Here is a 57110-nt window from a genome sequence, read left to right on the forward strand (position 1 = left end):
CGTCTACGTCGACACGATCACGATCGCGCACGGCCTGTCCGGTGTGCGCGGCGTGATCCGTACCCGCCTGCGAGCGTTCTTCCTCTACATCGCGGGGCTCGGCGTCGGGCTGATCGTCATCCCCGTGCTGGTCGCCGGGCCGACCCTGGTGCTGCACTGGGTCCCGGCCGGCGCCGTGGTCGTGCGTCTCCTCTACTGGCCGATCCTCGTCATCGTCGCGGTCATCTTCCTGGCGCTGCTCTACCACCTGAGCGTCCCCGTGCGGACGGCCTGGTGGCGGGAGGTGCCCGGCGGAATCACCGCCCTGGCCATCTGGGGGCTCGGCAGCCTCGTGCTGCGGCTCTACCTGGACGGCTCGACGACGGCCGTGTCGGTGTACGGGTCGCTGGGCGCGGCCATCGCCGTACTCGCCTGGCTGTACGTCACCGCGCTGGCCGTCCTGATCGGCGCGGCGCTGAACGCCGAGGTCGACAAGCTCTGGCCCGGGGAGTTCACCTCGCGCGCCCGCCTGGAGGACGAGGCCCCCGCCCCCGGCCGCGAGCCCTGACGGCCTCCGCCCGGAGATGGCGGAAGCCCCCGCCGAGGCGGGGGCTTCCAGGTTGTGGTGGTCTCGGAGCTCCGAGAGTGAGACGTCCGCTCAGCCGGAGACCGGGGCGCCGGTCTTCGGGTCGAGGATCAGACGGCCCGCGCGGGGGCGGTGGAAGTCGAACATGCCGCCCAGGCTCCCGGCCCGCTGGTCGAACGACGCGTCACCGATCCGGCCGACGCCCCAGTTGTCCTCGATGAACTTCAGCACCGAGGTCTGCTCGACGTAGCGGTGGTCGACGTGGTTGACCTTCGCGAACGGCGAGATCACGAGGAGCGGGAGGCGCTGGCTCGGGCCGCAGCGGTCCTGGTAGCCGCCGGCCATCTTGGCCTTGCCGCACAGCGTCGTGTCCTGCGCGGCGTCCGCCGAACCGTTGAGGATCCGCGGGGCCTTGTGGTCGTACCAGCCGTCGGAGTCGTCGTAGGCGATGACGACCGCGGTGGACTTCCACTCCGGCGACTGCTGGAGCTTGTTGATCGTGTTCACGTAGAACTGCTGCTCGTCCAGCGGGTCGGAGTAGCCCGCGTGGCCGTCCTGGTAGTTGGCGGCCTTGAGGAAGCTGACGGCGGGCAGGTTCCCGGCCGTCAGCGCGGCGTCGAAGTCGGCCAGGTCGTACTGGTGGTTGGCCTGGTCGGTGTGGCCGATCGCCGCCACCGAGGACGGCGGCAGGTGCTTCTCGTTCGCCGTCGACTTGTAGTACTGGAACGGCTCGTGGTGCGGGTTGTAGTCGGTCTGGGTGATCCCGCCGACGTTCTTGTGCGTCGAGCCGCAGACGGCGTAGCCGTTGGCCGTGCCGGTCGGGCGGAAGCCGCCCTGGAACCAGCCCCAGGTGACCTTCTTCTCGTTGAGCAGGTCACCGACGTTCCTGCCGGTCATCACGGCCAGGTTGTTCTTGGACGTGTGGTTGTTGCCCGAGCAGTCGTCGAACGCCGGGTCCGGGTCGTTGATCATCGTGCCGACGCCGTCCTTGTCCGGCGACTGCACGACGTAAGAGTCGCTGACCTTCTGGTGCGTCTTCGGGTCGACGGCGTAGACGCCGTGCGTCTGGCCGGAGACGAGGTTGATCGCCCCGGGGGAGGACGGGCCGAAGACCGTGTCCCACGAGTTGTCGCTCATCGCGTAGTTCTGCGCGTAGTTCCACAGCGCGGTGACGGTGTTGCCGTCGTAGTAGTCCATCACCAGGCCCGGCTCGCCGAACAGCGGGGGCTGTCCGGTGCACTTGTCCTTCTCGGTGTACTCGACGAACTTGTCCATCTTGCCGCCGTTGACGGCCTTCTGCTCGGACCCGTACCCGTGGTCCTGGTCGCAGGTCAGCGGCTGCTCGTGGGTGAGGCGCTTCGGGTCGTACTGGTTCGGGTTGTCCTTGAGCAGCTTCTTCGTCAGCCCGTCGACGCGAGGCGTGCGCCGCTTCGCGGTGAACTTCGTGCCGTCGGTGTTGGCCGCGTTCGGGTACGTGCCGAAGTAGTGGTCAAAGGAGTTGTTCTCGCCGAAGAGTACGACGACGTGCTGGATCGGCGTGGCGGTGCGGACCTGCGTCTCGGCCGCGGTCAGCGAGGCGGGCTCCTGCCGCCCGCCGCCGCTCGCCCAGCTCGGCACCGTGGCCAGCGCGAGCGCTCCGGCCGCGGCCACCGATCCGGCGATCAGCGCGGACCGTCGGCCCTTCCACTTTCCGGGACCCATCCTGTTGCCTCCTGAAGTTGTGAAACACCGGTCCTCCGACGGAGTCCCGGCTCAGCCGGGATCCCATCGAGCCGCGACGACGATCACGCTGACGTACGGTGACGCACAGGTGAACAGGGCGCCATGGATGCTTCAAATCTCTTTAGACGATCTTTATCTGATCTCGGGGGCGTCTGTCCCGTCAATGACCGATTTTGACCACTGTGGGGCTGGTGGGGGGATCAGCTCAGGAGGGCGCGGGCGAAGAAGTCACTCGTGTCGCGGACGCCGGGCAGCGCGAAGAAGTAGCCGCCGCCGAACGGCCGGATGTAGTCGGTGAGCGGCTCGTCCGCCAGCCGGCCCTGCACCGCCTCGAACTGCCGGGCGATGTCCTGCTGGTAGCAGCTGAAGATCAGGCCCATGTCGAGGTCGCCGACCGCGTCCACGCTCCGGTCGTAGTTGAAGCTGCGGCGCAGGATCCGGCTGTCGGCGCTCTGCGACGTCCGCGGGTTGGCCCGCCGGATGTGGCTCGTCAGCGGGATGACCTTGCCGATCGGGTCGTCGGCGTACCGGGGCTCGTCGAACTCGTGGTTCCCGTCGAGGGGGGCGCCGGTGTCCCGCGCCCGGCCGAACATCTGCTCCTGCTCGGTCAGCCCCACCCGGTCCCAGAACTCCACGAGCATCCGGATGAGCCGGATCACGACGTATGAGCCGCCCGCCGTCCACGCCGGCTCCGGAGCGCTCCGGCCGTGGCCGGTCGTACCGGGGGCGGCCCAGACCAGACGGTTCATCTCCCGGGCGTCCGTCACGTCGGGACTCGCGATGCCGTCCTTGAAGCCCATGAGGTTGCGCGGCGTGCCGCTGGGCCGCGGCGGGCTGGAGAAGCCGTTGATCCGCCACCGCACCTGCATGGCGCCGCGCGTGTGCCGGGCGACGTCGCGGAGCGCGTGCACGACCGTGTCCTCGTCGTCCGCGGACAGTTGCACGCTCAGGTCGCCGTGGCACCAGGCGGGGTCGAGCGAGTCATTGGGGAAGGTCCGCATCGGCGTCAGGCCGGGCGGCCTCCGGGCCGCCAGCCCGTACCGGTCGTCGAACAGGGACGCGCCGACGCCGACGGTCATCATGAGCCCGGCTCCGGGCACGTCGGGGCCGAGCACCCCGGAGTCGGCGGGCGGCGCGCTGATCCCGGCGTCGACGGGCGTGCCGCCGGCGGTGAGCGCGCGGGCGCGGTCGGTCAGGCCGCGGAACAGCTCGGTCAGCTCGCGGCGGCCGTCGGCGACGACGTCGAACGACACGACGACGGTCCGCCGCCTGACCGGTTCGAGGATGCCGGCCTGGTGCGCTCCGTGAAAGGCGCGCGCCGCGGTCCGGCCGGACGGGGCGGCTCCGGCGGCCGCACCGGCGGCGGAGGGGCCGGCGACGGCGCCGGCCACGCCGGCGGCCAGGGCGCCGCGCAGGAAGGATCGGCGGTCGGAGGGCATCATCCCGCTCCCTGGGGGCGACGTCGGGGCGCGCAGATCGTGGCGATCGGGGCGAGGCGTTCGAGGAGTTCTCCCACCGCGCCGTTGAGGCGCTCGCGGTCGGCGCGCGAGAGCGTGTCGACCGACGAGTGTCCTTTCAGCAGGGCGGCCATCCGGTCCATCGAGGCGTCGACCCCGGCCAGGCCCGCGTAACGGGGCCGCAGCAACGGGCGGAGCAGGTCGACGAGCTCCCGGGTGCCCTCGAGGTTGGCGGCGGCGGTCCGCAGCGTCGTGCCGCTGCCCTGGTCGGCCTCGCCGGTGAGCTGGAACTGCAGGGTGTTCTCCAGGATCTCGTGCGCGCGCAGCGGCAGGTCGCCGGGTTCCATGCGCTCGTCGGGCCACGCGGACCGCAGGGCGCGGACGTCCCGGGCGAGACGGTCGGCGACGCCGGCCAGCGAGGCGGCGGACTCGCCGTGCCACAGGCCGTACTCCACGCGGTGGAACCCGGTGAAACCCGGGTCGCGCACCCCGGCGGGCAACCCCGCCGGAAGGCCGTCGATCCGGCCGTCGAAGTCGCCGAACGTGCCGTACGCCGCCCCGAGACGCTCGTAGGCCAGGTGCGCCGGCGTCCAGGCGGCCCGCGCCGCGTCGAGATCACCGTCGTCGACGGCGGACCGCAGGGCGTCGGTCCGGGCGACCAGGCGGTCGAGGCCGGTGGAGACGTACGCCTGGTAGGCGCGCGCCGGCGCGTACAGGTCGTTCTCGGAGACCGGGACGATCCCCGGCGTGCCGCCTCCGGGGCCGATGATCCGCGTCATGGGACCGGTGACCGGGTCGCCGGGCCCGTCCTGCGCGCAGCGGAAGGCGTACGAGCCGGGGCCGAGGGCGATCCGCAGCACGCGGACGGTCCCGGGGCCGACGCCCTCCAGCTCGGCGTAGACCGCGCCGTTGCCGGGGTCGATGAGGGTGACGTTCGTCGACGTGTTGCCGTTGTTGCGCAGCGGCAGGTCCTGCCGGCCCGGCCGCAGCGGGACCCGCCCGGTGCCGCAGCCGGAGGCGCCGGCCTCGATCGCGGGCGCCTCCGACGCCGCCTTCGGCGCGGGGCGCGTGCCGTCGCCGGCCATGGCGAGCAGCAGGGCCGCACCCGTCGCACCCGCTGCGAGCGCCGGCAAGCGCATCACGAACTCCATCGGTTCTTCGGAGGGCACGGCGCGCGGCCGTCCCTGGTCGGCGGTCACCGGCCGCGCCGGCGCGTTGATCGTCGGGCGGCGGCCCCCGACACTCTAGACGCCGCGGAGCCCACCGGCGCCCGGGATCCCGGGCACCGGCGGGCTCCGCGCAGCTGTTCAAGTCCGCGTAACCGGCGCTTTACCACGGCCTTCTCGATCCATTGCGCACGTAGCCGGCCGATTGGAGTTAGGTTAGTCTCACCTAATAAGGTGGCGCGACCATTTCCGACCAGCCGATCGACAGGGGACCCCTTGGCGGACCACCGCTGCGCACACTGTCCCGGAAGTCACACGGGGGAGCGCCCGTGCCTGGCCAGCGCCACCACCGGGGCGCGCTCGTGGCTGCTCATCGAGCATCCCGGCCCGTGGGCCGAGTACGTCGAGGACGCCGACCTGCCGGGACCGGTCGCCGACGCGCTCCGCCGGGCCGCGCGGCACGGCGTACGCGCCCAGTTCATCCGTGCCCCCCGCCGGCGGCGCCGGACGCCTCCGCTGTGGGTCTACACCGGCTTCTCCGGCGACACAGCCCCTGACGGCCGGCCCGTGACTCCCTGGCTGGAGGGCCGTGAACTCGCCGACCCGGCCGAACTGGCCGGCCTCGACCTGGCGGCCGTGGCGGCCGGCCGGCCACCCGGCCTCGGCCGGCCGGTGGCGGGCCCGCTCCTGCTCGTCTGCACCCACGGCCGCCGGAACGCCTGCTGCGCGCGGACCGGCGCGCCGCTGGCCCGCGCCCTGCGCGAGCGCTTCGGATCACAAGTGTGGGAAACCACACATGTGGGCGGCGACCGCTACGCCGCCAACCTCGTCTGCCTGCCGCACGGCCTGTACTACGGCGACCTGGACCAACGGCGCGCGGTGGCCGCCGTGACGGCGTACCACGGAGGGGAGGTCGTGCTCGACCGCTACCGTGGCCGGGCCGGCCTGCCCGAGCCGGTGCAGGCCGCCGAGCACTTCGTGCGGGCGCACACCGGGATCCTCGCGGTGGACGACGTCACGGTGGAGTCGATGGTCGCCGACACCGCCGTCGTGCGCGCCGGCCAGGAGAGATACCGCGTCCAGGTGGAGCGGACCGACCCCGGCCCGTGCGGCGCGGGATGTTCGGAGAACCTCGCCACGTATGTTAAAAGGGGGATGGCCCTTCTCAACGGGGCGGCCCTCGTGTAGCCTCTCCGAGGCCCTATTCGCCGTTCCCGTGAGGACACGGCGGCTCTCGGGGAACATCACGGCGCTTCAAGACGTTGCAAGATTTTGCGCGCTTCTTACTGCTGTAGCGCCCGTGACCGAAATTTGCTCACCAGCAAGCTACGAGGTGGTAGTTCTATGGCTCAGGTACGTCGGCAGGCAAACCTCCCCCGTCCCAGCTGGGGCTGGCAGGACGCTGCCGAGTGCCGGGGGGAGGACCTCATCCTGTTCTTCGGCCCCGACGGAGAGCGTCAGCCGGAGCGTGAGATCCGCGAGCGTAAGGCCAAGGCCGTCTGCATGCGCTGCCCCGTGCGCAACGAGTGTCTTGACTACGCCGTCTCCCGGCCCGAGAAGTACGGCACGTGGGGCGGTCTGAACGAAGACGAGCGCGCCTCCGAGCGTCGCCGTCGCATGCGTCGCGCCAACGCCGCGTAGCGTTCCCTCCGCTACCTGCGGTGCGCGACCCCGGCCCGGGGATTCCGGGCCGAACGGCGTGAGCGCCGAGCAATCCAGAATCTTCACCCCTTCACGTGGCGGGTGATCTGATCTTCCGCGAGCCGGGCGACCTCATCGAGTGCGCCCGGCTTCGGCGATCGCCGCCCCGCGCCGGGCAACACCACGATCGCCGTCTCGGTCGTCGTCCGCGCGGTCGCCCGCTCGTTCGGCGACAGCGCTCTCAGGTCGCGTCCGCCCACGATTGAACAGTGTAGGCGCACGTACGACCGCTGAAGCCTGCCGCGAGATCCGGGCGCCGCCGCGGGGCACCACCGCGGCGGCGCCGTCCGGCCGCGCGGCCGCCGTGACCAGCGCCGCGGCCGCCACGGCGCAGGCCCGGACAGGCCCCCCGGACGTGTTCTCGGCCACCCCGAGGCGGCCGCGGAAGGACGTTCGGCGGGCGGGCCTTCACAGCAGCCGTTGCACGTCGTCATCGGACAGCTGGTCGAAGCGCACGTACCACTGGCCCACCGCGCGGAACGTCCAGGGGGCGGCCAGCACCACGATCTCGTCGGCGTCCGCGGCGAGCGCCTTCACCGTCTGCGCGGCTCCGACCGGCACCGCGAGCACGACCCGCCGGGGCTCGCCCGCCCGGACGGCCGCGAGCGCGGCCCGTGCCGTCCCTCCCGTGGCGAGGCCGTCGTCGACCACCACGACGTCCCGGTCCTTGACCGACGGCAGCGCCCGATCCCCCCGGTACGCCGTGACCCGGCGCGCCAGTTCGGCCCGCTCACGTCGTACGGTCTCCTCGACGTCCGCGCGGGTCAGTCCCACGCGGTGCATCAGGTCGGGGTCGAAGACCGGCTCCCCGTCCTCGGCGATCGCGCCGACGCCCAGCTCCGGCTGGCCCGGACAGCCGATCTTCCGCGTCACGAGCACCTCGAGCCGCGCGTCCAGGCGGCGCGCGATCTCCCGGCCGACCGGCACGCCGCCTCGGGGCAGGGCGAGGACGAGCGGGTCGACGAGCCGCAGCGGCACGAGCTCCTCCGCGAGCAGGCGCCCGGCCTCGGCCCGGTCGGTGAAGGGCAGCCGCACTCCCTGACGGCTCCAACCCACGACGACCACCTCGCACGGATGAGGGGCCTTTCTTCCGGAGCCCTACCCACAACGGGCAGGTGCATCCGGCCGTTCGGCGGTCCCTCCGTCCCGGCGCCCCGAGGACGGCCGCCGGCGCCGCGGTGACTTCACCCGAGGCGCCCCCTCCGTCCGGATCGCGAGGCATCTCGCGGCCACGCCGGCCGGGCGCTCATGGCGTGGCGTCCTCGCCAGTCACTCGGCGGCGTCCTACCGTGACGCTGTGATCGCGATGGAGCCCGTCCCCGCATGGTGCCTGGTCAACGGCGAGTGGTCCGAGCGCGAGGACCCGGTGATGGCGGCGTGCGACCCGCAGGGCGGCGACGTGGACGCCGCGATGGCGGGGCTCGGCTTCGAGGCCTGGTGCCGGATCGGCGATGAAGGATTCGCCGCGACGCCGTTGACGCTGACGGTCTACTCCCGCGAGAAGCCGCCCCTGCAGTTCCTGCTGCAGCTGGAGGGGAACGCCGGGAACGTCGTCGAGCACGTCTTCGCCGAGACCCTCCCCGACGCGATGAACCTGCTGGCGGCGTGGGCGCCGGTGGCCCAGGCCGGGGCCCTGGCCGAGCTGGTTCGGCGCCTGGCGGCCGAGGACGGTGAGCCGTCGTCCGCGCTGCGGCCCCGGCCCGCGCCGCCCCGGCCGTTCGCGACCGGAGCGACGCACGCGACGGCGGTGGAGTCCTGATCCCGGACCTGCCGCCGGACCGGTCGGAACCCTAGGCCGACCGGGGACCCTTCGGGACACCGTCGTCGATCTCCGCCGGAGCGTTGATCGTGACACGGTGCATCTTGCGGCGCTGGGTGTAGTCGGCGACCGCGTAGTGCTGGGTGGGCCGGTTGTCCCAGAAGGCCAGCGTGCCGACCCGCCACTTCAGCCGCACCTGGAACTCCGGTGACCGGACGACGTCCTGGAGCAGCGGCAGGAGCGCCTCGTTCTCCCGGTCGTCCAGGCCGACGAGGCGGGTCGTCGAACTGCGGTTGACGAACAGCGCCTTGCGGCCGGTCTCCGGATGGACGCGCACGACCGGATGCCGGACGGGCGGCCACTTGCGCTGCATCTCCGCCAGGTCGAGCCGGTGGCCCTTCGCGATGGCCTTCGTCACCGACATGGTCAGGTCGTGCTCGGCCTCGAGCTCGTCGCACAGGCGCTGGATCGACCGGGGCAGCGACTCGTAGGCGAGGTACATGTTGGCCCAGTTGGTGTCGCCGCCGACGTCGGGCAGGATCACCGCACGCAGCAGCGACCCCATCGGGGGCACCGTCATGAAGGTGTTGTCGCTGTGCCAGGAGTCCCCCCCTTCGCCCTTGGGGTCCTTCTGGTCGAGGATGTGTATGGCGCTGGCCGACGTCTTCATCGGCGGCTCGTTCAGCGTGCCGAACCGCTCGGCGAAGGCCAGGTGCTGCTCGTCGGTGATCTCCTGGTCGCGGAAGAACAGGACCAGGTGGTCGAGCAGGCCCCGGCGGACCTCCGCGACCTCCTCCTCCGACGGTGGTTTTCGCAGGTCGAGTCCTGTCACCTCGGCGCCGATGTGCCGTGTTACGGGGTGGAATTCGATCATGTCGGTGGCCCTCCGTCGGTGGCCCGCGCAGCAAAACAAGCAATCGCTAGGTTGCCACGTTTCGGCATGCCTGACCACCCCTCGGAGCGGTACAACCGCGTGATCAGTGCGGTACCGGGCCGGTCCCGCTCCCGGGCCGCGCGGTCAGCGGGGGCCGGTCGCGGCGGGGAGGTGGGCCAGGGCCCGGCGGGCGGCGGGAAGGGCGGCCTGCCGGTCGGCGGGGACGAGACCGACGCGGGTACGGCGGTCGAGGAGGTCGGACTCGTCGAGGGCGCCCTCGTGGAGGACCGCCCAGACCAGTTCGGCGCCGATGGTGGCCGAGCCCGGCACCACCGGCTCGGCGAGCGAGGGGTCCGCCGCCGCGAGGGCCGCAACGGCGGTCGCCTCGGCGCCGTACCGCCGCACGAGGCGCGCCGGCGCGGTCAGCCGGCCGAGCTCCGGCGCGGCGCCGACCAGCGGCAGCCGGGTCGTCCGGCACGGCCCGGCCGGGAGGCCGCGTCCCTCGATCGCCGCGTCGACCGCGTCCTGGGCCATCCGGCGGTAGGTCGTGAGCTTGCCGCCGACGACCGTGACCACGCCGTTCGGGCCGGTCAGCACCGCGTGCCGCCGCGACAGGTCGGCGGTCCGGCCGCCGGGTCCGTCGAGCAGCGGGCGGAGCCCGGCGAACGCGCCCACGACGTCGGCGCGGCGCACGGGGACCTCGAGCGCGGAGTCGACGACGTCGAGCAGGAAGCCGATCTCGGCCTCCGTCGGCCGCGGCACGTCCGGGACCGGGCCGTTCGCGGGCTCGTCGGTCAGGCCGACGTACACCCGGCCGTCGTCCTGGGGCAGGACGAGGGCGAACCGCCCGGTCGTCCCCGGGATCGGCAGGTGCAGCCCGGCGAGCGGCACGCCCAGCGTGTCGGCACGCAGCACGAGGTGGGTGCCGCGCGAGGGCCGCAGCCGGATGCCGTCGGCGAGCCCGCCCGCCCATACCCCGGTCGCGTTGATGACGGCACGGGCCCGGATGACGTGCTCCGCGCCGGTCAGCTCGTCCCGGACGTCCGCGCCGTCGCCGTACAGGGCGGCGGCCCGGCAGCGGGTGATGATCCGGGCGCCGTGCGCGGCCGCCGTCCGCGCGATCGCCGTCACGAGACGGGCGTCGTCGGCGAGCTGACCGTCCCAGGACAGGATCCCGCCGCGCAGGCCGTACGAGCGCAGCGCCGGCACCAGCCGGAGCGTCTCCACGGCGGACAGGCGGCGCGGCCGGGGCAGGACGGCGCGGCGGGTGTGGGCGCTGAGCCGGAGCAGGTCGCCGGCCCGTACCCCGGCCATCGACAGGGTCGCCGCCGACCCCGACACCAGCGGCGTCAGCGGCAGCACGAACGGCAGCGCGCGTACGAGGTGCGGGGCGGTGCGCGCCATGAGCACCCCCCGCTCGACCGCGCTCTCGTGCGCGACGCCGAGCTGTCCGGAGGCCAGGTAGCGCAGGCCGCCGTGCACGAGCTTCGAGCTCCAGCGGGACGTGCCGAAGGCGAGGTCGTGCGCGTCGACGGCGGCGACGGACAGGCCGCGCGAGGCCGCGTCGAGCGCGACGCCCGCGCCGGTCGCCCCGAGCCCGACGACCAGGACGTCGACGACCTCGCCCGCGGCGAGCGCGGCCAGGTCACGGGCCCGCCGGGCGGCGTTCAGGGAGGAGTCCGGCGGCGTCACGGCGCGAGGTACCGGTCGAGGATCTGCCGCAACTCGTCGTCGAAGGCCTCCGGCGACAGGGCCGGGACGCCGTCGGCGACGATGTGCCCGGACATCGCGAAGGACTGCACGACGAGCAGGACGGCGCGGGCCTGCCGCGCCGGGTCGCCGGCGCGGATCGTGCCGTCGCGGTGGCCGGCGCGCAGGGTCTTCTCGAAGGCGCGCAGCATCGTGTCCTGGGTGGTGCCGCGCCGCTGGAGGAGGTACGGCAGGAGGACCTCGGGGTCGACCTCCAGGATCTTGTGGAACAGCCGGTGCCCGCGGAGCGCGGCGACGCCCGCGACGAGCGCCTCGACCGCCTGCGGCCGGACCGGCGCGCCGTCGCCGGGCGGGGTGACGCGGGCGACCACGTCGGCCCACTCCCGGGTCATCAGGTCCGCGACCAGCGTGCGCACGTCCGGCCAGCGCCGGTAGATCGTCATGCGGGACACTCCGGCCCGCCGCGCGACGTCGGTGAGCGTCGTGCGCCGCACTCCGACGGCGAGGACACAGTCGCGGGCGGCGTCGAGCATCGCGTCTTTCTTGTGACGAATAGACGTCATGTGTAACAGTGTAAATCTCGTCATCATCCGCAGGAAGGGAGGGGCCGTGCCGAGGATGCGCTGGGACGGCTGGGGCGATCCGGACCGGGCCACGCCGTTGCCCGCCTCCGTCGTCGGGCTGCTGCGGGAGCTGCTCGGCGTGCGGGCGGATCCCGCGCCGCCGGTGCGGCTCGAGGAGATGACACCGCCCGCGCCGAACCCCGCCGTGCGCGTCCTGGCGGAGACCGTCGGCCCCGACTGGGTGGTGAGCGACGACGAGACGCGGATCCGGCACACCCGCGGGAAGTCCACGCCGGACCTGCTGCGCATCCGCGCGGGTGACGCGAGCGCGGCCCCGGACGCCGTCGTGCTCCCCGCCGACCATGAGCAGGTCCTGGCGGTCCTGGAGCGGTGTTCGCGCGAGCGCGTCGCGGTCGTCCCCTTCGGCGGCGGCACGTCGGTCGTCGGCGGCCTCACCGCGGCGGGGGAGGGGTTCGCCGGCGTCGTCGCGCTGGACCTGCGCCGCCTGGACCGGATCACCGCGCACGACACCGTGTCGCGGACGGCCACCCTCCAGGCGGGCCTGCGCGCCCCGCGTGCCGAGGCGCTGCTGGCCGAGCGCGGGTTCACGCTCGGCCACTACCCCCAGTCGTACGAGTGGGCGACCATCGGCGGGTTCGCCGCGACGCGGTCCTCAGGCCAGGCGTCGGCGGGCTACGGCCGGTTCGACGAGATGGTGGCCGGCCTGACCGTCGCCACGCCGCGCGGCACCCTGACGCTCGGCCGGGCCCCAAGGTCCGCGGCCGGCCCCGACCTGCGCGAGCTGGTGCTCGGCTCCGAGGGCGCCTTCGGCGTCATCACGGACGTGACCGCGCGGGTCTGCCCGCTGCCGGAGACGCGCCGGTACGAGGGCTGGCGGTTCCCCACGTTCGCCGAGGGCACCGCCGCCGTACGGGCGCTGGCCCAGGACGGGCCGCTGCCGACCGTGCTCCGGCTGTCCGACGAGACCGAGACGATGATCGGCCTCGCCCGGCCCGACGAGATCGGCGAGGGGCGCGGCGACGGCTGCCTGGCGGTCTGCGGGTACGAAGGCCATCGGGAGGACGTGGCGGCGCGCCGCGCCGGCGCGCACGCCGTCCTGACCGCGCACGGCGGGGAGCCGCTGGGCGACGCGCCGGGGGAGAGCTGGGCCGCCGGCCGGTTCTCCGCGCCGTACCTCCGTGACGCGCTCCTCGACGTGGGGGCATTCGCCGAGACGCTGGAGACCGCCGGGTTCTGGTCGGTGCTGCCACGCCTCGCCGAGAGCGTGCGGCAGACGCTGTCCCGCGAGCTGCCGTCCTCCCTGGTGATGTGCCACATCTCGCACGTCTACCGGGACGGGGCCTCCCTGTACTTCACCGTGGTCACCGCGCAGGGCGACGACCCCTTGGGGCGGTGGCGGCACGCCAAGGCCGCCGTCGGCGACGCGATCATCGAGGCCGGCGGCACGATCACCCACCACCACGGCGTCGGGACCGACCACCGTGACCGGCTCGCCGACGAGATCGGCCCGCTCGGCGTCGACGTCCTGCGCGCGGTCAAGGATCGGCTCGACCCGGCCGGCATCCTCAATCCCGGCGTGCTCGTCCCGCCCGCCACCGGATGACCCGTACGATCCGGCGGAGGACGTGGCCACCGCCGGAGCCGCGCGGAAGGGATGCCGGAAGCCCGGCAGCCCGGTCCGCGCGCGTTTCTCGGCGGGGCCGGACTCGCGGTACTGGAAGAAGGGTGCTGAGGATGCGTTCGTTCACCGCCGTGGTGAACCCGGCCGCGGGCGGCGACGCGGCCGCCCGGCTCATCCCGCTCGCGCGGCTGCTGCGCGAGGCCGGCGCGGAGATGACCGTGGAGTACAGCCGCAGCCTCGAGCACGCGGCCGAACTCGCGCGCACCGCGGCCGACAAGGGCCACGCGGTGATCGCGGCGGGCGGCGACGGCATGGTCGGCGGGCTGGCCGGCGCGCTCGCCGGCACGGACGGCGTGCTCGGCATCCTGCCGGCGGGCCGAGGCAACGACTTCGCCCGCCAGCTCGGGCTGCCGGAGGAGCCGGACCGGCTCGCCGCCCTGCTGCTGGAGGCCGAGCCGAGACGGATCGACGCGATCGAGGTGACCTCGCCGGACGGCGAGTCCCGCGTCGTCGCGGGCAGCGTGTACGCCGGGGTGGACTCGGTCGCCAACGTCCACATCAACCGGCTCACCCGGCTGCCCGGTCCGCTCGCGTACTACCTGGGCCCGCTGCGCGCGATCGCGACCTGGCGCCCGGTCTCCTACCGCGTCACCGTGGACGGCGAGCTCCACGAGGAGCGCGGCTACACGGTCGTCGTCGCGAACTCCGGGTTCTACGGCTACGGCCTGCACATCGCGCCGGACGCCGCGGTCGACGACGGGCTCCTCGACGTCGTCATCATCCGGCACGCGCCGAAGCGGCTGTTCTTCGCCGTCATGCGGGAGCTGCCGCGGGGCACGCACGTCGACCGCCCGGTGGTCGAGGTGCTGCGGGGCCGGGAGGTGCGGGTCGAGGCCGACCGGGAGATCCCGTACGGCGCCGACGGCGAGCTGCTCGGGGTGCTGCCGGCGACGGCGCGCGTGCTGCCCGGCGCGCTGAACGTGATCGCCGATCCGGTCTGACACTTGGCGCGCGGTTTACCGGTCCCAGAAGACGACGGCGGTACGTTCCCGGTGTGCGGGGGCGATCACTGTGAAACACGCGCTGGCCGCGGTGGCGGGCATCGCGGTGGGCCTGCCGGTGCTGGCGGCCCTGGCGCCCAGGCCGGACGGGCGGCCCGCCGGGGGACTGCCGGCCCGGTACGTCCCGTGGGCCCGCGTCGGGCACCGGTTCCCGAGGACGTTCGCGGAGGGGCCGGCGGAGCACCGGCACGCACGGCGGCCCGCCTCGTCCGGTCCCGGCCGGCCGCAGCCGGCCCCGTCCGCCCAGACGATGGCCCGCGGTCCGCTCCCGGCCCCGTACCACCGGCCCGCGCGTCAGGGCCCCGACCGGGCGGCGTCGCGCGGCGCGGACCGTACGGCCGGGCGCGCACCCGAGCCGGCGTGGACTCCGGCCGGCACGCCGTCGCCGTCCCCGGCCGAGAGCCCGGCGCGGTACCCGGCGGAGACGCCGCCGAGGTACCCGGCCGACCGGCCCTGGCGGTACCCGTTCGACCGGCCGTCCGGCGACGCGACGGTGCGCCCGGCCGACCTCGAACTGTCCATCGCCGCGCCGCCCACCGTCCGGCCCGGCGGCCGGTTCTCGTACTCGGTGCGGCTGACCAACCACGGGCCCGGCGCGCCCGGCCCGATCACGGTGCGCAGCGTGCTGCCCCCGGGCACCGTACGGACCGGGGCCTGGCTGCCGACGGGCGTCGACGGGTACAACGGCGACCGGGAGGCCGCGCTGGTGGTGCGCCATCTCGAACCCGGCCGGTCGCTCGCCGCGCGGTTCGACGTCAGGGTGCTGCCGGACGCCCGCGGTGAGCTCGTCGCCCGAGGCCGGATCGCCGCGGTCGGCGGCGTGCCCGACCCCGTGCCCGACGACGACACCGCCCGGGTCTCCACCCTCGTCCGCCCCCGGTGAACCCGGGAGCGTCCGGGGAACCGCCGGCCGTGAGAACGCGTCATAACGTAGGTCAGAACGTACGGACGAGACGCGACCGGTTGGGAAGAAAAGGGGCCATGCGCACCATCCTGAACATCATCTGGCTGATCTTCGCCGGGCTGTGGCTGGCACTCGGCTACTTTCTGGCCGGGATCGTCTGCTGCGTCCTCATCATCACGATCCCCTTCGGGATCGCCGCGTTCCGGATCGGGGCGTACGCGCTGTGGCCGTTCGGCAAGACGGTGGTGCGGCGAGGCGACGCGGGGGTGATGTCGGCGATCGGCAACGTGATCTGGTTCTTCGTCGCCGGGCTCTGGCTGGCCATCGGCCACGTGGTCACCGGGATCGCGCTGTGCGTCACCATCATCGGCATCCCGCTCGGCCTGGCGAACTTCAAGCTCATCCCGGTCTCGCTGGTGCCGCTGGGACGCGAGATCGTCTCCACCGACGACCCGCGGGCCTTCGCCTGAGCCGCGGGTAGAGCCGGGGTCGATCCACGCCCTGCCGCCGGGTTCCGGGGGACAAAGTCTCGGGTGAGAAAGATCATCCTCTTTGTTCGCGGGCTGGACAGCCGCTGGTCACCGGGACACACTTGCCCCATGTCAGCGGCCACGCCGTTGCCCAAGCAGGGCGACGTGTTCTTCGACTCCCGGGGAGCGGACCGCGCGCTGCGGCTCAGCCGCCATCCCGACGCGGGGGTCGTCGTGCTGAGCATCTGGAACGGCGGGGTGTGCCAGGGCACCTTCCGGTTGCCGTCGGACCAGATCGCCACGTTGGCGGAGGCGCTGCTGAGCGCGGCGCCGGAGCCCCGGCCGCCGCTGCCGCAGACCGGCCAGTACGAGCCCCCGCCCGCCGGCGGATACGAGACCCCGCCCGCCGCGCCGTACGACCGGTCCGAGCCGCGTCCGGCGGGCGACGGGCCGCCGCCGCACGAGAGGTTCGAGCCGCAGCCGCCGGGCGACTTCGAGCCGCGTCCCGCCTGGCGGCCGGACCCACCGACCGTGCCCTGACGGGCCGAGGCCGGCGGGACCCGCCCAGGGCCTGCCCGGACGCCCGGGCGACCTGGCCGGAATGTGCCGAACAGCGGCAACGGGCTGATCTTCACTGCTAGTTTGCCCGGGTGCCCCCCTCTTCTCGCGACTCCGCGGCCGGTGCCGGCTGGACGTGCCGGGAGCCGGGAACGTACACCGCCTTGATGCCGAGCCGGGCGCGATCCCTGTCGTGGACGAACCCCGCGACGCTCTGGCGGGCCCGCAACGACGTCCTCGCCCGCTGGTTCGGCGACCCGACCGACGATGAGCGGGCACGCTGGGTGCGTGAGCAGTCGGCGCGGGGAGCCTCCCCGGACTTCGCGATCGAGCGCGACGACCCGGACTCCTTCTCGTTCATGATCCTGGGCGACACGGGCGAGGGGGACGCCTCGCAGTACGCCGTGGTGCCGGGCTTCGAGAAGATCGGCGCGGGCACGCGGTTCGCGGTCATCGCGAGCGACGTGATCTACCCCACGGGGAGCGTGAACGACTACCCCACCAACTTCTTCCGCCCCTACCAGGGCTATGCCGCCCCGATCTACGCCGTCCCGGGCAACCACGACTGGTACGACGGACTCGGCGGGTTCATGCGCGTCTTCTGCGGCGCGCCTCCGCTGTCCCCGGACGGCCGTCCCAAGCGGTTGTCGGCCGCATGGTGGCGGCGGCTGTTCTGGAAGGAACCCGAGGTCGCCGACGAGGGGCGTCTCGCCGCGGCGGAGGCCCTGCGGTCCGCGCCGGGGCAACGGGCGGCGCAGCCGGGACCGTACTGGGTGATGGACGCCGGCCCGCTCCGCATCATCGGCATCGACACGGGCATCCTCGGCGGCATCGACGCCGACCAGGGCGCGTGGCTGCGCCGCGTGTCCCAGGGGCCCAAGCCGAAGATCCTCATCACGGGCAAGCCGCTGTACGTGGACGACGCGCTGCATCCCTGCCCGATCGCGGGCGGCGGGACCGTCGACGAGATCGTCCGCGACCCGGCCTGCAACTACGTCGCGGCGATCGGCGGGGACATCCACAACTACCAGCGGTATCCGGTGCGGGTCGGAGACCGCGTGATCGAGTACATCGTCTCGGGCGGCGGCGGCGCCTTCATGCACGCGACGCACACGATCCCGCGCGTGACGGTGGGCGGCGTCTCCGAGGAGGAGTTCCGCTGCTACCCCCTGCGCGGCGACTGCCTCGCCTTCTACAGCAGGCTGTACGGCAGGAGGCTGCGGCTCCGGCGGTTCTTCGAGCTGTCCGAGGACGAGGCGGCCGCGGTGATCGAACAGCGGCTCGGGATACCGCCGCACCGGGAGACGCGGGCGACGGTGACGTGGCGTGCCAGGATCGTCGCCTCGCTGCTCGGCGTGCCGCCGAGGCCGCATCGCCGGTCCCGCCTGCGCCTCCCCGTCCGGCGCGTCTACCAGCGGTTCCTCTCCCCGGTGTCCGACTCGAACCGGCCGCCCCTGTTCAAGAGCTTCCTGCGCCTCGACGTCACGCCGGAGAGCTTGCGGATCCGCTGTTTCGCCGCGACCGGATGCCGGGAGCACGAGCTCGACCCTCCGCTCGAAGACGAACTGATGATCCAACTCCGGATATGACGGATCATTCGTGTGAACCATGGCGCCCTATGCCGCGTCTGAGAGATGCACCTATGGCGGCACCCGTCTGCCGCGACCCCCCCGACCTCAGGAGAGGCCTTAATGAGCAACCCCTACCCGCAGCAGCACCAGCCGCAGTACGCGGGGGCGACGCCGCAGTACCAGGGGCAGCCCGGCTACCAGGGCATGGCGCAGGGCCCCGGGCAGATGGTGCCCGCGCAGCACGGGCAGCCGGCCCTCATGGGCATCCAGATGAAGCGCCGCAACCCGGTCGGCGTGTGGCTGGGCCTCCCGCTGATCACCCTCGGCATCTACAACCTGGTCTGGTACTACAGCGTGCACAGCGAGCTGGCGAACTTCGACCGCCGCCGCCAGGTCAGCGCCGGCATGGCGCTGTGCTCGCTGCTGTTCGGGTGGATCACGCTCGGCATCTGGCCGCTCGTCACCTACATCACGCTGGCCGGGCACGTCCGGAACGCCCAGCAGGCGGCGGGCCTCCAGCCCACCTGCAGCGGCGGTCTCGCCTTCCTGCTCGGCCTCTTCGGCTTCGGCACGCTGTACTACCAGATCGAGCTCAACAAGGTCGTCGACCGGTACCAGGGCGCGCCGACCGGGGCCCAGGTTCCCCTCGCCGCCTGACGGCCCCAGCCAGAAGACCCTGGTCACAGGGTCTTTTTCCGTCCTCGGCGCGGATCGTCCGCCCGGCCCCACCGCTCCGTTTCGTCGGTGGGGCCAGGCACAATCGACCCATGCGGATCGCAGTCGGCGCGGTGGGGGACGGCGGGGTGCTGCGCCCGGTCGCGGAGGACGGCACCCCCACCGGACCGGCCGAGCCGGTCACCGACCTCGTCTCCGCCATCGCCCGCCGCGAGGCCGCCTGGTCCCGGCCCGGCGGGACGCGAGGTGACGCGCACGGCGATGCCGCGGTACGGCCCGGTGGGACGCGAGGTGACGCCGCGGTGCCGCCCGGCGAGGCGCGAGGTGACGTCCCGGCACGGACCGGCGGGATCCGCTGGGTGTGGTCCTCGACCGCCGACCTCTACCCGCGCCTGCTCAGCGCCGGGGTCCGCGTCGCGCGCTGCCATGACCTCGAGCTGACCGAGACGCTCCTGCTGGGCCACGCCGGCCGCTTCGGCGAGCCGCGCTCCGTCGCGGCGGCCCTGGCCCGCCTGCACGGACGGCCCGTCCCGGACGATCCGGTCGTCGCCCACGACCTGCCGACGCTGTTCGACGAGGGCCCGTCGGACGACATCGAGGCCGTCGTGGCCGTGCACGCCGAGCAGCAGCGACGGATCGCCGAGACCGGGCTGCGGATGCTCGCCGCCGCCGAGTCGGCGGGCGCGCTGGTCGCCGCGGAGATGGGCCACGACGGTCTGCCGTGGCGCCCCGACGTCCACGACGCGCTGCTCACCGACCTCATGGGCCCGCGTCCGGCACCCGGTCTGCGGCCGCGCGGGCTGCAGCACCTGGCGGACCGGATCGGCGAGGCCCTGGGCCGGCGGATCAACCCCGACTCGCCGTCGCAGATCGTCAAGGCGTTCGCGCAGGAGGGCGTGCGGATCCCGTCGACCCGGTCGCACGTGCTGCGGCAGGTCGAGCACCCGGCCGCCCGGCTGCTGCTGGAGTACAAGGAGCTCGCCCGGCTCTACGTCGCGCACGGCTGGTCATGGCTCGACACGTGGGTGCGCGACGGCCGGTTCCGCCCGGAGTACGTCGTCGGCGGCGTCGTCTCCGGGCGCTGGGCCACCAACGGCGGGGGAGCGCTGCAGATCCCGAAGGTGCTGCGCCGCGCGGTCGTCGCCGATCCGGGATGGAGCCTCGTGGTCGCCGACGCCGCCCAACTGGAGCCGCGGGTGCTGGCCGCGCTCGCCGGCGACGAGGCGTTCGCCGCCGCCGCGGGCGAGAGCGACCTCTACTCCGCGCTCGCGGGCGTTTTCGGCGGCGCCCGCGACAAGGCCAAGATCGCGCTGCTGTCCGCCATGTACGGCGGGACGAGCGGAGAGGCGCCGCAGTTGCTCGCGGTGATGCGCCGCCGGTTCCCCGCCGCGTACGACTATGTGGAGGCGGCGGCCCGCGCCGGGGAGTCGGGCCGCGTGGTGCGGTCGCGGCTGGGCCGCACGTGCCCGCCGCCGTCACAGGAGTGGCGTGACCTCGCCGTTCAGGACGGCGGCGGATCGGCGGTGCGCAGCCGCGGCCGGTTCACCCGCAACTTCGTCGTCCAGGCCAGCGCCGCCGACTGGGCGCTCGTTCTCCTGGCGGCGCTGCGCCGCAGGCTGACCGCGCTGGGCTCCGGCGACGCCGCCCCGCGGCTCGTCTTCTTCCAGCACGACGAGGTGATCGTGCACGCCCCCCGGGAGCTGACCGAGGCGGTGACCGCCGCGATCCGGGAGTCCGCGACGGAGGCGCGCCGCCTGGTGTTCGGCGACACCCCGGTCCGCTTCCCGATGGAGGCCGTCGCCGTCGAGTGCTACGCGGACGCCAAGTGATCCGGCCTTCGGGATGAAGAGTCCGCTTCATCACCGGCTCGGCCGCCGGAGCACCGCCGGCGAGCCGGTGGCGCCGCGTCAGCCGGCGGCGGGGTCCCAGGACTCCCGCTTGTTCAGGGCCTCGGCGTCCAGGTCGGTCGTCTGTTTCCAGATCCCCCGCATACTGGCGACCTCGTCGGCGTCGAGGATGTCCTCGATCCGGGCGAACCCTTCCGGCGCGCGTTCGGCGATCAGGTCGAGCATCTTGTCCAGCGGCATGTTCCGGCAGGCCATCACGACCGCGTTGGCCTCCGGAAGACGGATCTCCTCGTACGATCGCGACCCGGCGATCGGGTCCGCCGAGGAGGCCAGCTCCCGGGCGAGGACCCGCGCGTCCAGGATCGCCTGCGAGCCGCCGTTGGAGCCCACGGGGTACATCGGGTGGGCGGCGTCCCCGGCCAGCGTCACCCGGCCCCGGCCCCAGGAGGGGAGCGGGTCGCGGTCGACCATGGGGTAGTCGAGGATCCATTCGGCGCCGGCCAGCAGCTTCGGCACGTCGAAGCCGTCGTGGCGCCAGTCGGCGAAGTGGGGGAGCACGTCCTCCAGCCGCCCCTCGCGGGTCCAGTTCGCCGTGGCCGCCCCGTCCCGAGGGTCGGCGGAGACGCGCACCTCCGCCACCCAGTTGACCAGGCAGCGGCCGCGCTCGGCCGCCCTCTGGGAGATCGGGTACAGGACCATGCGCCCCACACTGTGGGAGCCCATGACGAGCATGGTGTCGCCGGTCAGGAACTCGTCGACCTCGGTGACGCCGCGCCACATGCGGACGCCGTTCCACAGCGGCGCGCCCTCACCCGGATGCAGCAGCCGCCGTACGGCGGAGTGGATGCCGTCCGCGCCCACGAGCAGGTCGGCGCGCAGCGTGACGACCTCGCCGCGGTCGCGCAGCCGCGCGGTCACCCCATCGGCGTCCTCCTCGAATCCCTCGAAGGACGCCCCCGTCCGTACGGCGTCGTCGCCGAGGCGTTCGCGCACCGCGTCGGCCAGCAGCATCTGCAGGTCGCCGCGGTGGATGGAGTACTGCGGCCAGTCGTACCCGGCGTACCGGCCGCGCGGATGAACGGCGATCCGGTTGCCGAACCGGTCCGTCGTGATCATCTCGCGGGTCTCGATCCCCGTCGCCTCGAGGGCGTCGGCGAGCCCGAGCTCGGTCAGCTCCCGTACGGCGTGCGGCTGCAGGTTGATGCCCACGCCGAGCGGCCGCAGCACGGGCGCCGCCTCCACGACGCGCGTGCCGATACCGGCCTTCTCCAGGGCGAGCGCGGTCGTCAGACCGGCGATTCCCGCACCCACGATGAGCACGTCCACGAGAGCGTTCCTCCTTCGACGCGGGGTGTCACCAAGAAGAGGTATCACCAAGAAGAGGCGGGCGGGCGCGACCGGGCCGGGACCGGGCGGACCGGCCCCGGCCCGCGCGGTCAGTTCGGCGCCAGGCGCACGTCCACGACCGCCGAGCTCCCGGCCTCCAGCGCCTTGAGGGCACGCTGCAGAGCGGGGACCAGGTCCGCGCGGTCGGTGACGCTCTCCCCCTGGGCGTGGCAGGCGCGGGCCACGGCCGCGAAGTCGGGCGGGCTCTGGAACCGCGTGCCGACCGCGTCGCCCCGCGCGGCCGAGCGTCCCTCGGGGAAGAGCTCGAAGACCGGCATCCTGCTGGCCTTGTAGCCGTCGTTGTTCAGCACGACCGCGAGGATGGGGGCGTCGGCCTCCGCGGCCAGGCACAGGGCCGCCGTCGGCACACCGAACATGAAGCTGCCGTCCCCGACGACCGTGACCACGCGCCGTTCGGGAGCCGCCAGGCTCACGCCGACGGCCCCGCCGAGACCCCAGCCCAGTCCCGGGCTGCCCGTCCCGGCCATGGTGCCGGGCAGGCTGCGCTCCAGGGTCTCGTGGAGCGTTCCCGCGTTGGTGACCGCCTCCTCGACGACGATGTCGTCCGCGCGGAGCACGGCGTTCAGCGCCTCGAAGACCTCGCGGGCGACGATCGCGTCACCCGCCCGGGCGGAGGCGGCGGGCTCCTCGTCCGTGCCGGCGCCGCGCCATTTCGCCGCCGGGTCGAGGTCGCCCAGGGCCGCGGCCACCTGGTCCAGGACCACCGCTCCGGGCGCGGCGACGGCCACGTCGACCGGGAAGGTCCACAGCGGCATGTCCTCCTTCACCGGGTCCGCGTCGATCAGCACGACCGTGGCATCCTCGGCGGGCCGGACGAACTTGGGGATCCACGGGACGTCGCAGTCGGCGACGATGATCAGGTCCGCCTCGGCCACGGCGCGACGTGCGGCCCCGGCGGAGCGGACGTGCATCGGGTGGGAGGTGGCGATGTTGACGCATCCGCTCTCCGGCGTGTCGATGACGCGAACCCCCGCGAGTTCGGCCAGCCGGGTCACCGCCTCGAAGCCGCCGGGACGGCGACCCGTCCGTGCGGTGATCAGCAGGGGCCGCTCGGCCGTGGTGAGCAGGTCCGCGATCCGCCGCACCGTCTCGGCGTCCGCCGCGGGCGGGCGCGGCACGGCGTACCCGCCCGTCCGGCCCGGCCCGGTGGCGGGCGGGTCCATCAGCACGTCGCGGGAGACCATGAGGTACGCGGGTCCAGGCCGGCCACCGCGGGCGATCTGCACGGCGCGGCCGACGGCCCGGGGCAGGACGTCCGGGCGGGTCACCTCGAACGTCCACTTCGCGTACCCGCGGACGACGCCCGCCTGGTCGGGCACGTCCTGCTGCCAGTGGATCGTGTGCGAACGGCCGCCGGGAGAGTCCGGGTCCTCCCCGTAGGGTGTCTTGCCGGCGATGACGACGACCCCGGCCCGGTCCCGCATCGCGTTGTGCACCATCGCGCCGAGGTTCTGTGTGCCGACGTCCACGTGGACGAACACCGCCTGCGGGCGCCCGGTCATCTGCCAGTATCCGTGCGCCGCGGCGAGGGCGACCGACTCGAACGTGCACGTGATGATCTTCGGCATCCCGGCGCCCACCTCGGCGAGCGTGACCGCCGCCTCCTGGAGGGGGGCCGAGTCGGTGCCGGGATTGAGGAAGAGGTGGTCGACGCCGTGCTGGTGGAGCAGCCACAGCAGGTGCTCGGCCGTGGTGCGGGGGCGGAATTCTTCGCTCAAGGTCTCTCCATCGGGATGGCGGCGAGGGCCGGATCGACTCATGGTCGGTATCCGCCCGTGGCTCGGCGGGCGGCGGTTCGTCCGGGGGGCCCGCCTGGGCTCTGCGGCGGTGGTCCCTCCGGGGACCCGCCGGGCTCGGCGGGCGGCGGTCCCTCCGGGGGATCCGCCCGCTCTCAGAAGAGATCGGCTCCGGGCGGCGCCTGACCGCGAACGAGACGGCCGACCTCGGCCCGCATGTGCACGAACTCCGGGAGTTCCCGCGTGGTGATCTGGTCGCGTGCCTGCGGCAGGCCCACGGCCAGGTCGGCGACGATCCGCCCCGGGGCCCGGTCCAGGACGATGACCCGGTCGCCGACGTAGACGCTCTCGTCGATGTCGTGCGTGACGAGCAGGATCGTCATCCCGTCCTTGCGCACCCGCAGGACGAGGTCCTCCAGGTCCTCGCGGGTCTGCGCGTCGACCGAGCCGAACGGCTCGTCCATCAGGAGGAGGGCCGGCTGGTAGGCGAGGGCGCGGGCGATCGACACGCGCTGCTGCATACCGCCCGACAGCTGCCAGGGGTATTTGTGCGCGGCGTCCGCCAGGCCGACGGCCTGGAGGGCGCCCAGCGCGGCCGCCTGACGTTCGGACTTGGACCTGCCGCGCCGGCGCAGGGGAAGCGCGACGTTGTCGCGCACGGTCAGCCACGGCAGCAGCGAACGGCTGTAGTCCTGGAACACGACGGCCAGGTTGTCGGGCACGTCGGTGATCTCTTTGCCGTTCAGCGTGATCCGGCCCTGTGAGGGGCGGATCAGCCCGGCGATGCAGCGCAGGAGCGTGGACTTCCCGCAGCCGGACGGCCCGACGATGCTCACCAGCTCGCCCTCGGCGATCTCGAGGTTCACATCTTCCAGGGCCGTGTGATCGGCGTAGTAATGACCGAGCTTCTCGACTTGGAGCACGGAATTCACCTCGTCCGGGAGTCGGTGGGGGAGGAGTAGGCGGAGGAGGTGCCCGCGGCCACCGACACGTCCACGAGGAACGGGCCGTCATGGCCGAGGGACTGCGACAGCGCGTCGCCCAGTTCGTCGGCGCGCTCGACGCGGCGGCCCGGGCACCCGAGCCCCGCGGCGACCGAGACGAAGTCGATGCCGCCCAGGTCGGTGCCGGGCACGTCCGGTATGTCGATCCGGCGGCCGAGCGCCTTGACGGCCTCGTACGCCTGGTTGTTCAGCACCACGAACGTGACCGGCGCCCGGTGACGCGCGGCCGTCCACAGTGCCTGGATCGAGTACATGCTGGAACCGTCGCCCACGACGCAGACGACACGCTGTCCGGTACCCGCCAGCGCGCGGCCGACGGCGAGCGGCAGTCCCCAGCCGAGGGCGCCGCTGCCGGTCGTGAGGAACCCGCCGGGCCGGGTGATCGGCAGGCGGTCGTGCAGCACGTCCCGGTGGCTGGGGACCTCTTCGACGACGACCGCGTCGTCCGGCAGCAGGCCGCGCAGCGTCTCGATCACCAGCGCGGGCTCGATGGGGTCCGTGGCCGGTGGCGCGGGCGGCCGGAGCCGGGGCGGCGGTGCGGGCCGGTCGGCCTTCTCGACCAGTTCCAGCAGCGCGGTGACCCCGGCCCGGATCGTGGTGAGCACGCTGGTGCCCACCGGGGCCCAGGCCGTCTGCGCGGGGTCGCAGTCGAGGTGGAACAGCCGCGCGCCGGCCGGGAGGTACGGACCCTCGGTGTGCACGTGATACGTGAAGATCGGCGCGCCGATCGACACGATCACGTCGTACGGTTCGAGGGCACGCGCGAGCTGGTCGCGGACCGGCGGTAGGAAACCGCGGAACAGCCGGTGATCCTCCGGGAAACCGGACCGGCTGGACAGCGGGCCGATCCACACCGCCGCGCCGGTGCGCTCGGCCAGTTCGGTGACGATGGGCGACGCGCCGTCGTCGTCGACGCCGGCGCCGACGATGATCGCCGGCTCCCGGGCGGCGTTCAGGGCGTCGGCCACCTCCCGCAGCGCCGCGGGCTCGCCGACGAACCCGGCACGGACCTCACGGGGCTCGACCGGCCGGGCGGGCCGGTCCCAGTCGTCCTCGGGCACCGAGAGGAACACCGGTCCGCGCGGCGGGGTCATCGCGACGTGGTACGCCTCGGCGAACGCCGCGGGAACGTCCTCGGCGCGTTCCGGCTGCCGGCTCCACTTCACGTACGGCCGTGGGAAGAGCGCTGGTTCGTCCGCCGACAGGAAGGGGCGGGTCGGCAGCATGGCACGCGACTGCTGGCCCGCCACGATCAGGATCGGCACGCGGTCGCGGTAGGCGTTGAACACCGCGCCGAGGGAGTGTCCCACTCCACCGGCGGAGTGCAGGCTGACCAGGGACGCGTGCCCGGTGCCCATCGCGTGGCCGGCCGCGACGGCGACCGCCACCGACTCCTGCAGGCCGAGCACGTAGCCGAAGTCGTCCGGCCACCCCGCGAACATCCGCAACTCGGTCGAGCCCGGGTTGCCGAAGAAGGTGGTCAGCCCGACGCCGCGGAGGAAGTCGAACACGGCGTCCCGGACGGTGAGCCCGTCGGTCATCTGGCCTCTCATGTCGCGTCGACGCGGCGGGCCGCCCGGTGCCAGGCCAGGGCGCGGCGCTCCGCCGCCAGCAGCAGGGTGTTGAGGATGTATCCCAGGATCCCCAGCAGCACGATGCCCGCCCACAGCGTGGGCAGGTCGGACCGGCTCTGGGCGTCGCTCATCAGGAACCCGATCCCGTTCGTGGCGCCGGGAAGCAGCTCCGAGAAGACCATCAGGATGAGCGACAGCGACAGGCTCAGCCGCAGCCCGGCGAAGATCTTGGGTAGCGTGGACGGGAGGATGATCTTGAACAGCCGGTCGGTGGACGACAGCCTGAACACCCGCGCGGTGGCCATCTGCAGCTGGTCCACCGATCGCGCGCCGTCCGCCGCGTTGAGGAGGATCGGCCAGATCGCGCTGAAGACGATCGACGCGATCTGCATCTGGGAGCCCAGCTTGAACAGCACGATGAAGACCGGCGCCAGAGTCGGCGGCGGGATAACGCGGGCGAACTGGAACAGCGGATCGAGATAGGCGAACACCCGGTCCGAACGGCCGAGCAGCAGGCCGAGGGCCACCCCTACGACGATCGAGGCCGCCAGCCCGACGGCCATCCGGCCCAGGCTCGGCAGGAGGTTGCCCGTGGCGTCCGAGGTCAGGAACAGGTGGGAGGCCGGACCCGCGAACCACAGGTGGTACATCTTCGCCACGATCGTCGACGGCGGAGGGAAGGAGGGGCTGTGCGCGACCCGGGTACCGGCCTCCCACAGGACGACCGCGACGGCGAGGACGATCCAGCGGTGCACGATGGCGGTCAACAGGCCCGTGCCGTAACGACCCGGGCGGCGGCCCACGGCGGCGGCGCTCACGAGCGTCCTCCCGACTGCGCGGCGTGCCAGCGGAACAGGCGGCGTTCGCCCTGGACCAGCACGGTGTTGATGACGAGGCCGAGCGCTCCGGCCCAGACGGTGCCGGCCAGCACGTCCCGAGCGCCGTCGAGACCCTGCTCGGCCTGGCCGATGAAGATGCCGAGGCCCGAGCCGAAGCCGGACAGGATCTCGGTGCCCACCGCGAGGATCAGCGCGACGGCCGCGGCCAGCCGCACGCCGGTGGCGATGAACGGCGCCGCCGCCGGCAGGGAGACCCGCCACATGATCTCGACCCTGCTGAAGCCGAACGTGCGCAGCGTCTCCTTGGCGACCGGATCGACGTCCTGGAGGCCGTAGATGGTGTTGAACAGCACCGGCCACACGGCGGCGTAGACGATCAGGGTCGTCTCGGTCGCGAGACCGGTACCCAGGAGGAGGCTGACCAGGGGGATCAGCGCTACGGACGGGATCGGGCGGAGGAACTCCAGGACCGCCCGGACAGCGGTGCCGACGACGGGGAGGCCGCCGAGGAGCAGGCCGAGCGGAACACCTCCGGCGACCGCGATGGCCAGGCCGAGGGCCCAGGCCTTGATCGTGCTGAGGACGTTCGTCATGAAGTCCGGGTCGGCCGCCAGACCGACCGCGCGGGCGAGAACCGTCGACGCCGGGGGGAGGTAGGTCTTGTCGACGATGCCCGCCCGCCCGAGCGCCTCACTCGCCGCGACGAGGATCGCGAGCCCGGCGATCCCCCGCAGCCACCTGCCGGTGCGCGAGAGATGCCGGGATCGCGGGTTGTGCGTTGTCATACTGCCTTGGTCACTTGTCCGAGGGCGTGAAGAGCAGCGTCTTCGGGTCCGGCTTGTTCTTGAGCATCTTGTTCTGCTCCATGAGGTCGATCAGCCGCTGTAGCCGGGTCGGGTTCGACGAGGTCGGGAACCCGGGCAGGCTGAGGACCGAGGCGGCCTGGGCGTCGATGCCCTTGGTGTAGCCGGGCAGGACCTCCTCGACCTTCTTGCGGTCACTGGACGCCAGCTGCTGCGCCTTCTCGATGGCCCGCTGGAAGGCGGCGGCGGTCTTCGGGTACTTCTTGACGAAGTCCTCCGTGCTGAGGTAGCCGCTCACGGGGAGGTCGGTGACCGGCGGGCCACCGCCGTCCAGGACCATCCGCGCGCCTTGCTTCCGCTGGATGTCGGTGCCGAACGGCTCACCGGTGTGCACCGCGTCGACCTGGTGCTTCTGCAGCGCGGCGCCCATCTCCGGGAACGCGACCTTGACGTACTTGATCTTGTTCGGGTCGACGTTGTTCGCCTTGAGGACCTCGTTGAAGGTCAAGGACTGAATGTTGTTCGGGATGTTGACCGCGACGGTCTTGCCCTCGAGGTCCTTCGGCTGCTTGATGGGCGAGTCCTTCGGGACCAGCAGCTCCATGAAGCGAGGCGCCTGGGCCGCGCCGTCGGCGAGGATGCGCAGCTTCAACTGACCCGTGTCATTCGCCTGGAGGAACGTCACGTAGTTGCCGCCGGCGATGACGTCGACCTGTCCGTTCTTGAGCGCGGGCAGGGCGAGGATGCTTTGGGCGACGGGCTTGATGTTGACCTTGAGGCCCTCGGCCTCGAAGAACTTCTGCTTGACGGCGATATGCAGACCGGCGGCGTCCACGAGGGGAAGCGAGGCGACGGTGATGGTCTTCTTCTCAAGGCCGCTCGCGTCGTTGTCCGACTTTGAGCCGCCACCGCAGCCCACGGCGAGGGCGGCGGTGAGAAGAAGACTCGTGAGGAGGGCGGGGCGAGACCCGAACCGTCTCATGGCGCTCCTTATGTAGGAGGGGAAGAAGGCTGGAGCATTGCGGGGGCATGGGGAAGTGGGGACCGTGGGCAAGCGGTTGTCAGGCGACAACGCCCGAATAGTCACGATCAGGGGGGAGGTTACAGCACACGCCCTGTGGTGCGCAGGCGGCAGAAGAGGTCCGATTGACCGGTCGTCAAGGGAGATTGACGCGCAAATGTCATGTTTTGGGCGATTTGAAAGGTTGACGCGCTGTAGGCGCTCCGCTCTCGCCGGCGGGAGGGGGCGCCGGGAAGTCGTGGGAGCGTGACCATGCTCGTCGCGTGGTCGCCGCTCGCCCCGCCCTGGCGGCGACGTGAATTTCCCTCGGCCATTGTCGAGTGCGATCGCATCCATCCCGGATGAGTCAAGTATCACAGAGAATGAATGGCGACTTACTAAGAGTTATGTCGCATCATCGAGTTGCCGTCACTGTGAGCGGCGGTGAGGTTACTCCAACAGCAACACTAGACGCAGTATTTCGATCTCTTTGCCAGCAGTCCCTACGGTGTGCTGCAATGTCGGACGCTGGACGGCAGACCCGATGTACCCCTTGTCGGCGCCTCCTTTTCTCCCCAGCTTCTTACCAGCGCGGATCCTTACCGTGAGAGGGTGTAAACGCCAAGTGCGGATACAACCAAACGACGAGCCTGGTGACCGCACTCCGCCGTCTCCGGCGGCGGAGGAGAGCGGCGCCCTGTCTGCTGGTGCCCGTGGGCCCGGCAGCAGGCTCCGGCTGCGCAACTGGCGTGTGCGGCGACGGCTGATCGCCCTGATCCTGATCCCCACGGTGGTCGCCGTGGCCTTCGGTGGACTGCGGATCTCCACCTCCGTCGACCGCGCCCAGACGTACAGCCGGGTGGAGCACCTGGCCGAGCTCGGCAGCCAGATCACCGCCCTCGTGCACGCGCTCAGCAGCGAGCGCGACCTGACGGCCGCCTACATCGCGGACAATCGCAACCCGACATTGCTCAGCCGGGTTCAGCAGCAGTACCCGAAGGCGGACTCCGCGGCGGTCCAGGTGCGGAGGCTGTCGGCCGGGATCGACGCGTCGTACGGCTCCCAGGTCCTCGCCAACACCACGCGGATGCGCAACCGGCTGGACGCCATCTCCAACCTGCGCGACAACGCGGCCAAGACGAAGATGCCGGCGGCCTCGGTGATCATCGTCTACTCCGAGTCGATCAACGACCTGCTGGCCTTCAACGACGTCATCGCGCAGGGCGCGGCGGACGAGACGCTCACGGCGAACGTCCGTGCGCTCGCGGCCGTGTCCCGCGCGAAGGAGCAGGCCTCCGAGCAGCGGGCGCTCTTGTACTCGGCCACGCTGAACGGCGCCCTGACCGTCAACGACGTCTCGTCCCTCGCCGCCGCCCAGGCCCGAGAGGACAGCGAGGTGGCCACCTTCCGGGAGGCCGCGACGTTCGACCAGAGCCAGTTGTACGACGACACGGTCATCGGCCCGGATGTCGACGAGTCCTCGGTGCTGCGCCAGCGCGCGATCGCGCTCGGGCTCGGCGGCAAGGCCACCAGGCGCCTCGACCTCGATCCCGACACCACCGACGACGCCGGAGAGTGGCTGAAGACGTCGACGGCCAAGATCGACCTGATGCGCCAGGTCGAGCAGAAGCTCGCCGGCCAGGTCATCGCGGGCAGCAAGCACCGCCAGTCCGACGCGATCCGGTCGGCGATCATGAACGCGGCGGCGATCGCCATCGTCTTGATCCTCGTCCTCCTCGTCACCCTGGTCATGGCGCAGTCCCTCGTCCGCCCGCTCCGCAAACTCCGTGCGGGCGCCCTCGAGGTCGCCGGTCACCGCCTGCCCGACCTGGTCCGCCGCCTGCGCGACGCGGAGGCCGGCAACGAGCCGATCACCGTCGATCCAATCGACGTGCACACGACCGATGAGATCGGCGAGGTCGCGCGGTCCTTCGACGAGGTCCACCGCGAGGCCGTGCGCCTGGCGTCGAACGAGGCGCTGCTGCGGGGCAACGTCAACGCGATGTTCGTCAACCTCTCCCGCCGCAGCCAGTCGCTGATCGAGCGTCAGCTACGGCTGATCGAGGATCTGGAGCAGAGCGAACAGGACGCGTCCCGGCTGGAGTCGCTGTTCAAGCTCGACCACCTGGCCACCCGCATGCGGCGCAACGGGGAGAACCTCCTCGTCCTCGGCGGTCAGGAACAGACCCGTCGGTGGAACAAGCCGGTGCCGCTGGTCGACATCGTCCGCGCGTCGCTGTCGGAGGTCGAGCAGTACGAGCGGGTCACCCTGCGGATCCAGGACGACGTGTCGGTGATCGGCCGGGTCGTCAACGACCTCGTCCACCTGGTCGCCGAGCTCGTGGAGAACTCCACCACGTTCTCGCCCGAGCACACCAAGGTCGCGGTGTCGGGTCACCTGCTCAGCGGCGGCGGCGCCATGCTGCAGATCTCCGACAACGGCGTCGGCATGTCGCCGGAGGAACTGGAAGAGGCCAACTGGAAGCTGGCCAACCCGCCGACGATCGACGTGTCGATCTCCCGGCGCATGGGCCTGTTCGTCGTCGGCCGACTGGCCCAGCGCCACGGCATCCGGGTCGAACTGCGCGCCGCGCTCTCGGGCGGTCTGACCGCCTTCGTCATCCTGCCGGCCGGCGCCATCCAGGACGGCAACCCGCCCGCGCCCCGCCGTCTCGACTCGCCGGTGGAGGCGGCCCCCCGCAGGTCGCTCGGGGTGGAGGCGCCCGCCGTACGCGGGCAACTGCCTCGCAGCCCCGAGCCGATCGCCTCGGCGCCGGTACCCGACACGCCGTGGGAGCCCGCCCGCAACCTTCGCGAGGCGGCGCGTACCGCCTCCGAGCCCGCACCGCTGGACGGCGAGCCGCCGCGAAGCCCCGTCGAGCCGCTGCGCAGGCCGGCGGAGCCGGTCTGGGACGAGCCCGAACCGGCGGAGCCGGTCTGGGGCCGGCGCGAACCCGAACGGCGTCCGGCCGAGCCGGCGGAGCCGGCGTACGGCCAGGCCGAGCAGCCTCGGGGCCCGCAGGACGCGCCCCTTCCCAAGCGGAAGCCGGCGAACACCTCGCCTCCCGGCAGAGGCGCCGCGCCGTCGGCCCCCGGACGGTCGGGGAGTCCGGCCGGTGCTCCGCCCCCGGCGCGTCCGTCGCGGCCGCAGAACCCGCCGTTCCCGCCGTCCAGGCAGCCGGCTCGGCCGCCGGTGACCGGTTCCACCCGCGAGGAAGGTCGGTTGGGAGACCAGAACGGAGGACGTTCCCCTATCTTCGAGGCAATGCAGTCGGAATGGTTCCAACGCCGCAAGACGGGATCAATGGCTAGAACTGAGTCGGCTCCTCCGCCCGAGTGGTCCTCGCCCGCAGACGACGGCTTCCGGGCCGCGGAGACGGTGCGCGCCCCCTCGGTGGGTGGGAAGACCGCGGCCGGGCTGCCGAAACGGGTGCCGGGCAACAACCGGATCCCCGGATCGATCGCCTCGGCGAGGCCGGCGCCGCAGCCTCAGCAGTCGGTCCAGCCGTCGGTCCAGCCGTCGGTCCAGCCGCCGCCCCGGCCGGCCTTCCAGCCGCCGGAGGCCGAAACGGTACGGAACCGTTTCTCCAGCTTCCAGCAGGGCGTACGCAGGGGTCGCGCCGCGATCCGGCCCGAAGATGATGAACGGGAGAACCAGTGAACAGCCGCCAGGATCTCAGTTGGCTGGTGACCACATTCGTCGAGCGCGTCCCTCGCGTCGCGCACGCGGTGGTGGTTTCCTCCGACGGCCTGCCGATGGCGTATTCCGAGGGCTTCCCGGCCGACCGCGTCGACCAGCTCGCCGCGATCGCCTCCGGGTTGACCAGCCTCACGCAGGGTGCGGCGCGGATCTTCGAGGGCGGGGCGGTCACCCAGACCCTGGTGGAGATGGAGCGCGGCCTCCTGTTCGTGATGGCTATCAGTGACGGCTCGGTGCTCGGCGTGCTGGCCGCGCCCGACTGCGACATGGGATTGGTGGCCTACGAAATGGCACTGCTCGTCGAGCGCGTCGGCCGGGTGCTCACTCCGGCGCTGCGCGCGGAACCAGGGATCGGTTAAGGGTGGACGGCGGCAGGTACGGAAACCGGGACTTCGGCTCCTATTCGGGGCCGGACTCCGGCCGGCACCACACCCCGCCGCCGGGGCCGCCCCCGCAGCCCTCGGAGACGGGACAGAGCAGCTCGCTGGTGCGGCCGTACGCCGTCACCGGCGGCCGTACTAAGCCAAGGTACGACCTGCCCATCGAGGCGTTGATCTCGGCGGCGCCGTATCCCCGCCGGGACATCACCACCCTCACTCCTGAATACAAAGCCATCATCGATCTGTGCCGGAACTGGCGTTCGGTGGCGGAGGTGTCGGCGCTGCTGAGGTTGCCCCTCGGCGTCGCGCGTGTGCTCATCGCTGACATGGCACACGAAGGCCTGGTACGCGTGCACCAGTCCCCCTTCACCGAGGGACAGCCCGATCTCCAGCTGCTGGAAAGGGTTCTCGTTGGACTTCGCAAGCTCTAGTCCGGGCGCTTCGCCCGGCATGACCTCCGTAAAGATCATCGTGGGAGGTGGCTTCGGCGTCGGGAAGACGACCTTCGTCGGCTCGGTCTCAGAGATCATGCCGCTGACGACCGAGGCCGTGATGACCTCGGCCAGCACCGGGGTCGACGACCTGTCCGCGACGCCGGACAAGACGACCACGACCGTCGCCATGGACTTCGGCCGGGTCAGCCTCGACCAGGAACTCATCCTGTACCTGTTCGGGACGCCCGGTCAGCACCGGTTCTGGTTCATGTGGGACGACCTCGTGAAGGGCGCGATCGGCGCGGTCGTGCTGGTCGACACCCGCCGGCTGGCCGACGCCTTCCCGGCGGTGGACTACTTCGAGGAGTCCGGGATGCCGTTCGTCGTCGGAATCAACGGCTTCGACGGCGTGTACAACCACGGCATCGAGGACGTGCGCGAGGCGCTCACGATCGGGCAGCACGTCCCGATCGTCACGTGCGACGCGCGGAACCGCGAGTCGACCAAGGTGACGCTGATCACGCTCGTCGAGCACGCGCTGGCCATGCGCGCGCGCGGCGTGCCCATCAACCACTGAACCCGGTTGACGGCCGGGTGACCGCGTGTTGCATCATGGTCGGACGTGACTGAAATCTCGACTTACACCTCCTACGTCGCCATCGGCGACAGCTTCACGGAGGGTCTGGAAGACCGGGTCCCGGCCGCGGGTTACCGCGGCTGGGCCGACCGGCTCGCCGAGCATCTGGCCGCCGCCGGGCCGGGGCTCCAGTACGCCAACCTGGCCGTGCGCGGCAGGCTGTTGCGGCAGATCGTCGACGAGCAGGTCCCCCGCGCGATCGAGCTGCGGCCCGACCTGATCACGTTCGCGGGCGGGGGCAACGACCTGCTGCGCCCCGGAGCCGACCCGGACGCGCTCGCCGTGGTGTTCGACGGAGCCGTGCGCCGCCTGCGCGCCACCGGTGCCGAGGTGCTGGTGTTCACCGGTTTCGACACCCGTGACGTGCCGGTCCTGCGCCGGATCCGCGGCAGGGCGGCCATGTTCAACCTGCACCTGCGGGCCATCGCGGACCGGCACGACTGCCACCTCGTGGACCTGTGGTCGATGCGCCAGCTCCTCGACCCCCGGGCGTGGGCCGAGGACCGGCTGCACATGTCCCCGGAGGGGCACCGCCGGGTCGGGCTCGCCGCCTGCGAGGCGCTGGGCGTACCGGTGACGGGCGACTGGCGTGACCCGTGGCCGCCGGCCCCGTCCGTCGACTGGCTGACCTCGCGCCGGGCCGACCTGCGGTGGGCGCGCGCCTACCTCCTGCCCTGGATCCAGCGGCGGCTGCGGGGCCGGTCGTCGGGCGACGAGGTCGTCGCCAAGAGGCCGGACCTGCTGCCGCTCTGATCCGTACATGCCGCCCTTTAACGGGCGTCACTCTTGACGCGCGCTCCCGGGGATGAGACGACAACGTTGTCGTCTTAGTGGACCAAGCCTGGACGGTCGTCGCGACCGGACCGGACAGAAGGGGGCGCATGCGTCCGACCATGCGTGACGTCGCGCGGCAGGCCGGGGTGAGTCTCAAGACCGTCTCCCGCGTCGTCAACGGCGAGGTGGGCGTCCGCCCGGACACGGCGGAGAAGGTCAACGAGGCCATCTCGGCGCTGGGGTTCCGGCGCAACGACATCGCGCGCGCCCTGCGGGGCGGGAAGCGCACCCGCAGCCTCGGCCTGGTGATCAAGGACGTCGCCAACCCCTTCTACTCGCAGATCGCCCGCGGCGTGGAGGAGGTCGCGCGCCTCCACGACCTGTTCGTGATCTCCGGCTGCTCCGACGAGGATCCGGCCCGCGAGCGGCACCTCATCCGGTCCCTGTGCGAGCGCCGCGTCGACGGGCTCCTCGTCGTGCCGTCCGCGGCCGACCACCGCTACCTGATTCCCGAGCTGAACATGGGCACCGCCGCGGTCTTCATGGACCGCCCGCCCGAGGAGGCCATCCGCGCCGACGTCGTCCTGATCGACAACGTCGGCGGGGCCCGCTCCGCCGTCGAGCACCTCATCGCGCACGGACACCGCCGCATCGCCTGCCTCGCCGACCTGCACGGCATCTTCACCGCACGGGAGCGCCGCCGGGGCTACGACGAGGCGCTCCAGGCCCACGGCATCCCCGTCGACGAGTCGCTCGTCCGCCTCGGCCCGCACGACGTCGCCGGGGCGGAGGCCGCGACGGCCGAGCTGCTGGCCCTGGGCGACCCGCCGACCGCCGTGTTCACCGGCAACAACCGGCTGACCATCGGGGCGCTGCGCGCCATCCAGGCGGCCGGCACGAGAACGGCCCTCGTCGGCTTCGACGACTTCGAGCTCGCCGACATGCTGGCCACCCCCGTCACCGTCGTGGCGCACTACCCGGCCGAGATGGGCCGCCGCGCCGCCGAACTGCTGTGCCGTCGCATGGACGGCGAGGACCTGCCGCCGCAGCGCGTGCTGCTGCCGACCCGCCTCATCGTCCGTGGCTCGGGGGAGTCGCCGCCGCTCTGACCCAAGGGAAGGTGCACCGTTGACCGATCCACTACTGGAGGCACGGGGCGTCACCAAGCGCTTCGGCCATGTCCAGGCCCTGCGCGGGGCCGCCTTCACCGCCCATCCCGGCGAGGTCGTCGCCCTGATCGGCGACAACGGTGCGGGAAAGAGCACCCTGGTCAAGACGCTGTCCGGCGCGCTGCGGCCGGACGCCGGCGAGATCCTCCTCGACGGCCGGCCCGTGGAGTTCGCCGGCCCGGTCGACGCGCAGCGGCGCGGCATCGAGACGGTCTACCAGGACCTGGCGCTCGCCCACGACCTCGACGCCGCCGCGAACCTGTTCCTCGGCCGCGAGGTGACCCGATTCCCGCCGCTGCACCTGCTGGACCGAGGGGTGATGCGCCGGCGGGCCGCCGAGGCGTTCGACGAGCTCGGCATCCGGCTGCCCGACATGTCCGCGCCGGTCCGGCAGCTCTCCGGCGGGCAGCGCCAGTGCGTCGCGGTGGCGCGGGCCGTGGCCTGGGCGTCGAAGGTGGTGTTCATGGACGAGCCGACGGCGGCCCTCGGCGTCGTGCAGCGGGGGCAGGTCCTCGACCTGATCCGCCGAGTACGCGACCGGGGCGTCACCATCGTGCTGATCAGTCACAACATGCCGGAGGTGCTGGCCGTCGCCGACCGCGTCGAGGTCCTGCGCCTCGGCCGCCGCGTCGCACGCCTCACCGCCGCCGACACCACCGTGGAGGAACTCGTCTCCGCCATGACCGGCGGCCTGGACCAGGAGGACGCCGCGTGACCTCCATGACGGATTCGTACGACCCGGCCGAAGGAGGCCGGGGGCGGGTCGCGGCGCTGCTGCGCAACAACACGCTGTGGACGCTGGCCGTCCTGGTGGTCCTGTTCCTGTTCTTCGCGGTGCTGAGGCCGGCGGAGTTCGCGACGACGTTCAACATCCGCAACGTCCTCACCGAGTCGGCGATCCTGCTCGTGCTCGCGGTCGGCATGACGTACGTCATCGTCACCGCCGGGATCGACCTGTCGGTCGGCTCGGTGCTGGTGTTCTCGGGCGTCGTGGCGGCCAAGACCATGGTCGCGCTCGGCGGTACGACGGCGGGCTGGGGCGGGATCCTCCTCGGGGCGCTCGCGGGCATCGGCTGCGGCCTCGGCTGGGGCATCGTCAACGGCCTCCTGGTCGCCAAGGCGAAGATCCCCTCGCTCATCGCGACGCTCGGCACGCTGGGCGTCTCGCTCGGCCTCGCGCAGGTCATCACCAACGGCAGCGACGTCAACCGGATCCCGGCCAAGCTGTCCAACGTGATCGGCTTCGGGCTCGTGGCCGGAGTGCCCTGGCTGGTGATCATCGCCGGGCTGATCGCGGTGCTGTTCGGGCTGGTGCTCGCGCTGTCGCGGTTCGGCCGGCACACGTACGCCATCGGCTCCAACGCCGAGGCCTCGCGGCGGGTCGGCATCAAGGTGGACCGGCACCTGATCAAGGTGTACGCGCTGTCGGGCCTGCTGTCCGGTGTCGCCGGGGTGCTGTCCCTGGCGCACTACAGCACCACCACGATCGCCAGCCACACCTCCGACAACCTCGGCGCGATCGCCGCGGTCGTCATCGGCGGGGCCAGCCTGTTCGGAGGTGTCGGCGGCATCGGCGGGACGGTGATCGGCGTACTGATCCCCGGCGTCCTGCGCAACGGTCTCATCATCCTCGGGGCACAGCGGTTCTGGCTCGACGTGGCGGTCGGAGCCGTACTGGTCGTCGCCGTCTACTTCGACCAGTTGCGCCGTCGGGCGCGAGAACGCGAATAGAGGGAGGTTCGTCGGTGAACAGGTATGTCGTCGTCGCATCGGTGCTCGCGCTGGCCGTGACCGGGGCCTGCTCGGACTCCTCGTCCGGCGGCTCGTCGAGCGGCCCCAAGAAGATCACCCTCATCCAGGGCATCGCGAACGAGCCGTTCTACATCTCCATGTACTGCGGCGCCAAGGAGGAGGCGGCCAAGCAGGGCGTCCAGCTCAGCGTCCAGGCGCCCGCGCAGTGGGACGTCGCCCAGCAGACGCAGGTCGTCACCTCCGTCGCCGCCTCCCGGCCCAAGGCGGTGCTGATCGCCCCCGTCGACAAGGACGCGATGGCCGGCCCGGTCCGCCAGCTCGCCGGCAACGGCAGCAAGGTGATCTTCGTGGACACCGAGCTGTCCGACCAGTCGCTCGGCCTGTCGCGGATCTCCTCGGACAACCGGCTCGGCGGGCAACTGGCCGCCCGGACGCTGGCCCAGCAGATCGGCGACAAGGGCAAGGTCGTCGTGCTGGCTCCCAAGAAGGGGATCGCGACGACCGACGACCGGGTCGCCGGCTTCAAGGAGGAGATCGCGAAGCATCCGAACATCAAGCTCGTCTCGGAGCAGTACCCCGGTGACGACGCGGGCAAGGCCACCGAGATCATGAACGGTGAGCTGTCCAAGAACCCGGACCTGGCCGGGATCTTCGCCTCCAATCTCGTCACGGGTGAGGGCGCCGGGGCCGCGCTCAAGCAGGCGAAGAAGACCGGCGCGGTCAAGCTGATCGAGTTCGACGCCAGCCCCAAGCAGGTCGAGGACCTGCGGGCCGGCACGATCCAGGCGCTGATCAGCCAGGAGCCGCTGGACATCGGCCGCCAGGGCATCGACCAGGCCGTCGCCGCACTGAACGGCAAGCCCGTGACCAAGCAGATCAAGACTCAGCTCGTGGCGGTCACCAAGGACAACGTGGACCAGCCCACCGTCGCCAAGTACCTGTACAAGCAGAACTGCTGACCAGTGCCGGTACGAAGGAGACCCCCGGCACAGACCGCCGGGGGTCTCCGGGCGGCCGCCCTGAGTCATGGGGCAGGGCGCCGGACCGGCCGTCGCGGCCCGGCGTCAGGCCGCCGGGGCGCCGTCCAGGACCTCGCGCAGCCGGGCGGCGAACCGGGCGGGATCCTCGGTGAAGCCGACGTGGCCGCCGGGGAAGATGACCGGCTCGACGCCGAGCCCGGCGGCGAGCGCGGTGGAGGTCCGATCGCAGAGCTGGCCGGCGGACGCCGCACCGATGCCGACGACGAGGCGGGGCGTCCCGCCGCGGAGGGCGGTGACGTCGGGCCGCCAGCCGACGGTCAGGCGCAGCTCGTGCAGGAAGAACCGGCGTTCCTCGGCGAGCTCCCGCTCGTCGCGTGGCCCGCCGTACATCTGCTGGAACATCTCCTCGGGCATCGTGATGCCGATCGAGGCCATGAACCTGCGGTGGCCCCCGATCCGGTCCCCGGACGCGAAGGTGGCGATCACGTCCTCGATCCGGGCCCGGTGTTCGTCGCGGTCGTCCAGCAGTTCGGCGAGCGGCGGCTCGTGGGCGACGACCGTGTGCACCAGCTCGGGACGGGACTGCGCGAGCGCCAGCGCGCTGATGGCGCCGCCGCTGGAGCCGAGCACCGCGGCCGGTCCGGCGTTCAGGTGCGTGATGAGCCGGGCGAGGTCCGCGGCCCGGAGTTCCGGCGTGGAGTCCTGTTCGGGGTCGTCGGCCGGGCTGCGCCCGACGCCGCGCGGGTCCGTGGTGAGCACGGTGTGGCCGGTGGCCAGCAGGTCGGCGAGGGGGGCGAACGCCTCGGCGGCCATCGGGGCTCCGACGAGCACCAGCAGCGGGCCCTCGCCCCGTACCTCGTAGTACAGCCGCGCGTCGGGCGCGCGGAGGGTCCCGCCGGCGGCGGGCGCGGTCGTTATGGGATCCACGGAGTCCTCCTGGTCGATACGGAACGTGCGCTGTCACCGGTGAATGATTTCCCCCCCGCGGCGGGGCGGAGTCATCGCTCGGCCGCGAAGTCCGTACGACCAGGACAACGACGCGGCGCTCGCCAACGCTCCCGTACCGGTCAGCCGTGGCGTCGGCGGCGGACGGCGTACGCCACGGTGACGGCCGCCAGCAGCGGCCCCCAGGCGATGAGCGGCAGGTAGCAGAGCTCGAGGATCAGGCGCTTGGCGCCGTGCGGCATCTCCGGATCGCCCGACGGGAAGCCGGAGATGAGCCGTGTCCAGATCACCATCAGCGCCGCCGAGCCCAGCGCGGCCGGCACGATCGCCGCGAGCGGATGGACCCGCCGTCCCCGGAGGAACGGCACCCACCGCGGCCAGATCTCGCCCCACGGCCGGACCAGGCCCATGCTGAGGAACGCGACCGTCTCGGAGGCGGCGGTCAGCGCGATGACGTACGGCAGCATGTACGACGGCCCGTGCCGGGGATCCAGGGAGCCGGTGAACCCGGCGGGCAGGCCGAGTCCGAACAGGATCCGCCAGATCCCCGACGGCAGCGCGCACCACATCGTCGCCTGCGCGGCCCAGTCGGCCCAGCGCGGCACCGGCCCTCGGGTCCCACCGGCGGCCGCGCCGGCCCGTCGCACGTCGACGGCGGTCATCGCGTGCCGCCGGCGGTCGGACGGCCGGCGGCGGACCGGGACTCGCCCGACCCCGTGGCCAGCATGGCTCCGGCGATCAGGGCCGTCAGCGCGGCCACCGCCAATAGCTTGATCTTCAGCTTCTTGCTCACTGCGGGATCTCCGATCCGGAAGGTGGACCCGACCAAGATCCCGCCCGCGCGGCCCCGGAGACCTCCCCCCGGAGAGGGACGATCGTCCCCTGGAGGGACCGTTCGCGGGTCGGCCCCTGGTGCCTGCCGCCCGTAGGAGGCGGCAGGCACCAGGGGCCGACGTGGTCGGTACTCCGCCCGGATCAGCGGTAGTCGATCCTTGTCGCGGTGCCGATCGGCCGGTCGGGGACGGTGACCGTCAACGTCCCTCGTTCGCCGTCGTACGCCCAGTTCGCCTGGGCCACCGGTCTGCCGTCGACCCGTACGGCCGTCGGCCGCGTCGCGGTGGAGAAGACGGCCGTCCACTGCCGCCGCGCCACCTGGCCGGCGAACCGGCCGCGCGCCGGGCCGATGAGCAGGGTGTGGTCGCCGCCGCGCTCGGTGTACCGGAGCGTGGTCGTCGCCGAGGCGTGCGGGTCGGTCGAGTGCCCGTCGTCCTCGTACAGCGGGAACGAGCCGTCGGCGCCGCCGGTGACGTTCACCGTGACCTTGGACAGCGGGTTCTGCACGTCGTTGGTCACGTCGTCCGTACGCGTCGGCAGGATCCCGCCCGCCTTGACGAAGACCGGCATCGAGTTCCAGTCGGTCGTGACGTCCCTCGTGGCGGGGCCGCTGTAGGTCTTCCCGGTGAAGTAGTCGGTCCACTGCCCGGGCGGGAACCACACCGACGTGGTGGCGGTGGCGCCGGGCGAGGTGGCCGGGGCCACCAGCACGTCGGAGCCGTAGAAGTACTCCCGGGCCGCCGCGTCGTAGGCGCCCTGCTCGTCCGGGTACTCCAGGTACGTGGCCCGGACGACCGGCACGCCGGTGTCGGCCGTCTCCTTGGCCAGCGTGTAGGTGTAGGGGACGAGGTTCTCGCGGAGGTTGAGGAACTTCTCGGCCGCGACGCGGGCCTGGTCGCCGTACTGCCACGGAAGCCGGGCACTGTGGTTGCTGTGCAGCCGCAGGATCGGCTGGAACGCCGCCATCTGCACCCAGCGCACATACAGGTCGTCGGAGAGCTTCGATGGGCCGTTGAACCCGCCGATGTCGTGGCTGACCGCCGACAGGCCGGTGGCGGCGGACTCGCCCGGCGTGTAGCCGACCTCGTACTTCAGGGTGTTCCAGCTCGAGGCGGTGTCCCCGGTGAAGTGCACCGTCGTGCGCTTGTCCGCCCACGGGCCGGTCGGCACCGGGGCCTGACCGCTGTAGCCCGAGGCCTGCAGGGAGCTGTACGCCCGGGAGAAGGCGAACCCTCGCCCGACGCGCTTGGCGGTGTCGTCGGCGTACTGCTGGTTGATCCACGCGTCGGGCGTGACGCCGGCCAGCGAGGACTGAGAGCCATCACAGCACCAGTCCAGCCACCACAGGTCGTTGCCCTGCTGCTCCGTCTTCTTGTGCGCGCCGAAGTAGGCCGCGAGCTGGTCCGGGTCGCCCCAGTCGAACGTGTAGCAGGTCTGCCCGGAGGGCGCCTGGCAGTTCGAGGGCGTCAGCTTGTTCTTGGCCGTGGCCTGCGCCTGCGCGTAGGCCGGGTCGCCGCTCTCGATGCTCGGGTGGATGTTCAGCGCGCTGTGCAGTCCCTGCGCGTGCTCCCAGGCGAAGAACGCCGCCGGGTCCGGGAACTTGTTGCCGTCGATCTGCCAGCCGTTCCAGTCGGTGGGCGCCTTGTAGTCCGTGTCGGTGACCAGGACGTCCAGCGGGACGCCCTCCGAGCGGAACTTCGGCAGGAGGTCGTTCTGGTAGTCGGCGGCGGTGAAGTCGTAGTACTCGGAGAACCAGATGCCGTACGCCCACCGGGGCAGCAGCTCCGACGGTCCGGTCAGCGTCTTCAGGTCGGACAGTCCCTGCTTGTAGTCCTGGCCGTAGCCGAAGAGGTAGCCGTCCTGGTAGGACTTGCCGTCGTGGCCGGGCCGCGCGTGGACCGTGCGGGTCTCCGGGTCGAACACGGCCGAGGGCGTGTCGTCGAGCAGGTACCACCCGTCGCGGTAGAGCAGGCCGGGCGTGGTGACCGCGCTGCCGTTGACGCCGTCGAGGCCGCGCCGGTACCCGCCGAGGGGGCTGTGCGCCGGCAGCACCGCCGAGGAGGCCGGGGCGACGGCGACGGTGTCGAGGTTGACGTGGCAGCTGTCCGCCGTCGGGCAGCCGAGCGCGATCGTGTCGGTGCCCTTGGTCAGGGTCACCGGGATGACGGCCGTCGACCAGCTGTCCCAGTCGGCCGTCGGCGCGAGGTTCGCCGTCGTGGCCGTTCCGCCGTTCACCGCGGTCGAGATCGTCCGCGAGGTTCCGCCGCCGTTCGAGTAGCGGACCTGCAGCCCGTACGAGCCGTCGGCGGGGACGTTCTGCACCGTGACGGTGTCGGACGCGCCCGCCCGCTCCAGCCCGGCGACGAACCCGTCACCGGAGTGGCCGTTGTGGTCGGCGGCGAGTTTCGCGCCGCCGGCGAGCGCGCCGGCCTCGGCCTCGCACACGGTGCCGTAGTCGCAGGCGGTCGATGGCACCGTCGTCGGGTACGGCGCGCCGGGCGCCGTCAGCGCCAGGCTGTCGATGTTCACGTCGCCCGAGTCGTTCGCGGTCCGGGAGATCACGAGCGTGTGCCGGCCGGCGGACAGGTGCAGGCCCGGCGCGGAGGTGAACGCCCAGGTGTCCCAGTTCGCGGTGGTCGGCATCGTCAGCGTCGCGGGCGTTCCGCCGTCGACGGCGGCGCTCAGCGTACGGGTCGTGGTCTTCCCGTCGCCGCCTTGGCTGTTGGCGTAGCGCAGGCGCAGGTCATAGGTGCCGTCCTTGGGCACGTCGAGCGTGTAGGCGAGCGACGCGCCGGTGCTCTCGAACCCGGCGGCGAATCCGGTGCCGGAGAACCCGGCGTGGTCCGAGGCGACGCTCACCCCTTGGAGCAGGCCCCGCTCCGCCTCACAGAGGGTGTCGGTGGCACAGGTGACCGCTCCCGGGAAGGTCGGGTGCGCGATCACCTTCTGGTCGGCGGCGCGCACCTGCACGGAGACGTTGTCCGCGGTGAACGGGCCGGAGCCGACCTTGTACCGCAGCTTCACCGGCCCGGTGTCGATGGTCAGCCAGCCGTCTTCGACCTTCTTGGTGTACGTCGTCCGCCCGAAGCCGTCCCGCCCGACCGCGTTGAACGTCGCCGCGTCGGTGAACGCGCCGTCGCCGGCGTACTCCATCCGGATCAGCGTCGGGGACAGCACTTCGAAGCGGGCGTCGCCCGACCGGACCGCGTGCCGATCGGCCCGCTGGCCGGCGGGGGACGCGGTGGCGGGTGGAGAACCGGCGACCACCAGGCCGGCCACTCCGGCCAGCGCGAGACCGGTTCTGACCGTCTTTGATCCGGGGCCGATCCGCCGGCGCAGGCGCCGCCGACGAACCCTGACATCACGCAAATGAGGGAGGAGGCTCACGTCAATGGACTATGAGCCTGAATGATCAGATTCGTCAATAGATGGTCTAAATCGGTCACCGTGCCGCGGCGACCGTGCGCCTCAGGGGTGTGTCGCGGTGACCCAGTCCGAGCGCTCGAGGACGTAGAGGCGAACGGCTTCGCCGTAGGGGCCGGTGGTGTCGTCGTGGCGGCGTGTTCGGTGGTCAGCGTCCGCATCGCCCCACGGTAAACCCCCGTCACCGCGGCCGTCAGCCGCGTTCGACGCGGTCCGCGAGCCTCCGTCGCCGCGACGGCGGCGACCGTCAGGCAGGGGCTTCCTGAGGTACGCCGTTCTCCGCGTCGGCGGTCGCCGGCACCGAGACGGCGGCGCGGATGAAGGCGGCGACCGCCGGTGAGCGGGCGTCCCGCGGCCACGCGACGGCCAGTGTGGCGGGCTCGAGGTCGCCGACCGGCCGGTAGGCGATTCCGGGCAGCGGGTAACGGCGCGTCACCCAGGCCGGGAGGAAGCAGATCATCTGCCCCAGCTCGACCAGCCGGAAGATCTGGGTGATGTCCGAGGGCGGCCGGCGGGCTCCGGCCGTGAGCTCGCGGGGCGCCGTCCGTGGCCACGTGGGGCCGCTCTCGCCCGGGTGAGCGTGCGAAGGCGGCGCGTTCTCCTCAGCGTGCGGGCGCGGTGGCCCGTCCTCCTCGACGAGGGTTCCGTCCGGGAGGCTCCGGCCGGCCAGGTCCGCCAGCCGCAGGGAGGAGCGGGCGGCGAGGGGATCGGTCGCCGCGAGGACGGCCAGGCGGGGCTCGGTGCGCAGTGGTTCGAAGTCCAGTCCGCGGTCGTCGAAGGGACTGACGAGGAGCGCGACGTCGGCTCGCCCGTCGCGCAGCGCCGGCGCCTGTTCGCCCCGGCCGCCCAGCACCAGTTCGACGTCGATCGCCGCGCTCTCGCGTTGGTAGGCGGACAGGATCCGCGGTAGCAGCCCGGCGTCGTTGTCGGCCTTGAGGGCGAGTCGCAGCACCGGGGCGGCCCGGCCGGCGTTCCGAACCCGCCGGCCGGCGGCGGCGATCGCGTCGAGCGCGGTCCGGGCGTCCCGCAGGAAGACCTCCCCGGCCGCCGTGAGCCTCACCTGACGCGTGGTGCGCTCGAACAGCCGCACGCCCAGCCGGCGTTCCAGATCCCGGATCGCCCGGGAGAGCGGGGGCTGCGCCATGCCCAGCCGCCCGGCCGCACGGCCGAAGTGCAGCTCTTCGGCGACCGCGACGAAGTACCGGAGCTCTCGCGACTCCAGGTCATTCATACCCGCAGAGTATCAACGGGGACCGGATCGATCCTTCAGGTTCTCGCCCCGGCCGGATTGACTGCTCAGTGCCATCCGGCGGCCCCCATCGCCGAGTTCGGCGGGCCCGGATGCGAACGCCCATGTGGCCGTGTCATCGCCACTCCTCCTGGAGGTTCAATGATCGTCATCACCACGCCCACCGGCCAGATCGGCCGGCAGGTCGTCGACAACGTCCTGGACCGCGGAGAGTCGATCCGCGTGATCGCACGCGATCCGTCCCGGCTCTCACCGGGGGTGCGCGAACGGGCCGAGGTCGTCCCGGGATCGCACGACCGCCTCGACGTCATCACTGAGGCGCTGGACGGAGCCGACGCCGTGTTCTGGCTCGTACCTCCCGACCCCCGTGCCGACAGCGTCGAAGGCCACATCTTGGGCTTCACCCGGCCCTTCTGCGAGGCCATCGAGAAGCAGGGCGTCCAGCGCGTCGTCGGCGTCTCGACCCTGGGCCGCGGCGTGGCCGAGAACGCCGGACAGATCTCCGCGGCGCTCGCCATGGACGAGCTGATCGAGAGGACCGGCGTGGGCTACCGGGCCCTGCAGATGCCGGGCTTCATGGAGAACCTGCTCCAGCAGGTCGGGGCGATCAGGAGCCAGGGCGCCTTCTACCTGGCGCTGTCCGGGGATCACAAGAACCCGACGTGCGCCACCCGCGACATCGCGGCCGTCGCCGCCGAACTGCTGCTCGACGGCTCCTGGAGCGGGCAGGAGGGCGTCCCGGTCCTCGGACCCGAGGATCTGTCGCCGAACGACATGGCGCGGATCATGTCGGAGGTGCTGGGGCGGCCCATCCGCTTCCAGCAGGTCTCCGGTGCGGCGTACAAGGCCACGCTGGTGCGGAACGGGCTCAGCGAGCCGTGGGCCCAGGGGCTGGCCGACATGACCGCCGCGATCGACCGGGGCCTGTACAACGCGCGGCCGCACACCCCGCGGTCCACCACCCCGACCGGCTTCCGTCAGTGGTGCGAGGAGGTGCTGAAGCCCGCCGTCGAGCAGAGCGGCTCTTAGGGCGTGTCTCGACGGGGGTCTCTGGTCTTGGGGCGGGCGCGGAGGTGGGCGCGTTCGCCCTGCCGGCCGAACAGGCTGAGGAACTCGACCGGTTCGGCGTCGGCGGCGCCGAACCAGTGCGGTACACGAGTGTCGAACTCGGCCGCCTCGCCGGGCGAGAGCACCAGGTCCTGCTCGCCGAGGACGACCCGGAGCCGCCCGTTCAGGACGTACACCCAGTCGTAGCCCTCGTGGGTCCGCAGTTCGGGCTTCCGGCGGCGGCTGCCGGCCGGGATGATGGTCTTGTACGCCTGGATGCCGCCGGCCCGGCGGGTCAGCGGCAGCAGCGTCATGCCGTCGCGCTCGATCGGCCGTATGTGGATGCGCGGATCCCCGGTGGGCGGGGCGTCGACGAGCTCGTCGAGCGTGACGCCGTGGGCCCTGGCCAGCGGGAGCAGGAGCTCCAGGGTCGGCCGGCGGGCGCCGGACTCCAGCCGGGACAGGGTGCTCACCGAGATGCCGGTCGCCGCGGACAGCTCGGCGAGCGTGGTCTCGCGCTGCCGCCGCAACGCGCGCAGCCGGGGGCCGACCGCGCCGAGCGCCTGGTCGAGATCGTCGTCCATGGCCCTATTTTGCCAGAACGGCAACGGAGCTTGCGATAACGGCCAGCGGCTCCGCATCCTCTCCGTGGAGGTGGTCGAAGTGACCGATCTGCGGAAAGACGGCTATGACGTGGTGGTGGTCGGCGGCGGCGCGGCGGGGTTGAGCGGGGCGCTGGCCCTGGCCCGGTCGCGGCGTTCGGTGCTGGTGGTCGACGCGGGTTCGCCGCGCAACGTCCCGGCCGCGGGCGTGCACAATCTCCTGGCCCGTGAGGGGATTCCACCGGTCGAGCTGCTGGAGCGCGGCCGGGCGGAGGTTCGCGGCTACGGCGGCCAGGTGGTGCCCGGCGAGGTCGGCACCGTGACCCGCGAGAAGGACGGGTTCGCGGTGGCGCTGACCGACGGCCGGGCGGTCCGCGCGCGCCGGCTGCTGGTCGCCGCCGGCGCGGTCGACGAGCTGCCGGACATCCCGGGCCTGCGCGCCCGCTGGGGCCGGGACGTGCTGCACTGCCCGTACTGTCACGGCTGGGAGGTACGCGACCAGGCCGTCGGCGTGCTGGCCACCGGCCCGATGTCGGTGCACCAGGCGTTGCTGTTCCGGCAGCTGAGCGCCGATGTCACGTACTTCGCCCACACCCTGCCGCCGGGTGACGAGCAGACGGAGGAGCTGACCGCCCGCGGCGTCGGGATCGTCCACGGCGAGGTCGCCTCGGTGGAGATCGACGGGGACCGCCTCGCGGGCGTACGGCTGCGCGACGGCACGGTCGTCGCGCGCGAGGCGCTCGTGGTCGCGTCCCGGATCGTGGTGCGCGCGGGCTTCCTGGCCGGACTCGGGCTGCGGCCGGCGGAACACCCGGCAGGGATCGGCCAGTACATCCCCGCGGACGCGACCGGCCGTACCGAGGTCCCCGGGGTGTGGGCCGCCGGGAACGTCACCGATCCGGCAGCCCAGGTCGGCGCCGCCGCCGCGGCGGGCACCCTGGCGGGGGCCCAGATCAACGCCGACCTCATCGCCGAGGAGACCCGCCAGGCGGTCGCCGCCCGCCGGGATCCCTTCTCGGCCGAGCCCGAATCCCGCCTCTGCGAACAGGCGATGGGCGACCGTCGCCACGGCATCTGAACGCGCTCTCTGAACGACGAAAGGGAATCATCGTGTCCGAAGAGTTCGGCAAGGACTTCTGGGAAGAGCGGTACGCCGGCCACACCCACGTCTGGAGCGGGCGGCCCAATCCGCAGCTCGTCGCGGAGGCCGAGGACCTCGCGCCCGGCACGGCCCTGGACGCGGGCTGCGGGGAGGGCGCCGACGCCATCTGGCTCGCCTCCCGCGGCTGGCGGGTCACGGCGGTGGACTTCGCCACCGCCGCGCTCCGCCGCGCGCGCGAGCACGCCGAGTCCCTCGACGCCGACGCCGCAGGGCGGATCGACTGGGCGCAGGCCGACCTGACCGAGTGGGCGCCCCCCGAGGAGCGGTTCGACCTGGTCTCCACCCACTACGTGCACCTCGCCGCGTCCCGCGAGGCGTTCTTCCGCCGGATGGCGGCGTCCGTCGCGCCGGGCGGCACACTGCTCATCGTCGGCCACCACCCGCTGGACCTGCAGACCACGATCCAGCGGCCGCCCATCCCGGAGCTGTTCTTCACCGCCGAGGACGTCGTGGCCGTCCTCGACCCCGGCCGCTGGGACGTCGTCGCCGCCGACGCCAGGCCCCGGCCGGCCACCGACCACGACGGCAACGAGGTCACGATCCACGACACCGTCCTGCGCGCCCGCAGGCGCCCGTGACGGTGAGCCGGGTCAGGGCCGGATGACGGTCAGGCCGAACGGCGCGGCGTGCCGGGCGGCGTGGGCCACGGCCTCGTCCGCCTGGTCGAGGGCGAACTCGGTGACGCCGAACAGGCCGAGGTCCAGCCGTCCGCAGCGGGCCAGTTCGATGAAGCGGGCGGGGGCGTGGCGCGGGTACAACCACTGGCCGCGCACGGTGACGTTGTTCCGCATCAGCCATGGGTAGGGGAGGGCGAGGTCGGCGCCGCCCAGCATGCCGACCCCGCCCATCAGCACGACCCGGCCGTATTCGCGGACGGTCATCGCGGCGGCGCGCACGGGCGTCGTCCCGGCGGAGGGAGGCAGCAGATCCAGGACGAGGTCGATCGGCCCGGGCGCCGCGGCCATCATCTGGTCCCGGTCCCGGTCCTCCGCGCCGGAGAGCCGTACGGTCCGGATCCGGGGGCCGAACCGGCGCTCGAGCCCGCTCAGTGCCTCCTCGTTGCGTCCCGGCGCGATGACGCAGGCGGCGCCCATCGCCAGCGCGACGGCCACCGCGGCGCCGCCGAAGTTGCCGGTCGCGCCGCTGACCAAAACCGTCTCGCCCGCCTGCAGGTCGCCCGCGAGGAGCCCGCCGTACGGGACGAGGCACAGGCTGAGCGCGGCCCACCGCGCCGCGTCGGCCGGGTCGATCGAACCGAGCGGGACGGCGTTCTCGGTGGGCACCAGGAGTCGTTCGGCGTACGCGCCCTGACCGAAGTGCCGCTGCAGGCGCAGCCCGCCCTCGCCCCGGCCGCTCAGCCCCTGCAGGGTGATGTCCGGCGTCAGCGCGTGGTCGCGGGAGCGTATGGTCGGGTCGCACAGCACCCACTGCCCCGGAGTGAGGCGGGTGGCGTCCGGCCCGACCTCGCGGACCCGGCCCACGGCGCCGGCGCCGGGCGTCACCGGCAGGGTCAGCAGGTACCTTCGCTCGCCACTGAAGACCTCCGCCGCGTACGGCAGCACGGCCGCCGCGACGACATCAACGATCACCTCGCCGGTCCCCAAGACCGGGTCCGGCACGTCCTCCACCGACAGGGGGCGGCCGAACTCCTGCAACACCGCGGCCTTCATGGTGGTTCCTCTCGTTCGATCGGCCGATTGCGCGATCGATGGTGGGCGACGCGGGCGGGCGTATCCAGGCCCGGTATCGTCCTGGGATCGGTCAGTACCACCCAGCGAAGGCGGCGATCATGCGCGAGCCGACCGGTCGCGGACTCGGTGACTTCCTGCGGTCCCGGCGGGAGCGGCTGAGTCCCGAGACGGTGGGACTCCCCGAGCGGCGACGTCGCCGGACGCCGGGCCTCCGGCGGGAAGAGGTCGCCGAACTGGCCGGTATCGGGATCGACTGGTACGTCCGCCTCGAGCAGGGGCGGGCCGGAAGCCCGTCGGCCACCACGATCGACGCCCTCGCCGAGGCACTCCGCCTGGACGCCACCGACCGTGACCACTTGCGGAGACTGGCATGTTCTCCGGCGCGTGAGCCCTTCGTCCGGGAGCAGGTGCCGGAGGGGACCAGGCGCCTGGTCGAGGGCCTCGGCGCGCCCGCGTACGTCACCGGCCGCCGCTGGGACGTGCTGGCGTGGAACGCCGAGGCGGCCCGGCTGTTCACCGACTTCGGCCGCCTCGACGCGGACGACCGCAACGTCCTCGTCTACCTGCTGCTCACGCCCGAGGCCCGGCGCCTCTTCGGCGACGGCTGGACCGACCAGGCCAGGCATGCCACGGCGCAGTTCCGCGCGGCGCACGACCTGTGGGCGCCGGACCCGGCGTTCACCGCGCTCGCCGACCGGCTCCGCCGCGGCTGCCCGGAGTTCGCCACCTGGTGGGAACGGCACGACGTCCTACCCGCCGGCTCCGGGCGGAAGACCCTGCACCATCCGTCCGAGGGCCCGCTCGTCTTCGAGTACGCCACCTTCCAGGCCAACGAGGATCCGGCGCTCCGGCTGACCGTCTACTCGCCCGCGGATCACACCGGTTCCAGGCCGCCCGTCGTCTCCTAGGCACCTGTCACTGCGCGGTGGCGAGGAGCGCTTCGCCGGTGGACGTACGGGTGTAGAGGACATATCGGCCGGTTCGGTGCGAGCTGACCAGTCCGGCGGATCGGAGGGCCGTCAGGTGCTGAGAGACGGCGCCGGCGGTCATGCCGATCCGGTGCGCCAGGTGCGTGGTGGAGGCGGGAGTGTCCAGTTCGGTGAGGAGCAGCGCCTTCGACCGGCCGAGCACCGCCGCCAGTGACCCGGGGGCTTTCCGCCCCGTCGTTCCCATAGCGTGGCGATGCCGCGTGGCGGGTAACGCAGTGTCGGCAACTCGGGACCCAGATCGGCTACCTCGCCATGCCCCTGACGGCGGTGCTGGCCCTGCGCGCGTCTCCGGGACAGGTCGGCCTGCTGGCGACGCTCAGCACGTCGGCCTTCCTCCTCATCGGCCTGCCGGCGGGCGCCCGGACCGACCGCGTGCGCAAGCGTCCGCTGATGATCGCCGCCGATCTGGCCCGCGCCGTCGTGTTCGGCTCGGTGCCGCTCGCCTGGCTCCTCCGCGTCCTGACGATCTATCAGCTCTACGGCGTCGTGCTGGTCGCGGGGGTGTGCACCGTCTTCTTCGACGTGGCCGCCCAGAGCCATCTGCCTCACCTGGTCGGCCGCGGCCGGCTGGGCCGGGCCAACGCCCGCCTGGTGACGCTCGGTGCGGTCACGGAGATCGGCGGGCGTGGTGTGGGCGGGCTCCTGGTCACTCTCGTCTCCGCGCCCGCCGCGATCGGGCTCGACGCGGCCACGTACCTCGGGTCGGCGGTGTTTCTGCTGCGCGTCCGGCGGCCCGAGCCGCGGTCGCGGCACGCCGGCACCATGGCGCTCCGGCGTGACATCGGGGAGGGCGTCCGCTACGTGTTCGGCCACGCTGTCCTGCGTCCCATCGCCCTCGCCGGCACGTGCACGAACCTCGCCATCCAGCTGTGCCAGACGATGCTTCCCGTCGTCTTCGTCCGTCTGGGTCTGCCCGGCGGCGCCATCGGCGTCTTCTTCGCCGTGGGCGGCGCCGGCACGCTGCTGGGGTCCCTGTCCGCCCGCCGGCTCGCTCGCCGCCTCGGATCGGGCCGGGTCCTGTGGCTCGTGGGCCTGGCGATCGCGCCGACCGGAATCTGCGTCGCACTCGTCGACCGTGGTCCGGCGCTCTGGCTCGCCGCCACCGCCTGGCTGCTCATCACGTTCAAGGTCGGCGTGGACAACGTGATCAAGGTGAGCTTTCGGCAGGCGGTCACGCCGGATCGGCTCCTGGGCCGGATGAACGCGACCATGCGCTTCGTCCTGACCGGGGCGCTGGCGGTCGGTGGCGCGCTCGCCGGTCTGCTCGGCCAGTTCGTAGGCGTCCGGGCGGCACTGTGGGCCGGTGCGGTGCTGTTCGCCCTGGTCTGGGTGCCGACGTTCTTCTCGCCACTTCGAACGGCGCAGGCGCTGCCGAACTGAGGCCCTTACGCCGAGGATTTCCGTCGCCCTGACGACGGAAATCCTCGGCGGTGACTCACCGGCCCGGCTTGCGGCTGGTGATGATCTCGTCGATCAGGCCGTACTCGCGGGCCTCCTCGGCCGTGAGGTAGCGGTCCCGTTCGATGTCGGCGCGGACCTGCTCGACCGGCCGGCCGGAGTGCCGGGCCAGGATGGTCTCGAGCTGCTCGCGCAGCCGGATGATCTCCTGGGCCTGGATCTCCATGTCGCTGGTCTGGCCGTAGCCGCCCTCGGTGCTCGGCTGGTGGATCACGATGCGCGAGTGCGGCAGCGCGGCGCGCTTGCCGGTCGCGCCCGCCGCGAGGAGCACGGCGGCGGCCGAGGCGGCCTGGCCGATGCAGGTCGTCTCGATCTGCGGCTTGACGAACTGCATCGTGTCGTAGATCGCCGTCATCGCGGTGAGAGAGCCGCCGGGGGAGTTGATGTACAGGCTGATGACCCGTTCCGGGTCCATCCCCTCCAGGGCGATGAGCTGCGCGATGACGTCGTTGGCGAGCGTGTCGTCGATGGGCGCGCCGACGAAGACGATGCGCTCCTCGAACAGCTTGTTGTACGGGTTGCTCTCCTTCATCCCGTAGGAGGTGCGCTCGACGTAGGACGGCAGGATGTACCGGGCCGAGGGACCATTCACGGGGCGACGCCTCCGGCCTCGAGGGCGCTGGTGACGACGTGGTCGATGAGGCCGTACTCGCGGGCCTCCTCGGCGGTGAAGTAGCGGTCGCGGTCGGCGTCGTGCTCGATCTGCTCGTACGGCCGGCCGGTGTGCTCGGCGATGAGCTGCAGGAACCGGTGCTTCATGTGCACGCTCTGCTCGGCCTGGATGCGGATGTCGGAGGCGGTGCCCCGGATGCCGCCGGACGGCTGGTGCATCATGATCCGCGTGTTGCGCAGCGCGTAGCGCTTGCCGCGCGTGCCCGCCGTGAGCAGGAACTGCCCGGCCGAGGCGGCCATGCCGAGGGCGACCGTCGAGACGTCGTTCGGCAGGTACCGCATCACGTCGAACATGGCGAACATCGCGTCCATCGACCCGCCCGGCGAGTTGATGAAGATCTTGATGTCGCGCTCCCCGTCCTGAGCGGCGAGGAGCAGCAGCTGCGAGCACACCCGGTTGGCCAGGTCGTCGTCGATCTCCGAGCCGATGAAGACGATCCGCTGGTCGAGCAGCCGCTGGAAGAGCTGCTGGGAGTGCACGTCCGGCGGGATCTCGGTGACCCGGGCGCGCGGTTCGAGGGTCGGGAAGTCCATCAGTGCTCCTTCGCTGCCACGCGCGTCTGCACGCGTGGCGGGTGTCCACGCGCCGGCGCGCTCTGCCGCGCGCCGGCTCGAGTTCTGTACAGAATAGCAAGAACGTACAGAATGCTAGAATCTCTGCATGACACGAGAGGTCCCAGTGACGCAGGCCCGGGCCGACCTCGCGGAGCTCGTCAACCGTGTCGGCTACACCGGCGAGCGGATCGTCCTGACCCGGCACGGCAAGCCCCTCGCGGCCCTCGTCCCGGTGGAGGATCTCGAGGCGCTCGAGCGGCGGCCCGCGGAGATCGGCTTCACCCTGCCGCTGCCCGCCGAGGCGGAACCCGAGCCCGAGCGGCCGCCACGCCCGGCGGCCGGCCCGCTGCGCATCGCCGCGGAGCACCGGGACGAGGGCCCGTCCGGCCGTCCCCGCTGGAAGCGCTGACGCCGCCCGACCGTCCGGCGCGGAGGCCTCCGGCCCTTCCCGGCGAAGCGCCGACGCGGCCGGGCGAGCCTCGTCACGGGGAAGGCGTCGAGTACCTCTGCGAACAGGGGTGGAGCCGTCTCCCGGCGTGGCCGGTGGCCGGCATGTGCATCCCGGATATGTTCGAGGAAAATTCACCGTCCGTCGCCGTACAGGGACGGTGACAACGTATTTCGGACAGGTTAAATATGTCCCTTTTGGCCCCGCATACTCGGTTGGATCGTTACATTCACGGCCATGAGTCGGCGACGAACGGCCCCGGTCGGCCGGTGTTCGAGTAATACCCCGGGTCGCCCGCGATGACGGGCGACCAGGTCACGGGCGGGAGGGCGACTGAGCGGAGCGGGGACACCGGCCGGACGGCGGCGAGGCTTGCCGAGTTCCGCGAACTTGCGGCTCGGTCGCAGTCCTCGGGAACGGCCCGGGCGATCGCCAGACAACGCTCACGCGGCAAGAAGACCGCCCGGGAACGCATCGCACTGCTTCTCGATCCCGGCTCCTTCGTCGAACTCGACGCGCTCGCGCGGAACCATTCGACCGATCCGGACTTGGACGACCGCCCGTACGGTGACGGCGTCATCATCGGCCACGGCACCGTGGACGGGCGGCCGCTGGCCGTGTTCGCCCAAGACTTCACCGTGGCCGGCGGCACGCTCGGCAAGACGCACGGCGAGAAGATCTGCAAGATCCTCGATCTGGCCGCCAAGGTGGGCTGCCCGGTGGTGGGCATCAACGACGGGGCCGGCGGGCGCATCCAGGAGGGGGTCGTCGCGCAGGCGCTCTACGGCGAGATCTTCTTCCGAAACGTTCGCCTGTCCGGCGTCGTTCCACAGATTTCGATGATCATGGGGCCGTGCGCCGGCGGTGCGGCGTACTCGCCGGCGCTCACCGATTTCGTCGTGATGGTGGACAGGACATCGCACATGTTCGTCACCGGCCCGGATGTCCTGGCGGTCGCCATGGGCGAGCGGGTGGGCCTCGAAGAACTCGGCGGCGCGCGGGTGCACAATGCCCGCTCCGGAAATGCCCACCATCTTGCCGCGGATGAGGAGGACGCGATCGACTACGTCCGGCATCTGCTGTCCTTCCTCCCCGACAACAACCACGATGGCCCACCCGTCTTCGCGGCGGGGAAGGACCCGGATGGGACCGTGCTGGACTCGCTGGTCCCCGGGCCCACGAACCAGCCGTACGACATGTACGCCGTGATGAGTGCCATCGTCGACGACGGTGACTTTCTCGAGGTGCAGCAGTTGTTCGCACCCAATATCATCTGCGCTTTCGGCCGGATCGACGGGAATCCAGTCGGCATCGTGGCGAACCAGCCGCTCAAACTCGCCGGGTGCCTGGACATCGATGCATCGGAGAAGGCCGCGCGATTCGTGCGGACATGTGACGCCTTCAACATTCCGATCGTCACCCTGGTCGATGTACCGGGATTCCTGCCTGGTTCCGAACAGGAATGGAACGGAATAATCCGGCGCGGCGCGAAACTCCTCTATGCCTATGCGGAGGCCGCCGTTCCAAAGATCACCACGATCATCCGTAAGGCCTATGGCGGAGCCTATGTCGTCATGGGTTCGAAGCACCTGCGCGCGGACCTCTGCTTCGCCTGGCCGACCGCGGAGATCGCCGTCATGGGCGCGGAGGCCGCAGTCAACATCCTGCACCGTGAGGAACTCGCCGCCGCAGTGGATCCGGCGGCCGTCCGCAGCGAACTGATCGATGAGTACGACCAGACCCATTGCACGCCCTATCGCGCCGCCGAACGCGGCTATGTGGATGCGGTGATCGCGCCATCCGAAACGCGGAAGAGAATCGCCGCAGCCTTGCGCATCATGAGCAACAAGCGAGAGACATCCATGCCGAAGCGGCACGGGAACATTCCGCTCTGAAAATCCCCACCCCTTGTGCTGATGTCAGTCGGAGCTTCTCATGGACGGAAAGCGTCAGTTGAACGAGCCGATCGCGGTCATCGGAATGGCTTGCCGAATGCCGGGAGACGTCGACTCGCCGGATGACCTCTGGCGACTGCTCATCGAGAAGAGGGACCCCGTCCGTGAGGGCCCCTTCGACCGATGGGACGTGGACGCCTTCTACGATCCGGATCGGGAGGTACCGGCCCGCTCCAACACTCGCTGGGCCGCCACGCTGGACGACATCACCGGTTTCGACGCCGCCTTCTTCGGCATATCGCCCGCGGAGGCCGCCTCGATGGATCCCCAGCACCGGCTGCTCCTGGAAGCCTCCTGGGAGGCGCTGGAGTACGCCGGGATCCCCCCGCGCGACGTCACGGGGGCGCGGGGTGGCGTGTTCGTCGGGATCTGGAGCCAGGACAACTCCGTACGCCTGGGCGCGCACTACGACAAGATGGACGCCTACGCCGGGACCATCGGGAACGTGCACAGTACGGCGGCGGGACGCGTCTCCTACGTGCTGGGACTGCACGGGCCCGCCGTCGCCGTCGACACCGCCTGCTCGTCATCGCTGGTCGCCACCCATCTCGCGGTCCAGAGCCTGCGGACGGGGGAGTCCGACTTCGCGCTGGCCGGCGGTGTCAACGTCATGCTGAGCCCGGAGTTCATGCTCTCCGGCACCCGGTGGGGGATGTTCTCGCCCACGGGCCGCTGTCATGCGTTCGACGCCCGAGCCGACGGCCTCGTCCGGAGCGAGGGCGTCGGCATCGTCGCGCTCAAACGGCTCTCGGACGCGCGGCGCGACGGCGACCGGGTGCTCGCGGTCATCCGCGGTTCCGCGATCAACCAGGACGGGCGGTCCCAGGGACTCGTCCACCCGTCGGAGGACGCGCAGCGCATGGTCTACGCCGCGGCGGTCGAGCAGGCGGGCATCGATCCCGGCCTCGTGGGGCTGGTGGAGACCCACGGCCCTGGCACACCGGTCGGCGACCCGATCGAGTTCCGGGCGCTGTCCCCCATTTACGGGGAGGGTGAGGGACGCTGCGCGCTGGGATCGGTGAAGTCGAACATCGGCCATCTGGAGTCCGCCTCGGGCATCGCGGGCTTCATCAAGGCCGTGCTCGCCGTCCAGCACGGCGTCATCCCGCCGAATCTGCACTTCCAGCGATGGAACCCCGAGATCTCTCCGGACGGCACCCGTTTCTTCGTGCCGACCGAGCCGACCCCATGGCCGGTGGAGGCGCCGACGCGGCTCGCGGCGGTGTCCTCATTCGGTTTCAGCGGGACCAACGCGCACATCGTTCTGGAGGAGTACACGGACCGGCCCGCGGCCGTGGAGAAACCGGCGGACTCCGCGCCACGCCCGGCACTGGTCCCACTGTCGGCGACGGACCCGGAGATGCTGGGCGCGACCGCCGCGCGGCTTTCCCACTGGCTGACGGACGTCCGTGACCACGTGGGACTCGACGACGTGGTCCACACGCTGGCGGCGCGCCGTTCGCATCATCGGGCGCGAACGGCGGTGGTCGCCGACTCCGTGGACGAGCTCATCGACCGGCTCGATCGGCTCGCCGCCGGCGACGAAGAGGAGAGCGTCTGGGACGGCACCGTACGCGACGCGGCCGGCGTGGGCGCAGTCTGGGTGTTCTCCGGTCAGGGCTCGCAGTGGGCCGGAATGGGGCGCC

The 57110-nt window shown here is 72.2% G+C and carries 52 protein-coding genes and 2 pseudogenes (2 of these 54 running past the window's edge); 29 read left to right on the forward strand and 25 right to left on the reverse strand.

What is annotated here, in order from left to right; all coding sequences use genetic code 11:
- On the forward strand, nt 1–547 hold the 3' portion of the coding sequence (locus AB0L00_RS13730; RefSeq protein WP_364432795.1) for a YihY/virulence factor BrkB family protein. Its footprint begins 401 nt before the window's first position; the window shows 547 of its 948 coding nt (coding positions 402–948); the start codon falls outside the window, past its left edge; the stop codon is at nt 545–547.
- A 90-nt stretch (nt 548–637) separates the two neighbouring features.
- Here the strand turns inward: AB0L00_RS13730 and AB0L00_RS13735 are convergent, their stop codons facing one another.
- The 3 genes from AB0L00_RS13735 to AB0L00_RS13745 form a co-directional block, all read right to left on the reverse strand.
- Nucleotides 638–2266, reverse strand: a complete 1629-nt coding sequence (locus AB0L00_RS13735; protein WP_364432798.1) for an alkaline phosphatase family protein — start codon at nt 2264–2266, stop codon at nt 638–640.
- Nucleotides 2267–2487: 221 nt separating this feature from the next.
- Nucleotides 2488–3729, reverse strand: coding sequence for an iron uptake transporter deferrochelatase/peroxidase subunit (gene efeB / locus AB0L00_RS13740; protein WP_364432801.1), 1242 nt, complete (start codon nt 3727–3729; stop codon nt 2488–2490).
- Entirely contained in the window at nt 3726–4883 is a 1158-nt protein-coding gene (locus AB0L00_RS13745; RefSeq protein WP_364432804.1) for an EfeM/EfeO family lipoprotein, read from the reverse strand. The genes efeB and AB0L00_RS13745 overlap by 4 nt, the downstream gene beginning before the upstream one ends.
- Before the next feature lie 303 nt (nt 4884–5186).
- Between AB0L00_RS13745 and AB0L00_RS13750 the strand changes: the two genes are divergently transcribed.
- Complete coding sequence (locus AB0L00_RS13750; protein WP_364432806.1) at nt 5187–6098, forward strand: sucrase ferredoxin; 912 nt, start codon at nt 5187–5189, stop codon at nt 6096–6098.
- Between the two features lie 156 nt (nt 6099–6254).
- Nucleotides 6255–6551, forward strand: coding sequence for a WhiB family transcriptional regulator (locus AB0L00_RS13755; RefSeq protein WP_289848350.1), 297 nt, complete (start codon nt 6255–6257; stop codon nt 6549–6551).
- 83 nt (nt 6552–6634) lie between these two features.
- Here the strand turns inward: AB0L00_RS13755 and AB0L00_RS13760 are convergent, their stop codons facing one another.
- Nucleotides 6635–6811, reverse strand: a complete 177-nt coding sequence (locus AB0L00_RS13760) for a hypothetical protein (RefSeq protein ID WP_364432809.1) — start codon at nt 6809–6811, stop codon at nt 6635–6637.
- A 208-nt stretch (nt 6812–7019) separates the two neighbouring features.
- Nucleotides 7020–7667 (reverse strand): phosphoribosyltransferase family protein, encoded by a 648-nt coding sequence (locus tag AB0L00_RS13765; protein ID WP_364432812.1) that lies wholly within the window; start codon nt 7665–7667, stop codon nt 7020–7022.
- Nucleotides 7668–7908: 241 nt separating this feature from the next.
- Here AB0L00_RS13765 and AB0L00_RS13770 point away from each other — a divergent pair, with 241 nt between their 5' ends.
- The gene (locus tag AB0L00_RS13770) at nt 7909–8370 is read left to right on the forward strand and encodes a hypothetical protein (protein WP_364432815.1); all 462 of its coding nucleotides are present in this window, start codon (nt 7909–7911) and stop codon (nt 8368–8370) included.
- A 31-nt stretch (nt 8371–8401) separates the two neighbouring features.
- Here the strand turns inward: AB0L00_RS13770 and AB0L00_RS13775 are convergent, their stop codons facing one another.
- From AB0L00_RS13775 to AB0L00_RS13785, 3 genes are all read right to left on the reverse strand, one after another.
- Nucleotides 8402–9244, reverse strand: coding sequence for a TauD/TfdA family dioxygenase (locus AB0L00_RS13775; RefSeq protein WP_364432818.1), 843 nt, complete (start codon nt 9242–9244; stop codon nt 8402–8404).
- A 144-nt stretch (nt 9245–9388) separates the two neighbouring features.
- Nucleotides 9389–10936, reverse strand: a complete 1548-nt coding sequence (locus AB0L00_RS13780; protein WP_364432821.1) for a glycerol-3-phosphate dehydrogenase/oxidase — start codon at nt 10934–10936, stop codon at nt 9389–9391.
- A complete protein-coding gene (locus AB0L00_RS13785; RefSeq protein WP_364432824.1) occupies nt 10933–11517 on the reverse strand; it encodes a TetR/AcrR family transcriptional regulator in 585 nt (194 codons plus the stop codon). The genes AB0L00_RS13780 and AB0L00_RS13785 overlap by 4 nt, the downstream gene beginning before the upstream one ends.
- A 55-nt stretch (nt 11518–11572) precedes the next feature.
- On the opposite strand from AB0L00_RS13785, the gene AB0L00_RS13790 reads away from it, so the two are divergent.
- The 8 genes from AB0L00_RS13790 (at nt 11573) to AB0L00_RS13825 (ending at nt 20227) form a co-directional block, all read left to right on the forward strand.
- The gene (locus tag AB0L00_RS13790) at nt 11573–13141 is read left to right on the forward strand and encodes an FAD-binding oxidoreductase (protein ID WP_364433247.1); all 1569 of its coding nucleotides are present in this window, start codon (nt 11573–11575) and stop codon (nt 13139–13141) included.
- 131 nt (nt 13142–13272) lie between these two features.
- On the forward strand, nt 13273–14160 hold the full coding sequence (locus AB0L00_RS13795; RefSeq protein WP_364432827.1) for a YegS/Rv2252/BmrU family lipid kinase: 888 nt from the start codon (nt 13273–13275) through the stop codon (nt 14158–14160).
- A 70-nt stretch (nt 14161–14230) separates the two neighbouring features.
- Nucleotides 14231–15103, forward strand: coding sequence for a hypothetical protein (locus AB0L00_RS13800; protein ID WP_364432829.1), 873 nt, complete (start codon nt 14231–14233; stop codon nt 15101–15103).
- Between the two features lie 98 nt (nt 15104–15201).
- On the forward strand, nt 15202–15594 hold the full coding sequence (locus tag AB0L00_RS13805; RefSeq protein WP_345358687.1) for a YccF domain-containing protein: 393 nt from the start codon (nt 15202–15204) through the stop codon (nt 15592–15594).
- 129 nt (nt 15595–15723) lie between these two features.
- The gene (locus AB0L00_RS13810) at nt 15724–16134 is read left to right on the forward strand and encodes a hypothetical protein (protein WP_364432832.1); all 411 of its coding nucleotides are present in this window, start codon (nt 15724–15726) and stop codon (nt 16132–16134) included.
- Between the two features lie 110 nt (nt 16135–16244).
- Nucleotides 16245–17741, forward strand: a complete 1497-nt coding sequence (locus AB0L00_RS13815; RefSeq protein ID WP_364432835.1) for a metallophosphoesterase — start codon at nt 16245–16247, stop codon at nt 17739–17741.
- A 102-nt stretch (nt 17742–17843) separates the two neighbouring features.
- The gene (locus AB0L00_RS13820) at nt 17844–18380 is read left to right on the forward strand and encodes a DUF4234 domain-containing protein (RefSeq protein ID WP_364432838.1); all 537 of its coding nucleotides are present in this window, start codon (nt 17844–17846) and stop codon (nt 18378–18380) included.
- 110 nt (nt 18381–18490) lie between these two features.
- Nucleotides 18491–20227, forward strand: a complete 1737-nt coding sequence (locus tag AB0L00_RS13825; protein WP_364432841.1) for a bifunctional 3'-5' exonuclease/DNA polymerase — start codon at nt 18491–18493, stop codon at nt 20225–20227.
- 78 nt (nt 20228–20305) lie between these two features.
- Here the strand turns inward: AB0L00_RS13825 and AB0L00_RS13830 are convergent, their stop codons facing one another.
- The 7 genes from AB0L00_RS13830 to AB0L00_RS13860 all read right to left on the reverse strand — a co-directional run bounded on the left by AB0L00_RS13830 (nt 20306) and on the right by AB0L00_RS13860 (nt 28590).
- Nucleotides 20306–21571 carry a flavin-dependent oxidoreductase gene (locus AB0L00_RS13830; protein WP_364432844.1) on the reverse strand — a complete coding sequence of 422 codons (1266 nt, stop codon included), beginning with the start codon at nt 21569–21571 and terminating at the stop codon, nt 20306–20308.
- Nucleotides 21572–21681: 110 nt separating this feature from the next.
- Nucleotides 21682–23370: a thiamine pyrophosphate-requiring protein gene (locus tag AB0L00_RS13835; RefSeq protein WP_364432847.1), complete on the reverse strand. Its 1689-nt coding sequence runs from the start codon at nt 23368–23370 to the stop codon at nt 21682–21684.
- Between the two features lie 173 nt (nt 23371–23543).
- The gene (locus AB0L00_RS13840; protein WP_364432850.1) at nt 23544–24320 is read right to left on the reverse strand and encodes an ABC transporter ATP-binding protein; all 777 of its coding nucleotides are present in this window, start codon (nt 24318–24320) and stop codon (nt 23544–23546) included.
- The gene (mdlC, locus tag AB0L00_RS13845; RefSeq protein WP_364432853.1) at nt 24317–25933 is read right to left on the reverse strand and encodes a benzoylformate decarboxylase; all 1617 of its coding nucleotides are present in this window, start codon (nt 25931–25933) and stop codon (nt 24317–24319) included. The genes AB0L00_RS13840 and mdlC overlap by 4 nt, the downstream gene beginning before the upstream one ends.
- Before the next feature lie 8 nt (nt 25934–25941).
- Nucleotides 25942–26784: an ABC transporter permease gene (locus AB0L00_RS13850; protein ID WP_364432856.1), complete on the reverse strand. Its 843-nt coding sequence runs from the start codon at nt 26782–26784 to the stop codon at nt 25942–25944.
- The gene (locus AB0L00_RS13855) at nt 26781–27590 is read right to left on the reverse strand and encodes an ABC transporter permease subunit (protein ID WP_364432859.1); all 810 of its coding nucleotides are present in this window, start codon (nt 27588–27590) and stop codon (nt 26781–26783) included. Before AB0L00_RS13855 ends, AB0L00_RS13850 begins: the two co-directional genes overlap by 4 nt.
- A 10-nt stretch (nt 27591–27600) precedes the next feature.
- Nucleotides 27601–28590: an ABC transporter substrate-binding protein gene (locus AB0L00_RS13860; protein ID WP_364408005.1), complete on the reverse strand. Its 990-nt coding sequence runs from the start codon at nt 28588–28590 to the stop codon at nt 27601–27603.
- Nucleotides 28591–29233: 643 nt separating this feature from the next.
- Here AB0L00_RS13860 and AB0L00_RS13865 point away from each other — a divergent pair.
- From AB0L00_RS13865 to AB0L00_RS13905, 9 genes are all read left to right on the forward strand, one after another.
- Nucleotides 29234–32269 (forward strand): nitrate- and nitrite sensing domain-containing protein, encoded by a 3036-nt coding sequence (locus tag AB0L00_RS13865; RefSeq protein WP_364432862.1) that lies wholly within the window; start codon nt 29234–29236, stop codon nt 32267–32269.
- Nucleotides 32266–32667, forward strand: a complete 402-nt coding sequence (locus AB0L00_RS13870; RefSeq protein ID WP_141959232.1) for a roadblock/LC7 domain-containing protein — start codon at nt 32266–32268, stop codon at nt 32665–32667. The genes AB0L00_RS13865 and AB0L00_RS13870 overlap by 4 nt, the downstream gene beginning before the upstream one ends.
- A 2-nt stretch (nt 32668–32669) precedes the next feature.
- Complete coding sequence (locus AB0L00_RS13875; RefSeq protein WP_364432865.1) at nt 32670–33119, forward strand: DUF742 domain-containing protein; 450 nt, start codon at nt 32670–32672, stop codon at nt 33117–33119.
- A 19-nt stretch (nt 33120–33138) separates the two neighbouring features.
- Complete coding sequence (locus AB0L00_RS13880; protein ID WP_345358644.1) at nt 33139–33699, forward strand: ATP/GTP-binding protein; 561 nt, start codon at nt 33139–33141, stop codon at nt 33697–33699.
- 45 nt (nt 33700–33744) lie between these two features.
- Nucleotides 33745–34512 (forward strand): SGNH/GDSL hydrolase family protein, encoded by a 768-nt coding sequence (locus tag AB0L00_RS13885; RefSeq protein WP_364432869.1) that lies wholly within the window; start codon nt 33745–33747, stop codon nt 34510–34512.
- 128 nt (nt 34513–34640) lie between these two features.
- Nucleotides 34641–35642 carry a LacI family DNA-binding transcriptional regulator gene (locus AB0L00_RS13890; protein WP_345358638.1) on the forward strand — a complete coding sequence of 334 codons (1002 nt, stop codon included), beginning with the start codon at nt 34641–34643 and terminating at the stop codon, nt 35640–35642.
- Nucleotides 35643–35661: 19 nt separating this feature from the next.
- Complete coding sequence (locus AB0L00_RS13895; RefSeq protein ID WP_364432871.1) at nt 35662–36417, forward strand: ATP-binding cassette domain-containing protein; 756 nt, start codon at nt 35662–35664, stop codon at nt 36415–36417.
- Nucleotides 36418–36422: 5 nt separating this feature from the next.
- Nucleotides 36423–37433 carry an ABC transporter permease gene (locus tag AB0L00_RS13900; protein ID WP_364433250.1) on the forward strand — a complete coding sequence of 337 codons (1011 nt, stop codon included), beginning with the start codon at nt 36423–36425 and terminating at the stop codon, nt 37431–37433.
- 14 nt (nt 37434–37447) lie between these two features.
- Complete coding sequence (locus tag AB0L00_RS13905; RefSeq protein ID WP_364432874.1) at nt 37448–38413, forward strand: ABC transporter substrate-binding protein; 966 nt, start codon at nt 37448–37450, stop codon at nt 38411–38413.
- Nucleotides 38414–38518: 105 nt separating this feature from the next.
- Here the strand turns inward: AB0L00_RS13905 and AB0L00_RS13910 are convergent, their stop codons facing one another.
- The 5 genes from AB0L00_RS13910 to AB0L00_RS13930 form a co-directional block, all read right to left on the reverse strand.
- Nucleotides 38519–39361 carry an alpha/beta hydrolase gene (locus tag AB0L00_RS13910; protein ID WP_364432877.1) on the reverse strand — a complete coding sequence of 281 codons (843 nt, stop codon included), beginning with the start codon at nt 39359–39361 and terminating at the stop codon, nt 38519–38521.
- A gap of 140 nt (nt 39362–39501) precedes the next feature.
- Nucleotides 39502–40041, reverse strand: coding sequence for a hypothetical protein (locus AB0L00_RS13915; protein ID WP_364432880.1), 540 nt, complete (start codon nt 40039–40041; stop codon nt 39502–39504).
- On the reverse strand, nt 40038–40172 hold the full coding sequence (locus tag AB0L00_RS13920) for a hypothetical protein (protein ID WP_364432883.1): 135 nt from the start codon (nt 40170–40172) through the stop codon (nt 40038–40040). The genes AB0L00_RS13915 and AB0L00_RS13920 overlap by 4 nt, the downstream gene beginning before the upstream one ends.
- A gap of 182 nt (nt 40173–40354) precedes the next feature.
- The gene (locus AB0L00_RS13925) at nt 40355–43582 is read right to left on the reverse strand and encodes a TIM-barrel domain-containing protein (protein ID WP_364432885.1); all 3228 of its coding nucleotides are present in this window, start codon (nt 43580–43582) and stop codon (nt 40355–40357) included.
- A 301-nt stretch (nt 43583–43883) separates the two neighbouring features.
- Nucleotides 43884–44867 carry a LysR substrate-binding domain-containing protein gene (locus AB0L00_RS13930; RefSeq protein ID WP_364432888.1) on the reverse strand — a complete coding sequence of 328 codons (984 nt, stop codon included), beginning with the start codon at nt 44865–44867 and terminating at the stop codon, nt 43884–43886.
- A gap of 159 nt (nt 44868–45026) precedes the next feature.
- Between AB0L00_RS13930 and AB0L00_RS13935 the strand changes: the two genes are divergently transcribed.
- Nucleotides 45027–45914, forward strand: coding sequence for an NAD(P)H-binding protein (locus AB0L00_RS13935; protein WP_364432890.1), 888 nt, complete (start codon nt 45027–45029; stop codon nt 45912–45914).
- Here AB0L00_RS13935 and AB0L00_RS13940 read toward each other — a convergent pair.
- Complete coding sequence (locus AB0L00_RS13940; protein ID WP_364432892.1) at nt 45911–46516, reverse strand: XRE family transcriptional regulator; 606 nt, start codon at nt 46514–46516, stop codon at nt 45911–45913. The genes AB0L00_RS13935 and AB0L00_RS13940 overlap by 4 nt on opposite strands.
- 79 nt (nt 46517–46595) lie before the next feature.
- Between AB0L00_RS13940 and AB0L00_RS13945 the strand changes: the two genes are divergently transcribed.
- The gene (locus AB0L00_RS13945; RefSeq protein WP_364432895.1) at nt 46596–47612 is read left to right on the forward strand and encodes an NAD(P)/FAD-dependent oxidoreductase; all 1017 of its coding nucleotides are present in this window, start codon (nt 46596–46598) and stop codon (nt 47610–47612) included.
- A 32-nt stretch (nt 47613–47644) separates the two neighbouring features.
- Nucleotides 47645–48274, forward strand: coding sequence for a class I SAM-dependent methyltransferase (locus AB0L00_RS13950; protein ID WP_364432898.1), 630 nt, complete (start codon nt 47645–47647; stop codon nt 48272–48274).
- 12 nt (nt 48275–48286) lie between these two features.
- Here the strand turns inward: AB0L00_RS13950 and AB0L00_RS13955 are convergent, their stop codons facing one another.
- The gene (locus AB0L00_RS13955) at nt 48287–49366 is read right to left on the reverse strand and encodes an alcohol dehydrogenase catalytic domain-containing protein (RefSeq protein WP_364432900.1); all 1080 of its coding nucleotides are present in this window, start codon (nt 49364–49366) and stop codon (nt 48287–48289) included.
- 119 nt (nt 49367–49485) lie between these two features.
- Between AB0L00_RS13955 and AB0L00_RS13960 the strand changes: the two genes are divergently transcribed.
- On the forward strand, nt 49486–50295 hold the full coding sequence (locus tag AB0L00_RS13960; RefSeq protein ID WP_364432902.1) for a helix-turn-helix transcriptional regulator: 810 nt from the start codon (nt 49486–49488) through the stop codon (nt 50293–50295).
- A 7-nt stretch (nt 50296–50302) separates the two neighbouring features.
- Here the strand turns inward: AB0L00_RS13960 and AB0L00_RS13965 are convergent, their stop codons facing one another.
- On the reverse strand, nt 50303–50560 hold the full coding sequence (locus AB0L00_RS13965; RefSeq protein ID WP_364432905.1) for an ArsR family transcriptional regulator: 258 nt from the start codon (nt 50558–50560) through the stop codon (nt 50303–50305).
- 53 nt (nt 50561–50613) lie between these two features.
- Here AB0L00_RS13965 and AB0L00_RS13970 point away from each other — a divergent pair, with 53 nt between their 5' ends.
- Nucleotides 50614–51756, forward strand: a complete 1143-nt coding sequence (locus AB0L00_RS13970) for an MFS transporter (protein WP_364433252.1) — start codon at nt 50614–50616, stop codon at nt 51754–51756.
- A gap of 55 nt (nt 51757–51811) precedes the next feature.
- On the opposite strand, the pseudogene AB0L00_RS13975 reads toward AB0L00_RS13970, so the two are convergent.
- A pseudogene (locus AB0L00_RS13975) lies at nt 51812–52440 on the reverse strand (ATP-dependent Clp protease proteolytic subunit); the annotation flags it as partial.
- 3 nt (nt 52441–52443) lie between these two features.
- Nucleotides 52444–53040: pseudogene (locus AB0L00_RS13980) on the reverse strand (ATP-dependent Clp protease proteolytic subunit); the annotation flags it as partial.
- 127 nt (nt 53041–53167) lie between these two features.
- On the opposite strand from AB0L00_RS13980, the gene AB0L00_RS13985 reads away from it, so the two are divergent.
- From AB0L00_RS13985 to AB0L00_RS13995, 3 genes are all read left to right on the forward strand, one after another.
- A complete protein-coding gene (locus AB0L00_RS13985; RefSeq protein WP_364432907.1) occupies nt 53168–53470 on the forward strand; it encodes a type II toxin-antitoxin system Phd/YefM family antitoxin in 303 nt (100 codons plus the stop codon).
- 338 nt (nt 53471–53808) lie between these two features.
- A complete protein-coding gene (locus AB0L00_RS13990; protein WP_364432910.1) occupies nt 53809–55404 on the forward strand; it encodes an acyl-CoA carboxylase subunit beta in 1596 nt (531 codons plus the stop codon).
- A 40-nt stretch (nt 55405–55444) separates the two neighbouring features.
- Nucleotides 55445–57110, forward strand: the 5' end (the start) of a protein-coding gene (locus AB0L00_RS13995; RefSeq protein ID WP_364432912.1) for an SDR family NAD(P)-dependent oxidoreductase. It continues 5480 nt past the right edge of the window; only the first 1666 of its 7146 coding nucleotides appear in the window; it begins with the start codon at nt 55445–55447; its stop codon lies off the right edge, out of view.

This window comes from Actinoallomurus sp. NPDC052308, from assembly GCF_040679195.1.
Classification (GTDB): domain Bacteria; phylum Actinomycetota; class Actinomycetes; order Streptosporangiales; family Streptosporangiaceae; genus Actinoallomurus; species Actinoallomurus liliacearum.

Excerpts from the sequence above, each read along its gene's own strand:
- AB0L00_RS13785 (WP_364432824.1), bottom strand. The coding sequence starts at position 11,517 with ATGACGTCTATTCGTCACAAGAAAGACGCGATGCTCGACGCCGCCCGC.
- AB0L00_RS13915 (WP_364432880.1), bottom strand. The coding sequence starts at position 40,041 with ATGACCGCCGTCGACGTGCGACGGGCCGGCGCGGCCGCCGGTGGGACC.
- AB0L00_RS13960 (WP_364432902.1), top strand. The coding sequence starts at position 49,486 with ATGCGCGAGCCGACCGGTCGCGGACTCGGTGACTTCCTGCGGTCCCGG.
- efeB (WP_364432801.1), bottom strand. The coding sequence starts at position 3,729 with ATGATGCCCTCCGACCGCCGATCCTTCCTGCGCGGCGCCCTGGCCGCC.
- AB0L00_RS13825 (WP_364432841.1), top strand. The coding sequence starts at position 18,491 with ATGCGGATCGCAGTCGGCGCGGTGGGGGACGGCGGGGTGCTGCGCCCG.
- AB0L00_RS13955 (WP_364432900.1), bottom strand. The coding sequence starts at position 49,366 with ATGAAGGCCGCGGTGTTGCAGGAGTTCGGCCGCCCCCTGTCGGTGGAG.
- AB0L00_RS13890 (WP_345358638.1), top strand. The coding sequence starts at position 34,641 with ATGCGTCCGACCATGCGTGACGTCGCGCGGCAGGCCGGGGTGAGTCTC.
- AB0L00_RS13805 (WP_345358687.1), top strand. The coding sequence starts at position 15,202 with ATGCGCACCATCCTGAACATCATCTGGCTGATCTTCGCCGGGCTGTGG.
- AB0L00_RS13965 (WP_364432905.1), bottom strand. The coding sequence starts at position 50,560 with ATGGGAACGACGGGGCGGAAAGCCCCCGGGTCACTGGCGGCGGTGCTC.
- AB0L00_RS13900 (WP_364433250.1), top strand. The coding sequence starts at position 36,423 with ATGACGGATTCGTACGACCCGGCCGAAGGAGGCCGGGGGCGGGTCGCG.
- AB0L00_RS13810 (WP_364432832.1), top strand. The coding sequence starts at position 15,724 with ATGTCAGCGGCCACGCCGTTGCCCAAGCAGGGCGACGTGTTCTTCGAC.
- AB0L00_RS13930 (WP_364432888.1), bottom strand. The coding sequence starts at position 44,867 with ATGAATGACCTGGAGTCGCGAGAGCTCCGGTACTTCGTCGCGGTCGCC.
- AB0L00_RS13775 (WP_364432818.1), bottom strand. The coding sequence starts at position 9,244 with ATGATCGAATTCCACCCCGTAACACGGCACATCGGCGCCGAGGTGACA.
- AB0L00_RS13935 (WP_364432890.1), top strand. The coding sequence starts at position 45,027 with ATGATCGTCATCACCACGCCCACCGGCCAGATCGGCCGGCAGGTCGTC.
- AB0L00_RS13735 (WP_364432798.1), bottom strand. The coding sequence starts at position 2,266 with ATGGGTCCCGGAAAGTGGAAGGGCCGACGGTCCGCGCTGATCGCCGGA.
- AB0L00_RS13940 (WP_364432892.1), bottom strand. The coding sequence starts at position 46,516 with ATGGACGACGATCTCGACCAGGCGCTCGGCGCGGTCGGCCCCCGGCTG.
- AB0L00_RS13790 (WP_364433247.1), top strand. The coding sequence starts at position 11,573 with ATGCGCTGGGACGGCTGGGGCGATCCGGACCGGGCCACGCCGTTGCCC.
- AB0L00_RS13755 (WP_289848350.1), top strand. The coding sequence starts at position 6,255 with ATGGCTCAGGTACGTCGGCAGGCAAACCTCCCCCGTCCCAGCTGGGGC.
- AB0L00_RS13795 (WP_364432827.1), top strand. The coding sequence starts at position 13,273 with ATGCGTTCGTTCACCGCCGTGGTGAACCCGGCCGCGGGCGGCGACGCG.
- AB0L00_RS13745 (WP_364432804.1), bottom strand. The coding sequence starts at position 4,883 with ATGCGCTTGCCGGCGCTCGCAGCGGGTGCGACGGGTGCGGCCCTGCTG.
- AB0L00_RS13880 (WP_345358644.1), top strand. The coding sequence starts at position 33,139 with ATGACCTCCGTAAAGATCATCGTGGGAGGTGGCTTCGGCGTCGGGAAG.
- AB0L00_RS13860 (WP_364408005.1), bottom strand. The coding sequence starts at position 28,590 with ATGAGACGGTTCGGGTCTCGCCCCGCCCTCCTCACGAGTCTTCTTCTC.
- AB0L00_RS13985 (WP_364432907.1), top strand. The coding sequence starts at position 53,168 with ATGACACGAGAGGTCCCAGTGACGCAGGCCCGGGCCGACCTCGCGGAG.
- mdlC (WP_364432853.1), bottom strand. The coding sequence starts at position 25,933 with ATGACCGACGGGCTCACCGTCCGGGACGCCGTGTTCGACTTCCTCCGC.
- AB0L00_RS13990 (WP_364432910.1), top strand. The coding sequence starts at position 53,809 with ATGACGGGCGACCAGGTCACGGGCGGGAGGGCGACTGAGCGGAGCGGG.
- AB0L00_RS13855 (WP_364432859.1), bottom strand. The coding sequence starts at position 27,590 with ATGACAACGCACAACCCGCGATCCCGGCATCTCTCGCGCACCGGCAGG.
- AB0L00_RS13820 (WP_364432838.1), top strand. The coding sequence starts at position 17,844 with ATGAGCAACCCCTACCCGCAGCAGCACCAGCCGCAGTACGCGGGGGCG.